General features: G+C 71.8%; 52 protein-coding genes and 3 pseudogenes. 31 read left to right on the top strand and 24 right to left on the bottom strand.

Going from position 1 to position 53,684, the window contains the following annotated elements:
- Positions 1-102: 102 nt before the first annotated feature.
- The 3 genes from ACIBMZ_RS04785 to ACIBMZ_RS04775 all read right to left on the bottom strand — a co-directional run bounded on the left by ACIBMZ_RS04785 (position 103) and on the right by ACIBMZ_RS04775 (position 2,586).
- Complete coding sequence (locus ACIBMZ_RS04785; RefSeq protein WP_396691121.1) at positions 103-606, bottom strand: hypothetical protein; 504 nt, start codon at positions 604-606, stop codon at positions 103-105.
- Between the two features lie 105 nt (positions 607-711).
- A complete protein-coding gene (locus ACIBMZ_RS04780) occupies positions 712-2,343 on the bottom strand; it encodes a RecQ family ATP-dependent DNA helicase (protein WP_396691120.1) in 1,632 nt (543 codons plus the stop codon).
- 117 nt (positions 2,344-2,460) lie between these two features.
- Positions 2,461-2,586, bottom strand: a complete 126-nt coding sequence (locus ACIBMZ_RS04775; RefSeq protein WP_396691118.1) for a hypothetical protein — start codon at positions 2,584-2,586, stop codon at positions 2,461-2,463.
- A gap of 216 nt (positions 2,587-2,802) precedes the next feature.
- Between ACIBMZ_RS04775 and ACIBMZ_RS04770 the strand changes: the two genes are divergently transcribed.
- The gene (locus tag ACIBMZ_RS04770; protein ID WP_396691116.1) at positions 2,803-4,320 is read left to right on the top strand and encodes a glycoside hydrolase family 3 protein; all 1,518 of its coding nucleotides are present in this window, start codon (positions 2,803-2,805) and stop codon (positions 4,318-4,320) included.
- Here the strand turns inward: ACIBMZ_RS04770 and ACIBMZ_RS04765 are convergent.
- Entirely contained in the window at positions 4,304-4,585 is a 282-nt protein-coding gene (locus tag ACIBMZ_RS04765) for a GNAT family N-acetyltransferase (protein WP_396691866.1), read from the bottom strand. The genes ACIBMZ_RS04770 and ACIBMZ_RS04765 overlap by 17 nt on opposite strands.
- 72 nt (positions 4,586-4,657) lie before the next feature.
- On the opposite strand from ACIBMZ_RS04765, the gene ACIBMZ_RS04760 reads away from it, so the two are divergent.
- The 7 genes from ACIBMZ_RS04760 to ACIBMZ_RS04730 all read left to right on the top strand — a co-directional run bounded on the left by ACIBMZ_RS04760 (position 4,658) and on the right by ACIBMZ_RS04730 (position 9,024).
- Positions 4,658-5,041 carry a hypothetical protein gene (locus ACIBMZ_RS04760; protein ID WP_396691115.1) on the top strand — a complete coding sequence of 128 codons (384 nt, stop codon included), beginning with the start codon at positions 4,658-4,660 and terminating at the stop codon, positions 5,039-5,041.
- Positions 5,042-5,134: 93 nt separating this feature from the next.
- On the top strand, positions 5,135-5,956 hold the full coding sequence (locus ACIBMZ_RS04755) for a DUF1206 domain-containing protein (RefSeq protein ID WP_396691114.1): 822 nt from the start codon (positions 5,135-5,137) through the stop codon (positions 5,954-5,956).
- A 117-nt stretch (positions 5,957-6,073) separates the two neighbouring features.
- Entirely contained in the window at positions 6,074-7,270 is a 1,197-nt protein-coding gene (locus tag ACIBMZ_RS04750; RefSeq protein ID WP_396691113.1) for a mechanosensitive ion channel family protein, read from the top strand.
- A gap of 215 nt (positions 7,271-7,485) precedes the next feature.
- On the top strand, positions 7,486-7,920 hold the full coding sequence (locus ACIBMZ_RS04745; protein ID WP_396691111.1) for a phage holin family protein: 435 nt from the start codon (positions 7,486-7,488) through the stop codon (positions 7,918-7,920).
- Entirely contained in the window at positions 7,917-8,255 is a 339-nt protein-coding gene (locus ACIBMZ_RS04740; RefSeq protein WP_396691109.1) for a DUF3618 domain-containing protein, read from the top strand. Before ACIBMZ_RS04745 ends, ACIBMZ_RS04740 begins: the two co-directional genes overlap by 4 nt.
- A complete protein-coding gene (locus ACIBMZ_RS04735; RefSeq protein WP_396691107.1) occupies positions 8,252-8,524 on the top strand; it encodes a DUF4235 domain-containing protein in 273 nt (90 codons plus the stop codon). The genes ACIBMZ_RS04740 and ACIBMZ_RS04735 overlap by 4 nt, the downstream gene beginning before the upstream one ends.
- Before the next feature lie 296 nt (positions 8,525-8,820).
- Complete coding sequence (locus tag ACIBMZ_RS04730; protein WP_013732668.1) at positions 8,821-9,024, top strand: cold-shock protein; 204 nt, start codon at positions 8,821-8,823, stop codon at positions 9,022-9,024.
- A 103-nt stretch (positions 9,025-9,127) separates the two neighbouring features.
- Here ACIBMZ_RS04730 and ACIBMZ_RS04725 read toward each other — a convergent pair whose 3' ends face one another.
- Entirely contained in the window at positions 9,128-9,322 is a 195-nt protein-coding gene (locus tag ACIBMZ_RS04725; RefSeq protein WP_396691865.1) for a hypothetical protein, read from the bottom strand.
- A gap of 89 nt (positions 9,323-9,411) precedes the next feature.
- Positions 9,412-10,395 carry an aldo/keto reductase gene (locus tag ACIBMZ_RS04720; protein WP_396691104.1) on the bottom strand — a complete coding sequence of 328 codons (984 nt, stop codon included), beginning with the start codon at positions 10,393-10,395 and terminating at the stop codon, positions 9,412-9,414.
- 157 nt (positions 10,396-10,552) lie between these two features.
- Between ACIBMZ_RS04720 and ACIBMZ_RS04715 the strand changes: the two genes are divergently transcribed.
- Complete coding sequence (locus tag ACIBMZ_RS04715; RefSeq protein ID WP_396691102.1) at positions 10,553-11,578, top strand: adenosine deaminase; 1,026 nt, start codon at positions 10,553-10,555, stop codon at positions 11,576-11,578.
- A gap of 270 nt (positions 11,579-11,848) precedes the next feature.
- Here ACIBMZ_RS04715 and ACIBMZ_RS04710 read toward each other — a convergent pair whose 3' ends face one another.
- Both ACIBMZ_RS04710 and ACIBMZ_RS04705 read right to left on the bottom strand, forming a co-directional pair.
- Entirely contained in the window at positions 11,849-13,261 is a 1,413-nt protein-coding gene (locus tag ACIBMZ_RS04710) for an ATP-binding protein (RefSeq protein ID WP_396691864.1), read from the bottom strand.
- Between the two features lie 17 nt (positions 13,262-13,278).
- Positions 13,279-13,968, bottom strand: coding sequence for a response regulator transcription factor (locus tag ACIBMZ_RS04705; protein ID WP_396691100.1), 690 nt, complete (start codon positions 13,966-13,968; stop codon positions 13,279-13,281).
- Between the two features lie 72 nt (positions 13,969-14,040).
- On the opposite strand from ACIBMZ_RS04705, the gene ACIBMZ_RS04700 reads away from it, so the two are divergent.
- Positions 14,041-14,961, top strand: coding sequence for an ADP-ribosylglycohydrolase family protein (locus tag ACIBMZ_RS04700; RefSeq protein WP_396691098.1), 921 nt, complete (start codon positions 14,041-14,043; stop codon positions 14,959-14,961).
- A 25-nt stretch (positions 14,962-14,986) separates the two neighbouring features.
- On the opposite strand, the gene ACIBMZ_RS04695 is transcribed toward ACIBMZ_RS04700, so the two are convergent.
- Positions 14,987-15,940, bottom strand: coding sequence for a DUF1775 domain-containing protein (locus ACIBMZ_RS04695; RefSeq protein ID WP_396691096.1), 954 nt, complete (start codon positions 15,938-15,940; stop codon positions 14,987-14,989).
- A 199-nt stretch (positions 15,941-16,139) separates the two neighbouring features.
- Between ACIBMZ_RS04695 and thrS the strand changes: the two genes are divergently transcribed.
- The 3 genes from thrS (at position 16,140) to ACIBMZ_RS04680 (ending at position 20,258) form a co-directional block, all read left to right on the top strand.
- The gene (thrS, locus tag ACIBMZ_RS04690; protein WP_396691094.1) at positions 16,140-18,140 is read left to right on the top strand and encodes a threonine--tRNA ligase; all 2,001 of its coding nucleotides are present in this window, start codon (positions 16,140-16,142) and stop codon (positions 18,138-18,140) included.
- Positions 18,141-18,314: 174 nt separating this feature from the next.
- A complete protein-coding gene (locus ACIBMZ_RS04685; RefSeq protein ID WP_396691863.1) occupies positions 18,315-18,827 on the top strand; it encodes an HIT family protein in 513 nt (170 codons plus the stop codon).
- Between the two features lie 372 nt (positions 18,828-19,199).
- Positions 19,200-20,258 (top strand): aldo/keto reductase, encoded by a 1,059-nt coding sequence (locus tag ACIBMZ_RS04680; RefSeq protein ID WP_396691092.1) that lies wholly within the window; start codon positions 19,200-19,202, stop codon positions 20,256-20,258.
- A gap of 18 nt (positions 20,259-20,276) precedes the next feature.
- Here ACIBMZ_RS04680 and ACIBMZ_RS04675 read toward each other — a convergent pair whose 3' ends face one another.
- The gene (locus tag ACIBMZ_RS04675; protein ID WP_396691090.1) at positions 20,277-22,400 is read right to left on the bottom strand and encodes an elongation factor G-like protein EF-G2; all 2,124 of its coding nucleotides are present in this window, start codon (positions 22,398-22,400) and stop codon (positions 20,277-20,279) included.
- Between the two features lie 246 nt (positions 22,401-22,646).
- Here ACIBMZ_RS04675 and pgsA point away from each other — a divergent pair, with 246 nt between their 5' ends.
- The 6 genes from pgsA (at position 22,647) to pdxT (ending at position 27,595) form a co-directional block, all read left to right on the top strand.
- A complete protein-coding gene (pgsA, locus tag ACIBMZ_RS04670; protein WP_396691087.1) occupies positions 22,647-23,258 on the top strand; it encodes a phosphatidylinositol phosphate synthase in 612 nt (203 codons plus the stop codon).
- The gene (locus ACIBMZ_RS04665; protein WP_396691085.1) at positions 23,255-24,133 is read left to right on the top strand and encodes a phosphatidylinositol mannoside acyltransferase; all 879 of its coding nucleotides are present in this window, start codon (positions 23,255-23,257) and stop codon (positions 24,131-24,133) included. Before pgsA ends, ACIBMZ_RS04665 begins: the two co-directional genes overlap by 4 nt.
- Before the next feature lie 13 nt (positions 24,134-24,146).
- The gene (locus tag ACIBMZ_RS04660; protein WP_396691083.1) at positions 24,147-25,307 is read left to right on the top strand and encodes a glycosyltransferase family 4 protein; all 1,161 of its coding nucleotides are present in this window, start codon (positions 24,147-24,149) and stop codon (positions 25,305-25,307) included.
- A gap of 26 nt (positions 25,308-25,333) precedes the next feature.
- Entirely contained in the window at positions 25,334-25,840 is a 507-nt protein-coding gene (locus ACIBMZ_RS04655; RefSeq protein WP_396691081.1) for a hypothetical protein, read from the top strand.
- Between the two features lie 149 nt (positions 25,841-25,989).
- Positions 25,990-26,898, top strand: a complete 909-nt coding sequence (gene pdxS, locus ACIBMZ_RS04650; protein WP_396691079.1) for a pyridoxal 5'-phosphate synthase lyase subunit PdxS — start codon at positions 25,990-25,992, stop codon at positions 26,896-26,898.
- Between the two features lie 91 nt (positions 26,899-26,989).
- On the top strand, positions 26,990-27,595 hold the full coding sequence (pdxT, locus tag ACIBMZ_RS04645; protein ID WP_396691077.1) for a pyridoxal 5'-phosphate synthase glutaminase subunit PdxT: 606 nt from the start codon (positions 26,990-26,992) through the stop codon (positions 27,593-27,595).
- A gap of 34 nt (positions 27,596-27,629) precedes the next feature.
- Here pdxT and ACIBMZ_RS04640 read toward each other — a convergent pair whose 3' ends face one another.
- From ACIBMZ_RS04640 to ACIBMZ_RS04630, 3 genes are read right to left on the bottom strand one after another with little or no spacing between them, the layout of a single operon-like run.
- Entirely contained in the window at positions 27,630-29,012 is a 1,383-nt protein-coding gene (locus ACIBMZ_RS04640) for a type IV secretory system conjugative DNA transfer family protein (RefSeq protein WP_396691076.1), read from the bottom strand.
- Positions 29,013-29,026: 14 nt separating this feature from the next.
- A complete protein-coding gene (locus ACIBMZ_RS04635; RefSeq protein ID WP_350695084.1) occupies positions 29,027-29,563 on the bottom strand; it encodes a hypothetical protein in 537 nt (178 codons plus the stop codon).
- Complete coding sequence (locus ACIBMZ_RS04630) at positions 29,560-30,483, bottom strand: hypothetical protein (protein ID WP_350695082.1); 924 nt, start codon at positions 30,481-30,483, stop codon at positions 29,560-29,562. Before ACIBMZ_RS04630 ends, ACIBMZ_RS04635 begins: the two co-directional genes overlap by 4 nt.
- 869 nt (positions 30,484-31,352) lie before the next feature.
- Here ACIBMZ_RS04630 and ACIBMZ_RS04625 point away from each other — a divergent pair.
- The 3 genes and pseudogenes from ACIBMZ_RS04625 to ACIBMZ_RS04615 all read left to right on the top strand — a co-directional run bounded on the left by ACIBMZ_RS04625 (position 31,353) and on the right by ACIBMZ_RS04615 (position 33,348).
- On the top strand, positions 31,353-32,102 hold the full coding sequence (locus ACIBMZ_RS04625) for a YebC/PmpR family DNA-binding transcriptional regulator (RefSeq protein ID WP_131053942.1): 750 nt from the start codon (positions 31,353-31,355) through the stop codon (positions 32,100-32,102).
- A gap of 206 nt (positions 32,103-32,308) precedes the next feature.
- Entirely contained in the window at positions 32,309-32,500 is a 192-nt protein-coding gene (locus tag ACIBMZ_RS04620) for a hypothetical protein (protein WP_396691073.1), read from the top strand.
- Positions 32,497-33,348 (top strand): annotated as a pseudogene (locus ACIBMZ_RS04615) (hypothetical protein). Before ACIBMZ_RS04620 ends, ACIBMZ_RS04615 begins: the two are co-directional and overlap by 4 nt.
- Before the next feature lie 123 nt (positions 33,349-33,471).
- On the opposite strand, the gene ACIBMZ_RS04610 reads toward ACIBMZ_RS04615, so the two are convergent.
- Positions 33,472-34,260 (bottom strand): nuclear transport factor 2 family protein, encoded by a 789-nt coding sequence (locus tag ACIBMZ_RS04610; RefSeq protein WP_396691071.1) that lies wholly within the window; start codon positions 34,258-34,260, stop codon positions 33,472-33,474.
- Here ACIBMZ_RS04610 and ACIBMZ_RS04605 point away from each other — a divergent pair.
- From ACIBMZ_RS04605 to ACIBMZ_RS04590, 4 genes and pseudogenes are all read left to right on the top strand, one after another.
- Positions 34,249-34,632, top strand: a complete 384-nt coding sequence (locus ACIBMZ_RS04605) for a hypothetical protein (RefSeq protein ID WP_396691070.1) — start codon at positions 34,249-34,251, stop codon at positions 34,630-34,632. The two genes, ACIBMZ_RS04610 and ACIBMZ_RS04605, sit on opposite strands and share 12 nt — an antisense overlap.
- A gap of 18 nt (positions 34,633-34,650) precedes the next feature.
- A pseudogene (locus ACIBMZ_RS04600) lies at positions 34,651-34,725 on the top strand (DUF402 domain-containing protein); the annotation flags it as partial.
- Between the two features lie 42 nt (positions 34,726-34,767).
- The gene (locus ACIBMZ_RS04595) at positions 34,768-35,022 is read left to right on the top strand and encodes a hypothetical protein (protein WP_396691068.1); all 255 of its coding nucleotides are present in this window, start codon (positions 34,768-34,770) and stop codon (positions 35,020-35,022) included.
- Between the two features lie 184 nt (positions 35,023-35,206).
- Positions 35,207-36,151 (top strand): GNAT family N-acetyltransferase, encoded by a 945-nt coding sequence (locus ACIBMZ_RS04590; RefSeq protein ID WP_396691066.1) that lies wholly within the window; start codon positions 35,207-35,209, stop codon positions 36,149-36,151.
- 140 nt (positions 36,152-36,291) lie between these two features.
- Here the strand turns inward: ACIBMZ_RS04590 and ACIBMZ_RS04585 are convergent, their stop codons facing one another.
- From ACIBMZ_RS04585 to ACIBMZ_RS04570, 4 genes are all read right to left on the bottom strand, one after another.
- Complete coding sequence (locus ACIBMZ_RS04585) at positions 36,292-37,353, bottom strand: ABC transporter permease (RefSeq protein WP_396691065.1); 1,062 nt, start codon at positions 37,351-37,353, stop codon at positions 36,292-36,294.
- Entirely contained in the window at positions 37,350-38,243 is an 894-nt protein-coding gene (locus ACIBMZ_RS04580; RefSeq protein ID WP_396691063.1) for an ABC transporter ATP-binding protein, read from the bottom strand. The genes ACIBMZ_RS04585 and ACIBMZ_RS04580 overlap by 4 nt, the downstream gene beginning before the upstream one ends.
- 78 nt (positions 38,244-38,321) lie before the next feature.
- The gene (locus ACIBMZ_RS04575) at positions 38,322-39,020 is read right to left on the bottom strand and encodes a response regulator (RefSeq protein WP_396691061.1); all 699 of its coding nucleotides are present in this window, start codon (positions 39,018-39,020) and stop codon (positions 38,322-38,324) included.
- Positions 39,017-40,297 (bottom strand): sensor histidine kinase, encoded by a 1,281-nt coding sequence (locus ACIBMZ_RS04570; RefSeq protein ID WP_396691059.1) that lies wholly within the window; start codon positions 40,295-40,297, stop codon positions 39,017-39,019. Before ACIBMZ_RS04570 ends, ACIBMZ_RS04575 begins: the two co-directional genes overlap by 4 nt.
- A 40-nt stretch (positions 40,298-40,337) precedes the next feature.
- On the opposite strand from ACIBMZ_RS04570, the gene ACIBMZ_RS04565 reads away from it, so the two are divergent.
- Positions 40,338-40,946, top strand: a complete 609-nt coding sequence (locus tag ACIBMZ_RS04565) for a GNAT family N-acetyltransferase (RefSeq protein WP_396691057.1) — start codon at positions 40,338-40,340, stop codon at positions 40,944-40,946.
- An 8-nt stretch (positions 40,947-40,954) separates the two neighbouring features.
- Here ACIBMZ_RS04565 and ACIBMZ_RS04560 read toward each other — a convergent pair whose 3' ends face one another.
- From ACIBMZ_RS04560 to ACIBMZ_RS04545, 4 genes are all read right to left on the bottom strand, one after another.
- Positions 40,955-42,922: a M48 family metallopeptidase gene (locus tag ACIBMZ_RS04560; RefSeq protein ID WP_396691055.1), complete on the bottom strand. Its 1,968-nt coding sequence runs from the start codon at positions 42,920-42,922 to the stop codon at positions 40,955-40,957.
- Between the two features lie 7 nt (positions 42,923-42,929).
- Positions 42,930-43,526, bottom strand: a complete 597-nt coding sequence (locus ACIBMZ_RS04555; RefSeq protein WP_176093276.1) for a LemA family protein — start codon at positions 43,524-43,526, stop codon at positions 42,930-42,932.
- A 138-nt stretch (positions 43,527-43,664) separates the two neighbouring features.
- Complete coding sequence (locus ACIBMZ_RS04550) at positions 43,665-44,612, bottom strand: permease prefix domain 1-containing protein (protein ID WP_396691053.1); 948 nt, start codon at positions 44,610-44,612, stop codon at positions 43,665-43,667.
- Positions 44,609-44,950 carry a PadR family transcriptional regulator gene (locus ACIBMZ_RS04545; protein WP_117229241.1) on the bottom strand — a complete coding sequence of 114 codons (342 nt, stop codon included), beginning with the start codon at positions 44,948-44,950 and terminating at the stop codon, positions 44,609-44,611. Before ACIBMZ_RS04545 ends, ACIBMZ_RS04550 begins: the two co-directional genes overlap by 4 nt.
- Before the next feature lie 140 nt (positions 44,951-45,090).
- On the opposite strand from ACIBMZ_RS04545, the gene ACIBMZ_RS04540 reads away from it, so the two are divergent.
- Positions 45,091-45,708 (top strand): TetR family transcriptional regulator, encoded by a 618-nt coding sequence (locus ACIBMZ_RS04540; protein WP_396691051.1) that lies wholly within the window; start codon positions 45,091-45,093, stop codon positions 45,706-45,708.
- Positions 45,709-45,785: 77 nt separating this feature from the next.
- Positions 45,786-47,363 (top strand): MDR family MFS transporter, encoded by a 1,578-nt coding sequence (locus ACIBMZ_RS04535; RefSeq protein WP_396691049.1) that lies wholly within the window; start codon positions 45,786-45,788, stop codon positions 47,361-47,363.
- Between the two features lie 93 nt (positions 47,364-47,456).
- Here ACIBMZ_RS04535 and ACIBMZ_RS04530 read toward each other — a convergent pair whose 3' ends face one another.
- Entirely contained in the window at positions 47,457-47,606 is a 150-nt protein-coding gene (locus ACIBMZ_RS04530) for a hypothetical protein (protein ID WP_396691047.1), read from the bottom strand.
- A gap of 876 nt (positions 47,607-48,482) precedes the next feature.
- Here ACIBMZ_RS04530 and dnaE point away from each other — a divergent pair.
- Together dnaE and ACIBMZ_RS04520 are read left to right on the top strand one after the other, a co-directional pair.
- Entirely contained in the window at positions 48,483-52,016 is a 3,534-nt protein-coding gene (gene dnaE / locus ACIBMZ_RS04525) for a DNA polymerase III subunit alpha (protein WP_396691045.1), read from the top strand.
- Between the two features lie 300 nt (positions 52,017-52,316).
- The gene (locus ACIBMZ_RS04520; protein ID WP_396691044.1) at positions 52,317-53,351 is read left to right on the top strand and encodes an aminotransferase class V-fold PLP-dependent enzyme; all 1,035 of its coding nucleotides are present in this window, start codon (positions 52,317-52,319) and stop codon (positions 53,349-53,351) included.
- 124 nt (positions 53,352-53,475) lie between these two features.
- Here the strand turns inward: ACIBMZ_RS04520 and ACIBMZ_RS04515 are convergent.
- A pseudogene (locus ACIBMZ_RS04515) lies at positions 53,476-53,684 on the bottom strand (hypothetical protein); the annotation flags it as partial.

Genomic DNA, 53,684 nt, shown 5'->3' with positions numbered 1-53,684 from the left:
GCCTCCCTGGGGGGGGGGCCCCCCCCGGCCCCCCCCCCCCCCCCCCGGGGGGGGGGGGGGGCCCCGCCCCCCCCCCCCCCCCCCCCTGCTCGTCGCCGTCGCTCAGTCGTTGAGGACCTGGGCCAGCCGGTCCCGGAAGCGTCGCTCCGAGGGGCTGACCTGGCTACCCCCGAGCCCGAGGATGCCGCCGCTGGTGGCCGCGCCGACCACCTGGTCGGTGATCTCCACCAGCCAGTGCTGGTACGCGCCGGCCTCGCCCTCGTCCACCTTCGCCGCCAGCAGCGCGGCGGCGGCCTTGGCCCGGCCCAGCACGTCCTCGGCGTACGCGCGCGGGTCCTCCGGCGCGATCACCGGCAACTCCTCGCCGGCCTCCGGGTCGCCCACCCGGGTCACGATCTCCCCGGCCACCGCAGCCACCAGCGGGCTGGCCGACTCCCGGCCGGTGGAGATCGTCTCCAGTCCGGCCGCACTCTCGGCCATCGTCGCCCGGGTGCCGTCGGACTCTGCGGCGCTCGCCGCGGTGAGCACCGCCTGCGGCAGGCCGACCAGCAGCCCCCACTCCTCGTCGGAGAAACCGAAAGCGGTGTACGTCGGCTCTTCGATCACGACCGTGCCTCTCCCGTTCGTCGTCCGGGTCCCCGGTGACGCGCCACCTGCCTGCTGCCCGCGCCGGGCCCGGTATGTCCCCGCCGCCATCGCGGCGGGCTCAGGTTAGTCCAGCGTCAGCAGTCCCTGTTCGGACACCACGCTGACCGACAACGTCTTGTACCCGACCTCCTCGAACAGCACCGTCATCCGGCCGTCCTCGTAGCTGAGCACCAGGCCGCCGCCCCACTCCGGGTGCCGCACCTGGCTGTGCACCGGGAACGGACCCACCGCGCCGTCGTCGGCGGTGCTGGTGCCGGCGTGACAGTTGTCGCAGTGTCCGCAGATCTGGGTCATCTGCTCGCCGAAGTAGGCCAGCAGGGTCTGCCCCCGGCAGGCGGTGGTCTCGGCGAAGGCCCGCATCATGTCGGTCCGCGAGCGGGTCAGGTTCTGTTGCCGTTCGGCCTCGGCCACCGCCGCCTCGGCGGCCTCCACCGGCGTCGGCGAGTAGCGCGGCGCGCCGATCCGCTGCCGGGCGCGCGGCTGCGCCGCACCGACCTGCTCCAGCAGGGCCAGGTACTGCCCGAGCTTGCGCGGCCCCAGCCCGGTCACCTCGCGCAGTTCCTTCTTGGTGGTCGGTCCCTGGCGCAGCAGGGCGGCCAGGTCGCGCAGCTCGGTGGCGTCGGGCAGGCCACCGCTGAAGAAGCGTTGCAGCCCCACGTCCTCGGCCTGCCAGAGCAGCAGCACGCGGGCGGGCTGGCCGTCCCGACCGGCCCGGCCGATCTCCTGGAAGTAGCTGTCCGGCGAGTCGGGCAGCGCCATGTGCACCACCCAGGCGATGTTCGGCTTGTCGATGCCCATGCCGAACGCCGACGTGGCCACCATGATCGGCACCTGGTCGGCCAGGAACGCCTCGTGCAGCCGGGCGCGGGCGGTGGCCGCCATCCCGCCGTGGTAGTACTGCGACGGGTATCCGGCGTCGGTGAGCCGGTCGGCGAGTTCCTCGGCCGCCCGCCGGGTGGGTACGTAGATGATGCCCGGTCGCTCGTCGTCCCGCAGCAGCGCGATCAGCCGTCGCCACCGGTAGTCCTCGGTGGGGCAGTGCGCCACCTCGAAGAAGAGGTTCGGTCGGTCCAGACCGGACACCACGATCTCGGGTTCGCGCAGCCGCAGCCGGGCCACGATGTCGTCGCGTACCGGTGGGGAGGCGGTGGCGGTCAGCGCCACCACCGGTGGCCGTCCGATGCCCTCGATGAGCTGACCGAGCGCCAGGTAGTCCGGGCGGAAGTCGTGGCCCCAGGCCGAGATGCAGTGCGCCTCGTCGATCGCGACCAGCGCCGGTCTCAACGCGCGCACCTCGGCCAGCCGGTCCGGGTTGGCCAGTTGCTCCGGGGTGATGAAGAGGAACTCGGCCCGACCGTCGCGGATCTCGGCGATCGCCTCGGCCTGCTGGGCCGGTGACTCGTCCGAGCTGATCCGGACCGCCCGCAGCTCGGCCCGCTGCCGCTCGTTGAGCGCGGCGATCTGGTCCTGTTGCAGAGCCAGCAGCGGAGAGATCACCACGGTCGGGCCGGGGATCAGGCTCGCCGGTATCTGGTAGATCGCCGACTTGCCGGCGCCGGTGGGCAGCACCACCAACGCGTCGCGCCGCCGCATCACCGCGCGCATCGCGGCCAGTTGGTTGGGGCGCAGGGAGGACCAGCCGAACAGGCTGCGCGCCGCGCGGCGCAACGACATCGAGTGCGTGGTGAGCTTCATCGAGGGCCGCAGGTACCCGGCCGGACCAGCGCCGAAACACCGGTCCGGCCACGCGGGACCGTCGGTTCCAGGGCCAGGCGGTACCCCGGCGGGGGCGGGTCACACCCGGTCGCGCCCTCAGCGCCGGAACATCGCCCGGATGGCCACGAGCAGCAGCAGGCCGCCCGCCACCAGGCCGAGCAGGCGTACGCCGGGGATGTCGGCCGGGCTCGTCGCGTCGGCGAGCAACAGCAGCGGGTCCATCTCCGCACTCTGCTGGCAGAGCGCTCCCAAGGCAACTGTAAGGTTTATTGACTATTCGGTGGCGCGGTGTGACCATTGCTGCACCGCCGCGTGGCGGGGCAGTCCGCGGCGGAGGATGACGGGGGTACGCGCCGGCATGAGCGAGCGTCAGCGAGCGAATCTTCAACGCAGTGCGGTGGTGCCTCATGGCGGTGCGCAGCGAAGCGGAGTACCGGCATGAGCGAGCGTCAGCGAGCGAACGGGAACCTGGCGGCGTTGGCGGCCGCGGTCCTGCAACCCGGGTTCGTCGGCACCGTCCCGCCCGCGTGGGTCTGCCGCTGGCTCGGCGACGGCCTCGGCGCGGTGGTGTTGTTCAGCCGCAACGTCGTCGACCCGGAGCAGGTGGCGGCGCTGACCGCCGGGCTGCGGGCGGAGCGGCCGGACGTGATCGTGGCGATCGACGAGGAGGCGGGCGACGTCACCCGCATCGAGTCGGGTCGGGGCAGCACCCGGCCGGGCAACTTCGCCCTCGGCGTGGTGGACGACCCGGCCCTCACCGAGGAGGTCGCCCGAGACCTGGGCGTCGAACTCGCCGCGCTGGGCGTCACCCTGGACTACGCGCCCGACGTCGACGTGAACTCCAATCCGGACAATCCGGTGATCGGCGTCCGCTCGTTCGGTGCCGACCCGGCGGTGGTGGCCCGGCACACCACCGCCTGGGTGCACGGCCTCCAGTCCGGCGGGGTGGCGGCCTGCGCCAAGCACTTCCCGGGGCACGGCGACACCCGGGTGGACTCCCATCACGACCTGCCCCGGATCAGCGGGGACCGGGACCGGCTGGACGCCGTCGAGCTGGCCCCGTTCCGGGCCGCCGTGCAGGCGGGCGTGCAGGCGGTGATGACCGGGCATCTGTTGGTGCCGGCGCTGGATCCGGAGCTGCCGGCGACGCTGAGCACCCGGATCCTGGGCGGTGTGCTCCGCGAGGAGATGGGCTTCAACGGCGTGGTGGTGACCGACGCGGTGGAGATGCAGGCGGTCGCCGGCCGGTACGGCCTCGCCGGTGCGGCGGTGCGGGCGTTGGCCGCTGGGGTGGACGCGATCTGTGTCGGTGGCGAGCACGCCGACGAGGAGACCGCCCGGCACCTGCGCGACGCCATCGTGGACGCGGTCGTGGCCGGGGATCTGCCGGAGGAGCGGCTGGCCGAGGCGGCGAAGCGGGTCGGTCAGCTCGCGGCCTGGACGGTGGCCGCCCGGACGGCCGGTGGGCGTACCCCGGTGACGGCCGGTGGTTCGGCGGTCGGACTGGTCGCCGCGCGCCGGGCGATCCGGGTCACCCGGGCCGACGGGGGTGCCGACCTGCCGTTGGCCGCTCCGGCGCACGTGGTGGAGTTCCAGCCGCCGCACAACATCGCGATCGGGGCGGAGACCCCGTGGGGAGTGGCCGCGCCGTTGACCGCGCTGGTGCCGGGCACCACCAGCGCCCGTTTCGCGCGGGGCGAGGTGCCGACCGACCCGGCCGCGGACGCGGTCGGCCGACCGCTCGTCCTGGTGGTCCGCGACCTGCACCGGCACGACTGGATGCGCACCGCCGTCGACCGGGTGCTGGCGGACCGGCCCGACGCCGTGGTGGTGGAGTTGGGTGTGCCCGCACTGGTCACCGGCGCGGTGCACGTCGCCTCGCACGGGGCGACCCGGGCCGCCGGTCGGGCCGTGGCCGAACTGCTCGGCGGTACCGCCGTCACGTCAGGCTGGTGACCAGGTCCGCGTACTCGGGGTGGCGCTCGATGTAGGCGTGCATGAACGGGCACTGCGGGACCACCCGCTGTCCCTGGGCCCGGACCTGGTCCAGGGTGCCGCGCATCAGTGCCGAGCCGACGCCCCGGTTCTGGAAGGCCGGGTCCACCTCGGTGTGGGTGAAGACCAGCGCCTCGCCCCGGGGCAGGTACGCGGTGAACCCGGCCAATGCGTCGTCGACCAGGATCTCGTAGCGGTGTTTGGCGGCGTTCTCCTCGACCAGCATGCTCACCGGACCATTGTCCACCGCCGGTTCGGCACCCCGGGGCCGTTCGCCTCCGTCTCGTACGCTGAGGCGGTGACGAACCGATCGCCCGCCGGCCGCAGCCGGCGCACCCTCGCCTGGAGGGTTCCCACCCGCAAGTCGGCCGGTCTGTTGGCCGGGCTCGTGCTCGGTGCCGCCCTGCTGATGGGGTGCAGCTCCGAGGGAGCCCGCACGGACTGCGGACTGGACGCCTGCACGGTGACCTTCGACCGGGGGGTGGAGGCGCGCGCCAACATCCTCGGTGTCGAGGCGCGGCTCGTCGAGGCCCAGGACGACGTGGTGACCATCGAGGTCGCCGGTGAGCAACTGTCGCTGACCGTCGGGCAGCAGGCCACCGACGTCGGCGGCCTGGCGGTGACCCTGGACAGCGTCACCGATTCCGAGGTCAAGGTGCGCATTTCGCGCAATTCCGGCTGACGCCGACAACCGTCCGATCCACCCGTCCCGCCGTCGCTTTCCGGCGACGGCGGGACACGTTTGGAAATCTTCGCGCCCGGAGATTGATGGCGCATGTCTCTCACCCGGAACGCCGAAGCCACCGCCGCCCGAACGGCAGACAGCCGGTGGCTGGAACTCCTCGCCCGGGCCGGTTTCATCGGCTACGGGATCGTGCACCTGTTGTTCGGTTGGTTGGCGTTGCAGATCGCATTCGGCAACTCCTCCGACGACGGTGACCAGTCCGGTGCGCTGCGGACACTCGCCGCGCAGCCGATGGGCACGTTCGTGGTCATCGCCATCGCCGTCGGCATGGTCGCCATGGCGATCTGGCAGGCCCTCGAAGCCGCCGTCGGGCACCAGACCGAGAGCGGCAACGACCGGATCAAGGAGCGGGTCTTCTCCGGTGCCCGCGCGGTCATCTACCTCTGGCTGGCATGGACGGCCTGGAAGGTCTTCTCCAACGCGAACTCCGACAGCGCCTCCCAACAGGAGGAGTTGACCGCCCGTCTGATGGAGTCGACCGGCGGTCGGTGGCTGGTCGGTCTCGCCGGCCTGGCCCTCGTCGGCGTCGGCGTCGGCATGTTCATCTACGGCGTCAAGAAGAAGTTCATGAAGCGGCTGAAGACCGGCGAGATGAACGCCCGGACCACCCAGCTCGCCCGGCGGCTCGGCATGGCCGGCTACACCGCCCGGGGCAGCGCGTTCGCGGTGACCGGCTTCCTGGTCGTGCTGGCCGCGGTGAACTACGACCCGGAGAAGGCCCGGGGCCTGGACGCCGCCCTGCGGACGCTGCGGGACCAGGCGTTCGGCACCATCCTGCTGTCGCTGGTCGGACTGGGCATCGCCGCCTTCGGCCTCTACTGCTTCCTCCAGGCCCGCTACCGCAAGGTCTGATTCCACCCCCTTCAGTCACCGGCCACCGCAGCGGCGTTGCGGTGGCCGGTGACGGCGTTCTGGGGCAAACTTGCCCCTTTGCGTCGATCTTGTCGTCGGTCGGAAGGAGAATCACACGTGCACAGCTACCTCGTGACGGTCGTCGCCGCGCTCGCCGCGGCGGCGATCGCCGTTGCCGTGGTCGAGGTGGTACATCGCTCGATCCGGCGGTGGGGCCACCGCTCACGACTGCTGATGGAGTTGACCGAGCACGCCCACCGCTCGTTCCAGATCGCGGCCACCGTGCTCGCCGTGCAGTTCGCCGTCCGGTTCAGCACCGGCTACGCGGTCGGCACCGGGTGGCGGCAGGCGCTGCTGCACACGCTGGTGCTCGCGGTCATCGCGGCCACCGCCTGGTTGGTCACCTCGTTGCTGGTGGTGGTGGAGGACACCGCGCTGGCCCGGTTCCGGGTGGACGTGCCGGACAACCGGCACGCCCGTCGGGTCCGCACCCAGGTCGTCATGCTGCGTCGGGTGACCATCGTGGTGATCGTGGTGCTCACCGTCGGCGTGATGCTGATGACGTTCCCGGCGGTACGCGGCATCGGTGCCGGTGTGCTGACCAGCGCCGGTGTGGTCGGTATCGTCGCCGCGCTGGCCGCGCAGAGCCTGCTCGGCAACGTCTTCGCCGGGCTGCAACTCGCCTTCAGCGACGCGGTCCGTCTGGACGACGTGGTCGTGGTCGAGGGGGAGTGGGGCCGGATCGAGGAGTTGACCCTCAGCTACGTGGTGGTGCAGATCTGGGACGACCGTCGGCTGATCCTGCCCACCTCCTACTTCACCAGCACCCCGTTCCAGAACTGGACGCGTACCGAGGCGGCGGTGCTCGGCACGGCGGAGTTCGACGTCGACTGGTCGCTGCCGGTGCAGGCGATGCGGGAGGAGTTGCGTCGCCTGGTCGAGGGCACCGAGCTGTGGGACGGCCGGGTCTGCGTACTCCAGGTGACGGACGCGACCGGCGGCATGGTCAAGCTGCGCGCCCTGGTCAGCGCCGCCAGCGCCGGCGCGTTGTGGGACCTGCGCTGCCTGGTCCGCGAGCACATGGTGGCCTGGGTACGCGACCAGCGGCCCACCGCGCTGCCACGGCTGCGTACCGAGGTCGGTGACGGTGCCGGCTCCCTGCCCTGGCAGTGGGTGACCCCCAAGCGCCGGACCCGACGCCTGGAGGACGGGGAGGTCCCCGACGACGCCCGCCTCTTCGGCGGCAGCGACGACGGCGACGCCCGCAGCGAAGCCTTCGTCGGCCCCGACGAGCCGGTGGAGGCGCGCCGCTGAGCCGGACGACGTGCGGTCGGGGGGCGCAGGATGGTGACGCACACGCCGCCCCCGGCCCCCGAACGGGACGGGTCGCCCGAACGGGACGGGTCGGAAGGGTTTGACGGCAGGTTTACCGGGGACCTCGTGCGGGACGCCCTGCTCCTTCTTCGCACACAGGATTGGCGGGCGGCTACTTCGGGCATACAGCGCGGTGACGACGAGAGGGGGACAGCATGGCTGACGTGGCGAACGTCCGCACATCCCACAACGGAAGCGAGCCCTCCACCGCCGAGCTGGTCCAGCGGGCGACGGAGCAGGTGTCCCGCCTGGTCCGGGACGAGCTCGCGCTGGCCCGTGCGGAGCTGACAGAGAAGGGCAAGCACGCGGGTATCGGCGTCGGCCTGTTGGCCGGTGGCGGTGCCCTGGCCTTCCTGGGCCTCGGCGCGCTCATCACCGCGGCGATCCTGCTGCTGGCACTGGTGTTGCCGGCGTGGGCGGCCGCGCTCATCGTGGCGGCGGTCGTCTTCCTGATCGCCGGCGTTCTCGCGCTGCTCGGCAAGAAGCAGGTCAGCCAGGCGGTGCCGCCGGTGCCGCAGGCGACCGTGCAGAGCGTGCGGGCCGACGTCGACGTGGTCAGCGCGGCGGTGAAGGACAGGGGACGGGCATGACACACAACGGGACGCGCAACGGCCACAGCGACGGCACCGGCGACACCGAGGCGCTGCGGGCGGAGATCCGGCGGACCCGGGTCGAGCTGGGCGAGACGGTGGAGGCGCTGGCCGCCAAGGCCGACGTCAAGAAGCGGTTGAAGTCCTCGGCGGACCAGGCGCGCGAGCGGGTCCGGGAGCAGGCGGCGCTGACCGTCGCCCGGGTCCGTGGCCAGGCGGCCCTGACCCATCCGCCGGTGCGGGGACGGCACGGCCCGGCACCGTTCGTCGCCCTCGCGGCGGGCGCGATCGTCACCGCCGTGGTGCTGATGATCATTCGAGGGAGGCGTGGGTGAGCAAGGGGTTGAGCAAGGTCGCCTACCGGCCGGTGGGCATCCTGGCCGGCATCGCCGCCGGTGCGGTCGCGGGTGCCATCTTCCGCCAGGTCTGGAAGTTGACCGCCGGGGACGGCGAGGCTCCCGACCCCGTCGACGAGGATCGTCGCTGGGGCGAGATCCTCGCGGCGGCGGCGTTGCAGGGCGCCATCTTCTCCGTCGTCCGGGCCGCCGTGGACCGTGGCGGCGCGGTGGGCGTACGCCGGTTGACCGGCCGTTGGCCCGACTAGGAGCTTCCGTTCGACCTGTCCGGCCCCCTTGTCCGTACCGGTCAAGGGGGCCTTTCTCCTTACCTCACGGGCGCCGCACAGCGGATCTTTCGCATCCGTCAGGTCACATGTCGGAGAATTTCGTCGGGTAGGCTGTGCAGAGTTTTTGCGTACGTGGTTTGCTGTTCCCCGCTGTTGAGAGACGGCGTGGGTTGAGAGAAGTCTCCTGCCTTGGGGGCCGCCTCAGGCGCCGCTGCTCGAAAACGGCCAACCGGCCGCACGGCGTGCTCGGCCGCCAGTTTTAGAAGGAGATACACATGGCGCAGGGAACCGTGAAGTGGTTCAACGCTGACAAGGGCTTCGGCTTCATCACCGTCGACGGCGGGGGTGCTGACGTGTTCGTCCACTTCTCGGCCATCCAGTCCAGCGGCTACCGCACGCTGGAGGAGAACCAGCGGGTGGAGTTCGAGATCGCCCAGGGCCAGAAGGGTCCGCAGGCCGAGCAGGTCCGCCCCCTCTGAGGCACCGGTCGGCGACCGCCGACCGCCAGACGGCGAGGCAGTCCCCACACAGGTGCAAAAGCCCCGCGTTCCGTACGGACGCGGGGCTTTCCGCATCCCCCGGTCAGCGCCGAGTCCGGGCCCGCATGCCGAGCCAGAGCAGTACCGCGCCGACGAGGGCCAGCAGCGGACCGAGTACCGCCCAGATCCGTTGACCGGTGATCAGGGCGTCCTCCACGTACCCGAGGCCCTGCACCGTCCAGATCGCCCCGACGACCACGGCCAGCAGGCCGATGGTGAGTCGGAACCAGCCGCTCATCCGGTCCTGCGGGGCCGGGCTCTGCGCCGGGATGCCGGTGCCCTCGGTCGGCTCCCCGATCGCCATCGCCGGCACCCCCGGTTCCTCGGTCACCATCGCTGGTGCACCTGCGGACGGATCAGCTCGTCGTAGACGGCGGCGACGGCGTCCTGCTCGTCCGTCGACAATGGGCGTTGCCCGGCCACGGCGGCGTTGCCCCGGGCCTGTGCCGCGTCGCGGGCGCCGGGGATGACCACGGTGACTCCGGGCTGGTCGAGCACCCACCGCAGGGCGAACTGGGCCATCGTCCGGTCGTCGCCGACCAGTGGGGCGAGTCGGCGCACCGCCGCCAGCCCCAGCGTGTAGTCGACGCCGGAGAACGTCTCGCCGACGTCGAACGCCTCCCCGTGCCGGTTGAAGGACCGGTGGTCGTCGGCGGCGAAGGTGGTCCGCTCGTCGTACCGGCCGGAGAGCAGCCCGCTGGCCAGCGGTACGCGGGCGATGATGCCCACCCCGGCGGCCGAGGCGGCCGGCAGCACCTGCTCCAGCGGCTTGTGCCGCAACGCGTTCAGGATGATCTGGACGCTGGCCACCCCGGGGCGGCCGATCGCGGTCAGCGCCTCGTCGCAGGTCTCCACGCTGACGCCGTACGCGGCGATGCGCCTCTCGGCGACGAGGGTGTCCAGGGCGTCGAAGACCGCGTCGGTGGCGAACACGGACGTCGGCGGGCAGTGCAACTGCACCAGGTCCAGCGTGTCCACGCCGAGGTTGGCGCGCGAACGATCAGTCCATTGGCGGAAATTGTCCAGAATGTACGCGTCGGAGGTCTGTGCCACCCGACGCCCCATCTTGGTGGCCACCGTCAGCCCGGCGTCCGGGTGAGCCGCCAGGTACCGCCCGATGAGCTGCTCGCTGCGGCCGTCGCCGTAGACGTCTGCGGTGTCCAGGAAGGTGATGCCGGCGTCGACCGCGGCGTCCAGCACCGCCATCGCGTCGTCCTCGGTGACCGTGCCCCAGTCGGCGCCGAGCTGCCAGGCGCCGAGCCCGACCACGCCGACCTGTCGGCCGATCCGGGGGAAGGTGCGTTGCTCCATGCGACCGAGCCTAGTGACCCCCGGCGTCCGTGCCGAGGCCGGGCCGCGCGAGGTGTACCCGGCCGGACGTGCCTCGCCCCGCCCGGACCGGCGGCCTGTAAGACTGCGCAACGACCGTTCGTCGCCGGTGTACCGGTGCCATCGCCCAGGAGAACCCGTGACCGATCTGCGTACCTTCATCGCCGGCCTGCCCAAGGTCGAATTGCACGTGCACCACGTCGGTTCCGCCTCGCCCCGGATCGTCGCCGAACTGGCCGCCCGCCACGAGGGGCGTACGCCGGTCCCCGCCGACCCGCAACTGCTCGCCGACTACTTCGTCTTCCGCGACTTCGCGCACTTCATCGAGCTGTACCTGAGCGTCGTCGACCTGGTCCGCGACCAGGAGGACGTCTGGATCCTCACCCACGAGGTGGCCCGGGAACTGGCCCGCCAGCAGGTGCGCTACGCCGAGTTGACGGTGACGCCGTACTCGCACGTGAGCCGGGGCATCCCGGCACCGGCGTTCTGCGAGGCGATCGAGGACGCCCGCAAGCGGGCCGCCGCCGACTTCGGCATCGAGCTGCGGTGGTGCTTCGACATCCCCGGCGAGGCGGGCCTGCCGGCCGCCGAGGAGACGCTGCGGATCTCCCTCGACGAGCGCCCGGACGGGCTGGTCAGCTTCGGCCTGGGCGGCCCCGAGATCGGAGTGCCCCGGCCGCAGTTCAAGCCCTACTTCGACCAGGCCCGGGCGGCGGGTCTGCACTCGGTGCCGCACGCGGGGGAGACCACCGGCCCGCAGACCGTCTGGGACGCCCTGCGCGAGCTGGGCGCCGAGCGGATCGGCCACGGCATCTCCGCCGCCGGAGACCCGGAGCTGCTCGCCCACCTCGCCGAGCGGCAGATCGCGATGGAGGTCTGCCCGACCTCCAACGTGCGGACCCGGGCGGTGGCGACCATCGAGGAGCACCCGCTGCCCGCGCTGGTCGAGGCCGGGCTGCTGGTGACGATCAACTCCGACGACCCGCCGATGTTCGGCACCACCCTCGACGACGAGTACGCGGTGGCCGCCCGGCTGCTCGACGCCGGACCGGAACAGGTGGCGGCGCTGGCCCGCAACGCGGTGACCGCCTCGTTCCTCGACCCGGCGGGCAAACAGCGGATCAGCACCGAGATCGACGCTTACCTGGCCGCCACGCGCGCCTGACTCGCGGCGTCTGCGGAGGTCCCCGGTCCCGGCCGAACCGGTCGGGACCGGCGGACGAGATGAAGTGCGCGCGACGGGAGGAGGTGTGGGGGGACCGTGTCTCCCGCCGCGCGCACGGCTCCACCGGCCGATGTGCGCTGGGAGCGGAGAGCCGGTGGAACTGCTGGGTTCGAAGCCGATCCTGACACCCGTACCGGGCCAATGGGACGTCGTTAATTCGGATCTAAGGAAGACTTGTGCCGCCGCACAACCGGGCGGCCCGTGAGCCGGTCAGCCGTCGGTGGGCCGTTGCCTCGGCCAGCGCCGTCCGCTGCCCTTCTGCTCCCGCGCCTCCCGGGTCATCCGACCCACCAGACCGAACCGGCTGACCTGTCGGGGCGTCGCCTCCGGATCGGCGAGCAGCATCACCACGCTGGCACCGCCCAACCGGGCCCGGTCGATGCTCACCGAACCGTTGGCCTGCAACGCCACCCGCTTGGCGATGTCCAGTCCGAGGCCGGTGGAACCCTGGTCGCTGGCGCCCCGACGCAGCGCGCGATCCGGGTTGGCGATGCCCGGCCCCGCGTCGTCGATCCGGACGGCCACGTACCCGTCGCGCCGGGAGACCGCCACCTCGAACGCGGTGCCCTGCGGGGTGTAGCGGAACACGTTGCCGATCACCGCGTCGAGCGCGGCGGCCAGCTCGGCCCGGGGCACCGGCACCGGGATGCGCAACTGGGCGCCGACCACCCGGTGCGGGCGGTTCTGGTCGCCCGCGAGGGCCGCCCAGAACACCATCCGGTCCCGGACCACCTCGCTCACGTCGCACATCGCCGGAGCCGCCTCGGTGGCCACCGCCTTGCGGGTGGTCTTGATCAGCACGTCGATCTCGCCCTCCAGGGTGACGATCGCCTGCCGGATCCGCCGGATGCCGCGTCGGTGGTCCAACTCCGCCTGGCTGAACGCGTCCACGCTGGTGTCGTCGGACTCCAGGGCCTCCGCGTCCAGCCGGAGCACCGTCAGCGGGGTCCGCAACCGGTGCGACAGGTCGGCCACCAGCTCCCGCTCCTCGGTGCGGGCGGCGACGAACCGCTCCGCCATCCGGTTGAACGCGTGCCCGGCCTCGGCCACCTCGCGCGGGCCGCTCGGCTCCACGCGGACGCCCAGGTCGCCGTCGCTGACCGCGAGCGCCGCCTTGACCAGGCCCCGGGTGGCGTCCACCGTGCGGGCCGCGAGCCGGTCGACGACCAGCACGGCCGCGCCGACCAGCGCGACGGCCACCCCGACCAGCAGCCACCAGCGCCCCGAGCCGTCGAGCGTCTCGTCCGGTACGAAGACCTCCACCACGGCCGTCCGGTCGCCCAGCACCACCGGGTCAAGCCGCAGCACCCCGCCGTCGACGTCGACCACCAGGGACCGGCCCTCGTCGCGGGCCCGGTCGAGTTGCCCGGCGTCGGCGCGTCCGGCCCCGGCGTCCACGTCGTCGAGACCGTGCACCACCGGACGGGTCGCCGGGTCGGCGCCGCTCGCCTCGATCGCGCGCTCCACCAGCACCGGCTGGGTACTCACCGCGAGCGCGCCGGTGACCAGCGCGCTACGCCGGGCCGCGTCGGCGATCGCCTCCTCGCGGGCCTGACCTCCCAGGGTCAGGCCGAGTGGGATCAGGAAGGCCAGTGCCAGCAGGATGCCGGTGCCGCCGGTCAGCAGCGCCAGCGAACGCCTCAGTCCGGCGCCACCAGCCGGAAGCCCACCCCCCGCACGGTGCGCAGGTAGCGGGGTTTCGCCGCGGACTCGCCCATTTTGCGGCGCAGCCAGTACAGGTGCACGTCGATTGTCTGGTCCTCGCCGACCGATGGCTGCCGCCATACCTCCTCCAAGAGCTCCCGCCGGGACACTACCCGGCCAGGTCGGGCGGCGAGATAGGCCAGCAGGTCGAATTCCTTGCGGGTCAGCGCCAGCGCCGCACCGTCCAGGAGGGCGCTGCGCTCACCGACGTCGACCCGCAGCCCGCCGACGCTGTGCACGGCCGGTGCCACGCCGCGACTGGCGCGGCCGACCCGGCGCAGCACGGTGGTGATCCGCGCGTCCAGGTGCGCGCCGGTGAACGGCTTGACCATGTAGTCGTCGGCACCCGCCCGCAACAGCTTCACCACGGACTGCTCGTCGTCGCGGGCGGTGGCGATGATGATCGGTACGTCGGTGATGCCGCGCAGCATCCGCAGGGCGTCCGACCCGTCCAGGTCCGGCAGGCCCAGGTCGAGCACCACCAGGTCGGGCGTCTCGGCGGCCACCCGACGCAGCGCGTCCAGCGCGGTGCCGACCGCGTGCACGGCGTGGCCCCGGTCGGTGAGGGAGCGAAGCATCGCGCCGCGTACGACGTGATCGTCTTCGACCAGCAGGACGGTGGCCACGTCAGAACGGTACTCGGAGCGGCGCGTCACGTCGTTGCGGCCCACCCGAGAACGCGCCAAGCTGGTACGACGATGACGTTCACCCTCTATCCCGACACCCGCCTGGCCCTGGCCGGAGACTCGCTCGCCGGCCTCTCGGTCGGTGACGCGCTCGGCTCGCAGTTCTTCGTCCCCGGCAACATCCCGGCCGACCTGGCAGCCGGTCGGCTCCCACCACCGCCCTGGCAGTGGACCGACGACACCGAGATGGCCTGCTCGGTCGTGGCGGCGCTGGCCGAGACCGGTCGCGTCGACCGGGACGCACTCGCCCTGGCCTTCGCCGAGCGCTGCGAACCGTACCGGGGCTACGGTCCGGGTGCCGTCCGCATCCTGCGCCTGATCCGGACCGGCACCCCGTGGCCGGTCGCCGCCGCCTCCGCCTTCGACGGGCAGGGATCCTGCGGCAACGGCGCGGCCATGCGGGTCGGCCCGCTGGGCGCGTACTTCGCCGACTCGACCAGCCGGGCCGCCGCCCAGGCCCGGGCTTCCGCCGAGGTGACCCACGCGCACCCGGAGGGGATCGCCGGAGCCGTCGCGGTGGCGGTGGCCGCCTCGCTTGCCACCCGCGCCCGGCTGGACGGTGAGCGCCCGGACCCGGCCCGCCTGCTCGCCGGGGTGGCCGCCGCGCTGGACCCGGCGACCGAGGTGCACCGCACCGTACGCCGGGTGGCGGGACTGCTCGACCGGTCACTGCCCGAGGTCGTCGCGGCGGTCGGCAACGGCGCGCGGGTCACCGCACAGGACACCGTCGCCTTCACGCTGTGGGTTGCCGCCGTGCACCTGACCGACTACCCGGCGGCGGTCCGGGCCTGCGTCGAGGCGGGCGGCGACGTGGACACCACCGCCGCCATCGCGGGCTCGGTGGTGGCCGCCCACACCGGAGTGGGCACCCCGGGCGGGGTGCCCACCGACTGGCTGGCCGCCCGGGAACCGCTGCCCGACTGGACCGACTGACCCGTGCCGCTCTGACCCGTGCCGTTCAGCGGGCCGCGCCGGCCTGCGCCACCCGGTCGTCGCGGCGCGGCGCCGGGTCGGCGTCGGCCGTGGGGGTCGGCCGGTCCGCAGGCGTAGCGTCGGCCACCGACTCGGCTCGTCCGGCCACCGACCCGGCCGGTGTCGGCGTCGACCCGGCGGTGGCCGTCGGGCCGTCCTCGGCGGCGGGTTCCCCGTCGAGCACCGACCGGTCGATCTCCTCGGTGCCGGAACGGCGGCGTCGGCTGATCAGCCAGCCGATCACCGCGCCACCGCCCAGGCCGGAGACCAGGCCGGCGGCGAGCAGGCTGTTGGCGTTCGGGCCCTCGTCGGGCGGGGCGGTGGCCGGAGCGGGGGCACCCGGCACGGCACCGCCGGGTGCCGCGCCGTGACCACCGTGGGCGGCACCCGGGTACGCCGGGTCGCCCGGGGTGAGGGTCAGCGCGGGTAGCGGGCGCTGGCCGGGACGGTCGCCCCAGTGCACCTGGAGGCCGTCGGCGTAGGTCTGGGTCAGCTCGAACCGCACCTGCTCGGCCTGCGGCAGCGGCGCCATCGAGAACACCAGCCGGGCCGGGCCCGCCCCCGCCTCGCCGGTGCCCCTGGTCCAGGTCAGCGCGGCGGTCACCACGTCGGTCGCCGGACCGTGCATGCCCGCGATCGGGGCGTCGAGCCTGCGGGTGGTGATGGCGGGCGCCCAGCCCTCCACCGAGAGCGGGTACACCTCGGCCACCGGGGTCTCCGCCGGCATCCGGATCTCGATCCGCTCGGTCCGGACCCCGGGCCGCTCGTCGGGCACCAGGAACTCGAGCTTGACCGAGTTGCCCTGCTGGGCCTCGGCCGGAGTGAACGTCACGCCGTCGGCCCACGCCGTGGTCGCGGGCCAGAGCAGCACCCCGGCCGTGGCCAGGGCGGCCACCAGCGCGCCCCGGCGTCGACGGCTGCTGCCGCGCGTCATCGCCATGCTGGGTCCCCATCCGTGTCGATGCGGCCGGAACCGGCTCCGGCCACACCTGGTAGTTCGGATCCCGGGCCGAAAAGGTTCAACGTCGGCCGGATCCGTCCCCTACGGTGTCGGGGACGGTGGCCGCCACACCGACCGATACCATCGCGGTGAGCCGTCACCGGCACCTTCCGTCACATCTGCTGCGAGGAGTTCACCCGTGTCCGCACCCCGTACCCCCGCCGTGGCCGACCCCGTCGTCGTCGCCGCCGGGACGACGGCGGCCCACGCGGTGGCGGCAGCCGGATTGCCCACCACCGGCCCGAAGGCGATCGTGGTGGTCCGCGACCCGCAGGGCGCCCTGCGGGACCTGGACTGGCAGCCGACCGAGGAGACCGCCGTCGAGCCGGTCCCGCTCGACTCCCCGGACGGGCTCGACGTGCTGCGGCACTCGACCGCGCACGTGCTGGCCCAGGCGGTGCAGGACGTCTTCCCCGAGGCCCGGCTCGGCATCGGCCCGCCGATCGAGAACGGCTTCTACTACGACTTCGCGGTGGACAAGCCGTTCCAGCCGGACGATCTCGCCAAGGTCGAGAAGCGGATGCAGGAGATCGTCAAGTCCGGGCAGCGGTTCCGGCGGCGGCGCTTCGACAGCCTCGACGACGCCAAGACGGAGCTGGCCGCCGAGCCGTTCAAGCTGGAACTCATCGACGTCAAGGGCGAGGGGCTGGACTCCTCCGAGGTGATGGAGGTGGGTGGCGGCGAGCTGACCATCTACGACAACCTCGCCGCCGACTCCGACAAGGTCTGCTGGTCCGACCTGTGCCGGGGCCCGCACCTGCCCAACACCCGGTTGATCGGCGCGTTCAAGCTGATGCGCTCGGCCGCCGCGTACTGGCGGGGCAGCGAGAAGAACCCGCAGCTCCAGCGGGTGTACGGCACCGCCTGGCCGACCCGGGACGCGCTCAAGGCGTACCTGAAGCTGCTGGAGGAGGCGGCCCGGCGCGACCACCGCAAGCTCGGCGCGGACCTGGACCTGTTCAGCTTCCCCGACGAGCTCGGCTCCGGCCTGGCGGTCTTCCACCCCAAGGGCGGCATCATCCGCCGCGAGATGGAGAACTACTCGCGGCTCAAGCACGAGCAGGCCGGGTACGAGTTCGTCAACACCCCGCACATCACCAAGGGCCACCTGTACGAGGTCTCCGGGCACCTCGACTGGTACGCCGACGGCATGTTCCCGCCCATGGAGGTGGAGGGCGCCAGCTACTACCTCAAGCCGATGAACTGCCCGATGCACGACCTGATCTTCCGGTCCCGGGGTCGCTCCTACCGGGAGCTGCCGCTGCGGATGTTCGAGTTCGGCACGGTCTACCGCTACGAGAAGTCCGGTGTGGTGCACGGCCTGACCCGGGTGCGTGGCATGACCCAGGACGACGCGCACATCTTCTGCTCCGAGGAGCAGATGGCGGGGGAGCTGAAGTCCCTGCTCGCCTTCGTGCTCGAACTCCTGCGCGACTACGGCCTGGACGACTTCTATCTGGAGCTGTCCACCCGCAACCCGGAGAAGTCGGTCGGCACCGACGAGAACTGGGAGCGGGCCACCGAGGCGCTGCGGTCGGCGGCCGAGGAGTCCGGCCTCAACCTGGTGCCCGACCCGGGCGGCGCGGCCTTCTACGGCCCGAAGATCTCCGTGCAGGCCAAGGACGCCATCGGCCGTACCTGGCAGATGTCCACCATCCAGGTCGACTTCAACCTGCCGGAGCGCTTCGGGCTGGAGTACCAGGCCGCCGACGGCACCCGGCAGCGGCCGGTCATGATCCACCGGGCGCTGTTCGGCTCGATCGAGCGGTTCTTCGGTGTGCTCACCGAGCACTACGCGGGGGCGTTCCCGGCCTGGCTGGCCCCGGTGCAGGTGGTCGGCATCCCGATCCGCGAGGAGCACGCCGACTACCTGCACGGCTTCGTCGCCGCGCTGCGCGCCGAGGGCATCCGCGCCCAGGTGGACGCCGGTGACGACCGGATGCAGAAGAAGATCCGCACCGCCCAGCAGCAGAAGATCCCGTTCATGGTGATCGCCGGGGACGACGACGTGGCCGCCGGCACCGTCTCGTTCCGCTACCGGGACGGCTCGCAGCGCAACGGGGTGCCGCTGGCCGAGGCGGTCTCCCACGTCCTCGACGTCGTCCGCACCCGCACCAACGTCGGCCCCTCCGCCCAGTAGTAAGGAAGGGCACCTTACCAACGCCTGCGGTAGAGCAGGGGACCCTTCCTCACATCACGACGGGTACCGCTCCTCCGCTCACGCCGGGTGCCGGGCCGAGGCTCGGCACCCGCCCGGCGGGGCCGTAGGATCGCCGGTGTGACTGGGGGAGCGGACGAGCACAGCGACAGGGACATGGCCGACGGGCTGGACCGGCTCTGGACGCCCCACCGGATGACCTACATCTCCGGCGAGGACCGGCCCGAGGGCGGCTACGAGCAGCCCTCCGGTTGCCCGTTCTGCCTGGCCCCGGCCCGGCCGGCGGGGGAGAGCCTGGTCGTGGCGCGGGGCGAGCACGTCTTCGTGGTGCTCAACCTGTACCCGTACAACCCCGGGCATCTGCTGGTCTGTCCCTACCGGCACGTGGCCGACTACACCGACCTGGACGAACCGGAGACGGTCGAGTTGGCGTCGTTCACCCAGGCCGCGATGCGGGTGATCCGCAAGGTCAGCAACGCGCACGGCTTCAACCTGGGCATGAACCAGGGCGGGGTGGCGGGCGCCGGCATCGCCGCCCACCTGCACCAGCACGTGGTGCCACGGTGGGGCGGTGACGCCAACTTCATGCCGGTGATCGGGCGTACCAAGGTGTTGCCGCAACTGCTCGGCGACACCCGCGACCTGTTCGTCCGCGCCTGGCCGACCTGACCTCACCCGCGACGCCTCGCCCCTCCCGGGGGACCTCACGCACCGCCCCCGCACCCCGGGCTGCTCTGCGCGCCGGGTCCTCTGTGCTCGCTGTGGACTGCGCCGCGCCGGACCGCGCACACCGCTGCGCCGCCTTTGCTCTGCTTCACCCCACGCAACGGTTACGCGCTGAAGTCGATGCGTATCGGTGAGCAGAGCAGAAGCGGCCGGGAGGGCAACCGGATCCGGAGCGATCCGCAGGTCGCCCGGGTGGGGGCGAGAACGGGGACGGATCCGGGGTGATCCGGGGTGATCCGTGGGCGACGGTCCCCCGTACGGATGATCGTGCTGGATGTCTGTCAAACCCTGTCCGGAAGATGGCACGATGCGCCGGTGGCGGAGTCGACGCGCACGCTGGGGCGCAGCGGGATCGAGGTCAGCGCCCTCGGCATGGGCTGCTGGGCGATCGCCGGCCCCTGGTCCGAGGGGCACACCCCGCTGGGGTGGGGGGCGGTCGACGACGAGGAGTCCGTCCGGGCGGTCCGCCGCGCCCTCGACCTCGGCGTGACCCTCTTCGACACCGCCGACTCGTACGGTGCCGGACACGGCGAACGGCTCCTCGGCCGGGCCCTGGCCGGGCGGCGCGACGAGGCGGTGATCGCCACCAAGTGGGGGTACACGTTCGACGAGCGGTCCCGGCAGGCCACCGGCCGGGACGCGTCCCCGGCGTACCTGCACCGGGCGGTACGGGACTCGTTGCGTCGCCTCGGCACCGACCGGATCGACCTCTACCAACTGCACCTGGCCGACCTGCCGGTGGCCCCGGCCCAGGCGTTGCTCGGCGTGCTGGAGGATCTGGTCGCCGACGGGCTGGTCCGCGCGTACGGCTGGAGCACCGACCGGGTCGACCGGGCCGTCGCGCTCGGCCAGGACGCCCGGCACGGCGCGGTCGTGCAGCACAGCCTGTCGGTGCTCCGGGACGCCCCCGACCTGCTCGCGGTCTGCGACAAGTACGACCTGGCCAGTGTCAACCGGGGGCCGCTGGGGATGGGGCTGCTCACCGGCAAGTACCACCACTGTTCGACGCTGCCGCACGACGACATCCGGGGCATGACCTCGGGATGGTTGGAGTGGTTCCGGGGTGGGCGGCCCGCGCCGGAGTGGCTGCGCCGGGTGCACGCCGTGCGGGCGGCGCTGACCGCCGACGGGCGCACCCTGGCGCAGGGCGCGCTGGGCTGGATCTGGGCCCGCAGCGAGCGCACCATCCCGATCCCGGGGTGCCGTACGGTCGCCCAGGTCGAGGAGAACGCCGCCGCCCTGGCCCTCGGTCCGCTTCGCCCGGACCACTTCGCCGAGGTCGAACGCCGACTCGCCGCGCTGCGCTCGGCCGCCCTGCGCGAGGTGGACCGCCCCTACTGGCCCAGCCCCATGCTCCCCACCGCCCGCCCCTGACCGGGACCCCCGGGAAGGTCAGGGGGTGGGGTGGGAGTCGTAGCGGAGGAAGCGGCGGCGGAAGGTGCCGGCACCGGCGGTCATCGCGCGCAGCTCCACCGCGTACCGGAGCAGCCCGGTGGCGGGCACCTCGGCGCGGATCAGGGTCCGGCCCTCGACGTCCGGGTCCGGTTCGGTGCCGAGGACCCGGCCGCGTCGGCCGGAGAGGTCGCCCATCACCGCGCCCACGCTGCCGTCGGGCACCCGGACCGTCACCTCGTCGACCGGTTCCAGCACGATTGGTCCGCCCTGCTCGGCGGCGTCGCGCAGGGCCAGCGCCCCGGCGGTCTGGAACGCGGCGTCGGAGGAGTCGACGCTGTGCGCCTTGCCGTCGACCAGGGTCACCCGCAGGTCCACCACCGGGTGACCGGCGACCAGCCCGCGTTCCATCTGGGTGCGTACGCCCTTCTCGACCGAGGGGACGTAGTGGTGCGGTACGGCGCCGCCGACCACCCGGTCGACGAACTCGAAGCCGCCGCCGCGCGGCAGCGGTTCCACCTCGATGTCGCAGACCGCGTACTGGCCGTGCCCGCCGGACTGCTTGACGTGCCGACCGTGCCCACGGGACGGCGCGGTGAGCGTCTCGCGCATCGGCACCCGCACCGGTTCGGTGTCCAACTCGACGCCACCGGCGCGCAACCGGTCCAGGACCACGTCGGCGTGTGCCTCGCCCATGCACCAGAGCACCAACTGGTGGGTCTCCGGGTTGCGTTCCAGCCGCATGGTCAGGTCACCGGCCACCAGCCGGGCCAGGTTGCGCGCCAACGCGTCCTCGTCGGAGCGGGATTTCGCCACCACGGCGACCGGCAGCAGCGGCTCGGGCATCTCCCACGGGGCGATCAGCAGCGGGTCGTCCTTGGCCGAGATGGTGTCGCCGGTCTCCGCGCTGCCGGACTTGGTGATGGCGCAGATGTCACCGGCCACCGCCACCCCGACCTCGCGCAGCGTGGCACCGAGCGGGCTGTAGAGGTGGGCGATGCGTTCGTCGGCGTCGTGGTCCGGGTGGCCGCGTTCGGCCATGCCGTGTCCGGCGACGTGCACGGTACGGTCCGGACGCAGGGTGCCGGAGAAGACGCGTACCACGCAGACCCGCCCGACGTGCCGGTCCACCGTCGTCTTGACCACCTCGGCGACCAGCGGTCCGTCCGGGTCGCAGGTCAGCGGCGGGCGGGGCGAGCCGTCGACGCCGGCGACCGGCGGCAGGTCGTGCTCCGGCGGGGACGGGAATCCGGCGGTGAGCACCTCCAGAAGGACGTCCAGCCCGACGCCGGTGGCCGCGCAGACCGGCACCACCGGATAGAAGTGGCCCCGCGCGACGGCCTTCTCCAGGTCCTCGACGAGCAGGGCGGGATCGATCTCCTCACCGCCGAGGTACCGGTCCATCAGGGTCTCGTCCTCGCTCTCCGCGATGATCCCCTCGATCAGCTCGTCGCGGGACTCCGCGATCGCCGGCAGGTGCTCCGGGTCGGGCTCGCGGACCTGTGCGGGCAGGCCGGCGGTGTAGTCGAAGACCCGTCGGGTGATCAGCCCGAGCAGGCCGGCGGTGGACTCGCCGTCGTCGCCGAGCATCGGCAGGTAGAGCGGGACCACGTTGTCGCCGAAGACGCGCTGGCACAGCGCCACCGCCTCGTCGAAGTCGGCGCGCGGATGGTCCAGCCGGGCGACGGCCACCGCGCGGGGCATGTCGACGGCGGCGCACTCCTCCCAGAGTGCGGCGGTGGCGGCGTCCATGCCGTCCACGGCGGAGACCACGAACAGGGCGGCGTCGGCGGCCCGCAGCCCGGCCCGCAGCTCGCCGACGAAGTCGGCGTAGCCGGGCGTGTCCAGCAGGTTGACCTTGATCCCGTCGTGGTGCAGCGGCGCACAGGACAGCGCCACCGAGCGCTGCTGGCGTACGGCGGCGGGGTCGTGGTCGCAGACGGTGGTCCCGTCGGCGACGGAGCCCGGCCGGTCGATCGTGCCGCTGGCCGCGAGCAACGCCTCGACCAGCGTCGTCTTGCCCGCGCCGGAATGCCCGACGAGCACCACGTTGCGGATCCTGGCGGGGTCGGTCACCGCCGGCACGCCGCCGGCGGCCCCCTTGTCGTGACTCTTCTGCGCCATCGGGCGCACCTCCCTCAACCGGTGGTGGTAGGTGGCGACCGCCGTGCGCGACGGGGACGCGGCCCGGGCGGGTGCTGCGGCGATATCCTCCGGGGGACCGCTCCGAACCGCGCAGTCAACGGGTGGTCGGGTGAGCCGGGTCACTGTACTGCTCGATCTCACACCCGGTGGCGGACCGACACAACCCCTGCCACCGGGACCGGCGGTGTCGTCGGCCGGTGGGCCGACCGTTATCGTGGGACCGCCATGGCGAAGATCTTCCAAGTGTCGGCCCGCGCGGGGATGACCCGCGTCGTGGAGCCGATCGCCCGTAGCCTGCTGCGCGCGGGCGTGTCCCCCAACGCGGTCACCGTCGCGGGCACCGTCGGGGTGCTCGTCGGCGCGCTCGGCTTCGGCGCGCGCGGCCATCTGGTCGCCGGTGCGCTGATCGTGACGGTCTTCGCGCTCACCGACCTGCTCGACGGGACGATGGCCCGGATGAGCGGCGGGTCCACCACGTTCGGGGCGTTCCTCGACTCCAGCATGGACCGGGTCGCCGACAGCGCGGTCTTCGGCGCGGTCGCCTTCTATCTGGCCGGCGAGGGGGACCGCGGTGGCATGGCCGCCGCGTTGATCTGTCTGGCCGCGGGCGGTCTCGTCTCCTACGTCAAGGCCCGCGCCGAGGGGCTCGGGATGAGCGGGAACGTCGGCATCGCGGAGCGTACCGAGCGGCTGCTGATCGTCGGCGTCGGCGGCGTGCTCGCCGCGCTGGTCCACCCGGCGGCGCTGCCGATCGCGCTCTGGCTGCTGGCGGCGGTGTCGCTGTTCACCGTCGGCCAGCGGATGCGGTACGTCTACCGGCAGGCCCAAACCAGGTGAACCTCACCGAACTCGGGTTCGTCGCCGGTTGGCGGCTGGTCCGGGTACTGCCCCGCCCGGTGGCGGTGGCGGCGTTCGACGCGGTGGCGGACCGGGCCCACCGCCGCCGGGGCAAGGGTGCCAGCCGGCTGCGCGCCAACCTGCGCCGGGTGGTCGGGCCGGAGCTGCCCGACGCGGAGTTGGACGAGCTGGTCCGGGCGGGCCTGCGGTCGTACTCCCGCTACTGGATGGAGGCGTTCCGGCTGCCGTCGCTGAGCCGGGAGCAGGTGCTCGCCGGCTTCCGGCTGGACGGCGCCGAGAAGCTCGCCGCCGACGTGGCGGCCGGGCGGGGCGCGGTGGTGGCGCTGCCGCACGGCGGTAACTGGGACCTGGCCGGTGCCTGGGTGGTCGCCAACGGCTGGCCGCTGTCCACCGTCGCCGAGCGGCTCAAGCCGGAGGGGGTCTACGAGCGGTTCGTGGCCTTCCGGGAGGGACTGGGCATGGAGATCCTGCCCACCACCGGCGGTGACCGTCCCCCCATCGACGTGCTGACCGACCGGCTCCAGGCCGGTGCGGTGGTGCCGTTGCTAGCCGACCGGGACCTGTCCGCCCGGGGTGTGGAGGTGGACTTCTTCGGCGGTCGGACCCGGATGCCGGCGGGGCCGGCGTTGCTGGCGTTGCGGACCGGAGCCCCTCTGTACGTGGCGTCGATGTGGTACGAACCGGATGCGGCGTGCGCCTCGATCGAGGGGCCGCTGCCGCTGCCGGGGCCCGCGGAGGGCTCGCTGGACGAGCGGGTCCGTACGCTGACCCAGCGGATCGCCGACGGTCTCGCGTCGGGCATCGCCCGGCATCCGCAAGACTGGCACATGTTGCAGCGGATGTGGCGGGACTGAGGGGGCGGACGCAATGCGGATCGGCATCGTCTCCCCGTACTCCTTCGACGTGCCGGGCGGGGTGCAGAACCACGTCATGGATCTCGCCGAGGCGCTGATCGGGCTCGGCCACGAGGTGAGCGTGCTGGCTCCGGCGGACGAGGACTCGCCGTTGCCGCCGTACGTGGTGCCGGCCGGCCGGTCGGTGCCGCTGCCGTACAACGGGTCGGTGGCCCGGATCGCGTTCGGCCCGGTCTCCACCGCCCGGGTGCGTCGCTGGATCACCCGGGGCGATTTCGACGTGCTGCACGTGCACGAGCCGCTGACGTTGAGCCTGTCGATGCTCGCCGTGCTCTCGGCGCGGGGGCCGGTGGTGGCCACCTTCCACACCGCGATGACCCGCTCCCGGGTGCTCTCGGTCGCCCAGGGCGTCCTGCAGATCGTGCTGGAACGCATCACCGCGCGGATCGCGGTCAGCGCGCTGGCCCGCAAGGTGCAGGTCGAGCACCTGGACGGCGGCGCGGTGGAGATCCCCAACGGGGTGGCGGTGGCCAAGTTCGCCGGGGTGGAGCCGTTGCCGGGCTGGCCGGGCGAGTACGCGCCGGGCGAGGGCGGGACGCTGGGTTTCCTGGGCCGGTTCACCGAGCCCCGCAAGGGGTTCCCGATCCTGCGCGACGCGTTCGTGGAGTTGGCCCGGCAGCGGGCCGGGTTGCGCCTGCTGGTCGCCGGCCCGGGGGACCGGGACGACCTGTTCGACCAGTTTCCGCCCGATCTTCGGGATCGGGTGACCTTCCTCGGGCTGGTCTCCGAGGAGGAGAAGGCCCGGATGCTGCGTAGTGTGCACCTGTACGTGGCACCGAACACCGGTGGCGAGTCCTTCGGCATGATCCTCACCGAGGCGTTGGCCGCCGGCACGACGGTCGTCGCCAGCGATCTGGACGCGTTCCGCCGGGTGCTCGACGGCGGGCGGGCCGGGCGGCTGTTCCCCACCGGTGACGCGGTGACGCTGCGCGACCGCCTGGCCGAGCTGCTCGACGATCCCGTCCAGCGGGCCGAGCTGACCGCCTGTGGGCACCAGGTGGTGGCGAATTTCGACTGGCCCGTGGTTGCCCGGCGCGTTCTGGAGGTATACGCAGCGGCGATCGAGGCGACCGACGGGCGGGTGATCGACCAGGAGTGGGTGGGGCCGGACTGACCGGGAGGAACGGGAGCAGCACTACGATGCCGGGCATGTGGTGGGTGGTGGGCGCGACGGTGGTCGTCGCCCTGGTGGCGGCGTACCTGATCTGGACCGCCGGCCGGGTCGAGCGGCTCCAGTCCCGCGCGCAGCTCGCCGCGCGCGCCCTGGACGCCCATCTGCTGCGTCGGGCCGCCGCGGCGGCGGTGCTGGCGGAGCGTCGGTACGGCGTCGAGCTGTACGCGGCGGCGCGGATCGCGCTGGACGCCGGCCCGGACGAGCGGGAGGCGGCCGAGAACGACCTGACCCGGCAGTTGCGCGCGGTCGTACTCGACCCCGCCGACCCGGACTGCGACGCGGTGATCGCGGCCAGTCGGCGGCTCGCGCTGGCCCGGCAGGTGCACACCGATCTGGTCCGGGACGCCCGTTCGGCGCGCGGTCGACCGTTGGTGCGGCTGCTCCGGATGGGGCGGGGGCACACCTGGCCGCGCTACTTCGACATCGACGATCCGACGCTCACCGTGCCCGCCGTCGACGCGCGTACCCGCTGATCCGTCGTCCGCGCCGGTCCCCGGGCGCAGGGGTGACCGGGGCCACAGAGCAGGCCACCACGCCTGCGATTGGCGCTCGGAGGGGCATCGCGCCGCGCGTAGCATCTGCGCTGCCCCCGCCCCGAGCACGCCTGAGGAGCCTGTCCCAGATGACTTCCCCCACCAGCAGTGCCACCCCGGTCGTCGGCACCGCCCGCGTCAAGCGCGGCATGGCCGAGATGCTCAAGGGTGGCGTGATCATGGACGTGGTCACCCCCGAGCAGGCCAAGATCGCCGAGGATGCCGGTGCCGTCGCGGTGATGGCGCTGGAGCGGGTCCCCGCCGACATCCGCGCCCAGGGCGGGGTGTCCCGGATGAGCGACCCCGACATGATCGACGGCATCATCCAGGCGGTCAGCATCCCGGTGATGGCCAAGGCCCGGATCGGGCACTTCGTGGAGGCGCAGATCCTCCAGGCGCTCGGCGTGGACTACGTCGACGAGTCCGAGGTGCTGACCCCGGCCGACTACGCCAACCACATCGACAAGTGGGCGTTCACCGTCCCGTTCGTCTGCGGCGCGACCAACCTGGGCGAGGCGCTGCGCCGGATCACCGAGGGCGCGGCCATGATCCGCTCCAAGGGCGAGGCCGGCACCGGTGACGTCTCCAACGCCACCACCCACATGCGCAGGATCCGCCAGGAGATCCGTCGGCTCTCCACGTTGCCGACCGACGAGCTGTTCGTCGCGGCGAAGGAGTTGCAGGCGCCGTACGAGCTGGTCAAAGAGGTCGCCGAGAGCGGCAAACTGCCGGTGGTGCTGTTCACCGCCGGCGGTATCGCCACGCCTGCCGACGCCGCGATGATGATGCAGCTCGGCGCCGAGGGCGTCTTCGTCGGCTCCGGCATCTTCAAGTCCGGCAACCCGGCGCAGCGGGCCGCCGCGATCGTCAAGGCGACCACCTTCCACGACGACCCGGACGTGCTGGCCAAGGTCTCCCGGGGGCTCGGTGAGGCGATGGTCGGCATCAACGTCGACGACATCCCGGTCCCGCACCGTCTCGCCGACCGCGGCTGGTGACGTGCAGCGCAGGTGACATGCAAGGAAGGGCACCCTGCTAACGCCTCGTGCATAGCAGGGGACCCCTGCTAACACCACGGAAGGAACGCCTGTGACGGCACCCGTGATCGGTGTGCTCGCCCTACAGGGCGACGTCCGCGAGCACGTCGGCGCGCTGGCCGGGGCGGGCGCGCAGGCCCGACCGGTACGCCGGGCAGCCGAACTGGACGCGGTCGACGGACTGGTCATCCCCGGTGGGGAGTCCACCACGATCAGCAAGCTGGTGGACATCTTCGAGTTGCGCGAGCCGATCGACAAGCGCATCGCCGCCGGACTGCCGGTCTACGGCTCCTGCGCCGGCATGATCATGCTGGCCACCGAGGTCCTCGACGGCCGCCCCGACCAGCGGGGCTTCGACGGCATCGCGATGACCGTCCGGCGCAACGCGTTCGGCCGCCAGGTCGACTCGTTCGAGGCGTCGGTGGAGATCGCCGGAGTGCCGGGCGGCCCGTTGCACGCGGTCTTCATCCGCGCCCCCTGGGTCGAGCGGGTCGGCGACGACGTCGAGGTGCTGGGCACGGTCACCGCCGGCCCGGCCGCCGGGCGGATCGTGGCGGTCCGCCAGGGCAACCTGCTGGCCACCTCGTTCCACCCGGAGCTCACCGGCGACGCGCGACTGCACGCCTACTTCGTGGACCTGGTCCGCGCGGCGAGCTGACGCGCCACGGGAACGCCACGCGGGCGGATCGAACTCACGCGGGCGGTGGCGCGGTGCCGTGTCGGGGGTTGGCGCGGGCCCAGCCGCGCAGCACCGGGTCGGTGAGGTGGTTGAAGCGTTCCATCTTCGTCGGCCACTCGTTCTTGAACGCGATCACCTGCTCGTCCGGGGCGAGTTGCAGCAGCTCACCGACGCTGCACCCGATCCGCATCGACAGGGCGGTCGCGGCACCGAAGTTCGCCGGGCTGAACACCTGGAGCACGCCCGAGTTATTGATCATGGTCTCGGCGGCGAGGCCGTAGAGGCTGGACAACTGCGCGAGGTCCTGCCAGAAGGTCCAGGTGCGCAGCCCGTACCCGCGCAGCAGCGTGATCGCCTCCTGGAGCAGCGAGAACCGGCCGAGCTGAGCCGCCTCGTCGATGAGGAACAGCAGCCGGGACTGGTTGATCGACCGGCTGTTCATCACGTAGTACAGCAGGCAACCCACCCAGGCCCGCAGCAGGCGCTGATGGGTACGCAGCTTGTGCGGTGGGATGACCACGTAGATGGAGATCCGCCGCTCGGGGTTGGTCAGGTCGCTCAGGGCGAAGCTCGTCCGGGCGGTGGCGTCCACGGTCCGCCGGGAGCTGAAGGCGGCCAGTTGCTGGGCGGCGGTGGCCACGATCCCGCTGAAGGTCTTCTCCGCGTCCGCGATGCTGAGCAGCATCTCGAACTCCTGTCGCGTACCCGGCGGCATCGACTTCGGCCGCGTGTCGAGCGCCACCGCGAGCCGGTAGCGCAGGTCCGACTCGAAGAGCTGGGTACGCAGCTCCTGCAGGGTGTCGGGCCGGTCGGGCTGGCCGGTCATCAGGTCGGTGGCGAGCGCGGCGATCAGTAGTTGCGCCATCTCGTCCCAGAACGGGTCGGACAGCGACTGGATGCCGCCCATCAGGATGTCGGAGAGCACCCGGCCGAAGTCCTCGGCCTCCTCGGCGGCGTCGTCGTCGCGCCGCAGCGCGCCGAAGACGTCGAACGGGTTCAGCGAACCCCGCTTGTCGCTGCCGCCGTGGCTGGCGCCGAACGGGTCCAGCAGCACGATCTCGTTGCCCAGCACGGTACGACGGTGCTCGTGCGTGACGTCGTAGTTCTCGCCCTTCGGGTCGATGACCACCACCGAGCCCTCGTAGGTGAGCAGGTTCGGGATGATCACGTCTCGGCCCTTGCCGGCTCCGGTGGGCGCGATCGTCATCAGGTGGCTGTCGTCGTCCGAGGCGACCACCGGACCCAACTCGGCGTCGTCGACGATGTGTTCCTCGCCGAGTCCGAGGCGGGCGCGTACCCCGGTGTCGCTGGGTCGCCGCTGGGCGAACTGGCTCTTGGACAGCGGCTCGGGTTCCAGGTGACGCACGACTGCCCGGCCGAGAATGAGCTTGGACATCCGCGACTGCCTCTCTAGGGGTTCCGGCTGATGCGGGCGGGACGGACTCCGGCCATGGCGCCGCTGCCGGTGCCGGAGACGACCGTCAACGGCAGTGGCTGCTGGTAGTGGTTGCCCAGCACGTCGAAGTACTCGATCTCGACGAGCACCAGACTCGGCTGCGCGACCTGCGGTGGGTCGACGAAGCGGAGCCGCTGCTCGACGTCGGTGGTGGGCATGACGACGTCCGCCTTCGGGGCGCTCAGTGCCTCGAAGGCCAGGCTGGTGCGGTCGATCCGGATGCCGGTGATCTGGATGCCGAGGATCGGCCCCGACCCGACGTTGCGGAGCCGGACGGAGAGCACCACCAGGGCCTGCCCGCGCCAGGTCAGCCGGGAGTCCTGGATCATCGGAACGGGGATGATCGAGGCCCGGAGTTGTTCGGCGGCCACCCGCACCTCCCGATCCGAGGAGCGGTTGTTCTGCCAGGACAGGAACAGCGCGACGATGCTGCACACGAAGGTGGCCACCAGGCCCGCGAACTGGATGACGTTGAGCGTCTCCTGCGTCACGGCATGGTCCCGACGGCGCAGGAGAACTCGCAGTCCTTGAAGAAGTCGGCCAGGAAGCCCTTGACGACGCGATCCCGGAAGAAGTCGCGGTACGGGACCGTGTACTGCTCCAGCAGGAACTCGGGCCGTGGAGCGATGCGCGACTCCAGGGCCGGGTCACCGTCGCCGACGGTCTCGGAGATGCAGTAGAAGTCCAGCCAGATGCCGCGGTAGCCCTGGTTCGAGGGGGCCTGGATGTCGTAGATCTCGCGTACGTGCACGTCGGGGGCGACCTCGCGGAAGTTGGAGATCTCCACGTCGAGTCGGCCGGTGCGCAGCGGACCGGCGGCGCCACCACTGGGCACGGAGAGGAATCGGCCGTCCTCGCCGGGGCGGTGCGACAACAGGTTGCCGATCAGTTGGTGGCTGCTGACCGGGCGGGGTGCGCGTACCGGAATGAAATCGTAGGTGAGCAGGGAGAACAGGTAACTGGTCCGGATCGGTTGCAGGTCGAAATCGGAATGCAGGATGTCGGACAGGTCGATCGCGATTCGCGACACCAGCCCCTGGATGTAGGGCATGAATACCCGGTACCAATTGTGGAAGAGGCGCAGCGACGATCCGGGCCGTTCGAGGATGATGCGCAGGTCGCGTCGGATGGCCATCCGGAAGCCGAAGGACGAGTCGTCGTAGACGATCCCGATGTTGCCGTCGGACCAGTCCAGCCGCAGGTGCTGCACCGAGTACAGTTCGGCGGCCTCCAGCACCTCGGCGACGCTGCGGTACAACCGGGCCCCCACCGCGCGTTTGCGTTCGGGCGGCAGGTCGAGATCCTGTGCGTACGGCAGTTCCACCATGAGCGAGAACTTGTTGAGCGCGCTGACGCCGCCCTTGCCGATCATCGGCAGGTCACGGCCGAATTCCTCGAAATCCTCCAGCACGTATCGCCTCCGGGGTGCGGTCGACTGCTCACGACAGCGCCAGTGTGTGGCACCCGGGCCAGTCGGAAAAGGCGCGCCCCGGGGCCGGAAGAATGGCTGTTCGGCGGATCCTTGGCAGTTGCCGGATGTGCCGAGGGCTACCGTCGGGCGGTTTTAGGGGAATTGCGGTGCGGGCCGTCGACGACCCCCGCCATTTCTGTCGGAAAGCCGCCAGGAGGCGGTGCTGCCCGCCGTCCGCAGGGCGCCGAAGCAGCCCGCGACGGGCGCAGGGCGTCGGACTCAGCCGGCCACCGAGCGCAGGCCGCCGGGACGTCGGCCCAGTAGGTGGTCCAGCGCCTCGGCGCAGGCGGCGTCGGCGGGCAGGTGGACCAGCAGCCGCTGGCCGTCGTCGGCGAGGTCGAGCCGTCTCGTACGCCAGGCGCAGTCGCCCGACCTCGCCGATGCCGCAACCAGCGCACGCCGCTGGCCCGCACCGCCACCGGACGGCGCTCCCAGCGGGAGGTGAAGGGTGTCCCCACCGTCACGGCGAGGCGTTCGGCGAACGCGTCGACCACCGGATCACCCTGTCGACGCCGGTGCAGCTCGGCCACCTGCTGGTCGGCCAGCTCCGCCGAGTCCGGCAGGTGGTCGCGGGCACGTTCGTCGGTGGCTTTTGTCCGATCTGTGAAGCTCGGGCGATCAGGCCGGCGGCCGACGTGCGGCGGGTGACGACCACCCGCCGCCCGTCGGTAGGATTGTCGAGATTCGGCAGGGCCTTCTGGCCGCCACGGCTTCCACCAGAGCTGACCGGCACCACCGCGTGCGCGGGTGCGGAGCGGGGCGTGCGCGGTGCGGTCGATGCAGACGGCGGGTAGCAACGGAGGTAACAGATGTCCGGCCACTCAAAGTGGGCGACGACCAAGCACAAGAAGGCGGTCATCGACGCCAAGCGCGGCAAGATGTTCGCCAAGCTGATCAAGAACGTCGAGGTCGCGGCGCGGACCGGTGGCGGTGACCCGGCCGGCAACCCGACCCTGTTCGACGCCATCCAGAAGGCCAAGAAGAGTTCGGTCCCGAACGACAACATCGACCGGGCGGTCAAGCGCGGCTCCGGCCTGGAGGCCGGCGGCGCCGACTACCAGACGATCATGTATGAGGGGTACGGCCCGAACGGCGTCGCACTGCTCATCGAGTGTCTGACCGACAACCGCAACCGCGCCGCCACCGAGGTACGCACCGCGCTGACCCGCAACGGCGGCTCGTTCGCCGACGCCGGTTCGGTGTCGTACATGTTCTCCCGCAAGGGCGTGGTGATCGTGCCGAAGGCGGGCACCACCGAGGACGACGTGATGCTGGCGGTCCTCGACGCGGGGGCCGAGGAGGTCAACGACCTGGGCGAGGCGTTCGAGGTGGTCTCCGAGCCGGGTGACCTGATCGCCGTCCGCACCGCGCTCCAGGACGCCGGCATCGAGTACGAGTCGGCCGAGTCCTCGCTCATCCCCAGCGTCACCGTGCCGCTGGACGAGGAGGGCGCGCGCAAGATCTTCAAGCTGATCGACGTGCTGGAGGACAGCGACGACGTGCAGAACGTCTTCGCCAACTTCGACGTCAGCGACGAGGTGATGGAGGCGGTCGGCTGACCTGCCGCCCGACCGGCGCACACCGGAACGGCCCGTCCCCGATCAACGGGGACGGGCCGTCCGGCGTTCAGGCCACCGACCGCAGCGGGAACGGGAGATCGCCGAGCTGGTCCGCGCCGGCCTGACCAACCAGGAGATCGCCCCGCGCCTCTTCCTCAGCCGCCGACGAGCCCGCGCAGTGGCGGGCCGCCGCCGGCTTCGGCGACGTGTTGCTGCACGTCACCGCCGCCGAGCTGTGCGAGATCACGGAGACGGTCGACGCACTGCTGGCCCGGTACGCCGACCGGATCGCCGACCCGGCGAAACGCCCGCCCGGGTCCCGCCCGGTGACGTTCGTGCAGATGGCGCTACCCCGTGGCGTCGCCCGGGCAGAACCGGCGGGCGGAGACGGGACGTGACCGAACTGCTCGTCCTGGCCGAAGCCGCGCCGCCGCCCCGGTCGCGCGTCCCACGGCTGCTCCGCGAGACGGCGTTTCGCCGTTACTGGTCCGCGCAGACCGTCTCGCTGTTCGGCGACCAGATCACCATGCTCGCCGTACCGCTGCTGGCCCTGCTCGCCGTCGGCGTCGGGCCCGCCGACTGTTCGCCGCACTGGTCCGGCGGTCGGACTACGTGGACGCGAACAGTCTGGTCAACGGCAGTCGGGCCATGGCGCAACGTGGCCGGTCCGAGCGTCGGCGGCGTGCTGGTGCAGGTGCTCACCGCCTCAATCGCGCTCATCTCCGGCGTCGTCACCTACCTGGTGTCGGCGGTCTTCCTGAGCCGGCGTCTCTCCCGGCCTCCTGGGCCTGGCCATCGGAGCCGGCGCGGTCGGCGGGCTGCTCGGTGCGGCGGTCACCGGCCCGGTCAGCCGCCGCATCGGGATCGGCCCCGCAGTGCTGCTCGGGTTCGTCGTCTTCCCGGCTCCGCTGCTGCTCGTGCCGCTCGCCACGGGACCGCAGCCGGTGGTGCTCGCGTTGCTGGTCGCCGCCGAGTTCGTCTCCGCGCTGGGCGTCATGATCCTCGACATCGCGGTCGGCTCGGTGCAGATCGCGGCCATCCCGGTGGCGATGCTCGCCGTGGTCTCCGGCTTCCGGCGCACCGTCAACCACGGCATCCGTCCGATCGGCGCCCTGGTCGGCGGGGCACTCGGCGCCACGGTCGGGGTACGGCCCGCCCTCGGGGTCGCCGGATCGGTGCCCTGTTCGGGGTCCTCTGGGTCGTCTTCTCCCCACTGCGCACCATGCGCACCCTCCCCGAGAACTGAGCCGCCGCTGGCCCTTCCTCGAGGGCTCCGCCGCGTCCTTTGCCAGGCGGATCCGCGCTTCCGGCGTCGCTGACTCAAAAATCTTGGACAGTTCCGTTTCGAGAGCGGAAACCGTCCCAAGATTCACGGGTGGTGGTCGGCGAACAGGCCGGTGGGCGGGGGGATGCGGCCCTCCTTGGCGTGCGAGTAGTCGCGGGACTCGGTGACCAGGCCGTCGGCGTCGAAGCGGACCACCGTGCAGCCGGAGAGGGTGACCGGCTGGTCGTACGGGTAGGTGATCGCCCAGTACTCGACGGTCGCGGTGTCGCCGTCGACCCGGGGCACGCCGAACCAGACCTCGGCCGGGCGGGTCTCCTCGCCGAAGCACTCCTCGACGTAGGCGCGCAGCCCGGCTCGGCCCCGGCAGGCGCGGAACATCGACGCCCAGTGGTCGCCCTGCTCGGCCTGCAACTCGACGATGCGTTCCCCGTCCTGGGCGGGCCAACCCGTGGCCCAGGCGTCGGCCCATCGCTGGGCCGCGTCACGTACGTCCATGATCCTGCTCCTCCGGTCGGTGGGTGTTGGACTTGTACCAGCCACGGGTGACATTCCGGCTGGTGCAGGGGGCTGCCGCCGCAGTCCGTGAGGTCGTCCGGCCTGCGGCAACCGCCCGGCCTGCGGCTGCTGCCATGACTGCGGGGTCGCCCAGGACAGGAAGCGGTCGAACAGCTCGCCGGGTGGCGGTGGCGCACCCTCGGCCAGCCGCAACAGGTCGCCGGTGGCGTCGAACAACTGGCGGGCGAGATAGACGGTGAGGCCGACCCGGTCCAGGTCGTACCCGACCCGCAGCAGTATCCGGGCCGCCGGACAGGGCCAGCCCCGCGCGCACGCCCGACACATCCAGCGGGGCCGCTCGGGCAGGTGCTGATACACCGCAAGCAGCCGCCGCAGCGGGAGATCATGCTCGGCGAGGTGCCGCGTCCGGCGTCACGGTCCGCTCGATCCAGGATCGAGTGGTCTCGGCGGGCGGGGGAAGGCACTCGATCCCGGATCGAGCGTGATCATGGGCCGGTCCGCGAGGTCTGGTTCGCCGTGCCGACGATCTGCGTCGAGGACTCCGCCGACCTGCTGGCGCTCTACCTGCCGCCGGGAGCCGAGTTCGGGTTCCCCGACGAGGGCGTCTTCCCGTGCGGGCGGCACCCGTGGCAGACGGCCGGGCACACCGCCTGGACCGGGCACGGCAAACTGATGCTCCAGCGCCCCGGTGAGGCCCACTCGGTCGACGTGTTCTGGTCCGGTCCGTAGCGCGTCTTCGCCGGGTGGTACTTCAACCTCCATGATCCGTTCCGGCGTACCCCGATCGGGGTCGACACCCTCGACCACGAGCTGGACCTGTGGTGGGCGGCGGACGCCGACCGGTACGTCTTCAAGGATGTGGAGATGTTCGCCCAGCGGCTGGTGGAGGGGCGCTACCCGGGGATGGGGGAGACGATCCGCGCCGAAGGCGACCGGATCGCCGCCCTGCTCGACGCCGGTGAGCGTTGGTGGGACGAGTCCTGGGCGGCCTGGCGGCCCGACCCGGCCTGGCCGACGCCGCGCCTGCCCGCCGGCTGGGCCGCCGTCCCCTGCTGCCTGTCGGCAGCCGACCCGACGTCGGCGGCCGACCCGACGACGATGACCGACGGACGACGATGACCGACGCGCTGACCTCGGCGGCCAACCGACGCACCTCAGCGAGCGACGCCTCAGCGACCGACGGACCTCGGCAACCCGACGGACCTCGGGCGGCGCGAGACGCTGACCTCGGGCGGCCGACCCGCGGCCCGACTCGGCACGAAATGCCTCGACAGCCCGGCCGGGGCCCTGCGAGGGTGCCCGGATGACGGATCTCGGCCCGCACGAGCTGCGGTTGATGCAGGGGCTGGCCCAGCAGGTGATGGCCCGGCGGCCGGAGCTGGTCAACGGCGAGGCGACGGTCGGTGAGCTGGCCTGGGGTTGGGCCAAGGACCACGACGCCCTCCGCCCGTACTGGCGGCACCGGTTGTGGTTCGTCGACGACCGGCTGGCCGCGTGGGGGTGGGCGTACCTGCCGCACCGGGTGGCGCGCAGTGACGGGACGTTCCGCGAGGTCACCCGGGCCAACCTGATCTGGCAGGCGCATCCGGACCGGACGGAGCTGCTGACCGAGGTCCTCGACTGGTACGACGAGGTGGCCGGCGACGTCGACCGCGCGTTGACCGTGCAGGTCGGGGACGCGGCGTCGCGGGCCGCCGTGGCCGCCCACGGGTACGCGTTCGACGCCGAGACCGGCTCGGACAGCGGCTCCTGGATCCAGTTCAACGCGCGGGAGTTGGTCGACGTGCCGGAGCCGGTGCTGCCCGAGGGTTTCCGGCTGCGTACCGCCGAGCACCTGTCGGTGGCGGCCCTGGCCCGGGCGCACCGGGACGCCTGGCACCGGTCGAGTTTCACCGACACCGCCTGCGCGCGGGTGCAGCGGACCTGGCCCTACCGCGCCGACCTGCACGTGCTGGTCGAGGCGTCGGACGGCACGCTCGCCGCGACCGCGATCGTCTGGTACGACGAGGCGACGCGGACCGCCGAGTTCGAGCCGGTCGGCACCCACCGGGACTTCCGGCGGCGAGGGCTGGGCTCCGCGTTGCAGCTCTACGGGATGCACCGCGCCCGCGCGGCCGGGGCACGCCGGGCGCTGGTGGCCTGCCTCGGTGCACCGGCCCACCCGGCCGCCCGGAACATGTACCTCGGTGTCGGCTTCCGGGAGTTCACCCGCGACCTGCCGCAGCTCAAGGTCGCCTGTGGGCGCTGACGGCACGACCTGCCGTGCTCCAGGCCGCACGTGGCCGCTGACCGCACGACCTGCCGCAGCTCAAGGTCGGACGTGGCCGCTGACGGCGACGCGCCGGCGACCCCGTGCAGGGACGCCGACGCGTGACGGGCGTCGTGCGGTCAGCCGATCGTCTCGCGCTCCCGCCAGGCGGTCCGCAGCGAGGTGCGGCCGTTGGTCCGCAACAGCGACCCCTCGTAGACGCGGGCCCCGGCCAGCAGGAACCCGGCCGCCGCCACCAGCAGCAGCACCAGCGAGGCGAACAGCTCCCAGAGCGCCGCGTCCCCGGCGAACAGCCGCAGCGGCATCGCCGTCGGCGACGAGAACGGCAGGTAGGACAGCACCGTCATCGCGGTGGGGTTGTCGTTGAGGAAGACCACCCCGAAGAACGGCAGCATCACCGCGAGCTGCACCGGCGTCGACACCCCGCCGATGTCCTCCAGCCGGTTGACCAGCGCACCGGCCGCCGCCCACATGGCCGCGATCAGCACGAAGCCGAGCAGGAAGAACGGGATGAACCAGCCGATCGCCGGGCCGAGCAGGGAGAGCATGTCGGTACTGCCGCTGAACGCCATGCCGGCCACCGCGACCAGGGCGACCAGGGCTATCTGGCCGAGCGCGAGGATCGTGCCGGCGAGCATCTTGCCGGCCAGCAACGCCTTGACCGGTACGGCCGCGACGAGGATCTCCACGATCCGGGTCTGCTTCTCCTCGATGATGCTCTGCGCGATCTGCACGCCGAACGTCTGCGAGGTGATGAAGAAGATGAACGCGAAGGCGAACGGCACCAGGAACGCCAGCACCGGGTCGATCGCGTCCGGGTTCAGCAACTCGACCGGAGGCCGGGTGCTCAACGCGTTGACCACGTCGTTGGGGGCGTCGTTCATGGCCAGCACCCTCGGGCCGGCGACGACAGCGGCGTCCGCGTCACCGTCGCGTACGGCCTGCTCGGCGGCGGCGTCGTCGGGGACGACGCGTACCTCCAGACCGGCCGCGCGCAGCGGAGCCGCCGCCGCCTCGGTCGTCGCCACGCTGGACGGCCCGCCGGAGAACAGCGGCGGCAGGATGGTCGCCGCCGCGGCGATCAGCAGGAAGACGACCGTGCTGATCAGGAAGGTGCGGTCGCGCAGCTTGACCCGGATCTCGCGGGCGGCGACCAGTCGGGTGGCCTGCATGGTGTTCACTGGGCGACCTCTCGGAAGATCTCGGCGAGGGAGGGCGTGACCGGTCGGAACGCGCGGACCGCGCCACGCTCCAGCGCGGCGCGCAACACGACCTGCTCGTCCGTGCCGGGCGTCAGGTCGACGACGGCGCGGGCGCCGTCCAGGTCGACCAGGGTCACGCCGGGCTGGTCCCGCAACCAACCGGCGTCGGTCTCCACCACCAGCTCGTAGCGGGGCGTGGTGTACGCGGCACGCAACTCGTCGCGGCTGCCGGCAGCCCGGATCGCACCGTCGGCGATGATCACCAGGTCGTCGCAGAGCCGTTCGACGACGTCCAACTGGTGACTGGAGAAGAGCACCGGCGCACCGGCGGCGGCCCGCTCGCGCAGCACGGCCACGACCGTGTCCACGGCCATCGGATCCAGCCCGGAGAACGGCTCGTCGAGCACCAGCACCTCGGGGTCGTGCACCAGGGCGGCGGCGATCTGGGCGCGTTGCTGGTTGCCCAGCGACAGCGTCTCCAGCAGGTCGTCACCGCGCTCACCGAGGCCGACCCGCTCCAGCAGGTCGTCGGTGGCGCGCCGGGCGCCCTCGGCGGTCAGCCCGTGCAGCCGGCCCAGATAGACCACCTGCTCGCGGACGCTCATCTTGGGGTAGAGACCGCGTTCCTCGGGCATGTAGCCGAACCGCCCCCGGACCTGTCGGGTCAGCGGGGCGTCCCGCCACGTCACCCGGCCGGAGTCGGCGGCGAGCACGCCGAGGATGATCCGCATGGTGGTGGTCTTGCCGGCGCCGTTACCGCCGACGAAGCCGGTCATCCGACCGGCGACGACATCGAAGGACACATTCTTGAGCACCTGACGGTCGCCGAAGCTGCGGTCGACGCCGTCGAGGCGGAGTACCGTGGTCACGCACTCCACGCTAGAAGCGTGATCATCGATTGCCCTCCGTCCGTCGACGGAAATCCGGACTCCACCTCCGGATGGAGGTCATCCGCCCGGGCGCACCACCCCCTGCTCGTACGCGAAGACCACCGCCTGCACCCGGTCGCGGAGGCCCAGCTTTGCCAGCACCCGGCTGACGTGCGACTTCACGGTCGCCTCGCCCAGATGCAGGGCTCCGGCGATCTCGGCGTTGCTGGCACCGCCGGCCACCAGGACCAGCACCTCCCGCTCCCGGGGGGTCAGGTCGCGCAGCGCCTCCTCCGGGGTGGGGCCACCCACCGTCCCGGCCGGACCTCCCGGCCGGGCGAACGTGGCGATCACCCGACGGGTCAGCTCCGGGGCGAGCAGACCGTCGCCCCGGGCCACCACCCGGATCGCGTCGACCAGCGCCTCCGGCGTGCCGTTCTTGAGCAGGAACCCGCTCGCCCCGGCGCGCAGCGCGGCGAACAGGTAGTCGTCCCGGTCGAACGTGGTGAGCATGAGCACCGCCGGACCGCCCGGCTCGTCCGACTCGGTGCTGATCCGACGGGTCGCCTCCAACCCGTCCACGCCGGGCATCTCCACGTCCATCAGCACCACGTCCGGGCGCAGCGCCCGGGCCATCGCGACCGCCCGTTCCCCGTCGGCGGCCTCGCCGACCACCTCGATGTCGTCCTCGATCTCCAGGATCACCCGGAAGCCGGTCCGCACCAGGTGGTGATCGTCGGCGAGCAGCACCCGGACCGGCGGCGTCGCCCCGGTCACGTCGCGCTTCCGGCCGTCAGCGGCAGCGGGAAGCGGACGCGCACCCGCCACCCACCACCGGTACGCGGGCCCACCTCCAACTCCCCGCCGTGGGTGGTGACCCGTTCCCGCATCCCGACCAGTCCCAACCCGTCGTCGTTCGCCGGGCGGGTGGCCCGACCGTCGTCGGTCACCTCGACCTCCATCTCCTGGGCCAGATAACGGACCCGGACATCGAGCAGGGTCGCCCCGCTCGCGTGCTTCAACACGTTCGTCACCGCCTCCTGCACCACCCGGTACGCGGCCTGGGACACCGACTCGGGCAGCGGCGTCGGGTCGCCGTACACCCCCAGCGTGGCGTGTAGGCCAGCCTCCCGCGCCCGGTCCACCACGGCGGCGATCCGGTCGACCCCGGCGGGTTGGCCGGTGCCCTCCGGGCCGTTGTCGCGGGCCCGCAGCACCCCGAGCATCCGGCGCAACTCGTCCACCGCGGTCCGGGCCGACTCCTCGATCGAGGCGAGCGCGGTCCGCGCCTTCGCCGGGTCCTTGTCGAAGACCCGGCGGCAGGCCGCCGCCTGCACACCCATCACCGACACGTGGTGGGCGACCACGTCGTGCAGCTCCCGGGCGATCCGGACCCGCTCGCCGACCACCGCGTGCTGCCGGGCCTCCGCCTGCGACCGGCGCAACTGCTCGGCCTGCTCGGCCAGCTCGTGCTGCCGCCGGGCCGCGATCCAGGCGGTCTCCCCGAAGAAGTACGCGAACCCGAAGAACAACACGTTGATCAGCAGACCGGTGACGATCGCGGCGAGCACCGGCGGCACCGGCCCGAGCGCGTTCTCGAAGCTGTCCGGGGTGATCTCGTCGAGGCTGATCGCGTACGCGATGCCGAGCCAGGCGAACATGGCGCCGATGATGCCGATCCGCAGCCGCCGGGACAGCCGACGGTTCGGCCCCCACGCGCCGAGCGTGAAGATGGCGGCGAACAGCGCCCACTGGGAGAGCTGCCACTCCGGGACGGCCCGGACCTGCGCGCCGATGAACGCGGCCGACACGGCCAGCGCGGTGGCGACCGGGTACCGGCGTCGCCAGATCAACGGCAGGGGCACCGCGACGGTCCAGAGGATCTGTTCGAGCCCGGACGGCGGCGGCCCGAGCAGGAACGTACCGGTGCTGCGGGCCAGCGTGAGGCTGAGCAGGGCGATGACCGTCGCGGCCAGCCCGGCGTAGAGGTCCAGGCGCTGCTGCTCGGGCGTGGGGCCCGGCCGCCGCCAGTCGTCGCTGCTCTCGGTGGTCACCAGGTGAGAATGCCATCCCGCCACCGGGTAGCCTGCCCCGGTGTTCACGCCTGACCTGCCGATCGAGACCGAGCGACTGCACCTGCGGGCCTTCCAGCCCGCCGACGTGACCGACCTGCACGCCTACTTCGGCGACCCGGCCGTCCACCGCTACCTCTACAGCGAGGCACCCGCCGACCTCGACGGCATCCGCGAGGTGCTGGCGCGGCGGCAGCAGCGGACCGCGCTGCGGGAACAGGGCGACGCGATCCAGTTGGCGGTGGTGCTGCGGGAGACCGGGCAACTCGTCGGCGACGTGCTGTTGTGCTGGACCAGCGCGGCGCACCGGCAGGGCGAGATCGGCTACCTGCTGCATCCGGACCACCGGGGACGCGGTTACGCGACCGAGGCGGCCCGGGCCATGCTTGCGCTGGCTTTCGACCGGTGCGACCTGCACCGGGTCGTCGGCCGGTTGGACGCCCGCAACACCGCCTCCGCCCAGGTGCTGGCCCGGCTGGGTATGCGGCGCGAGGCCCACCTGCGGGAGAACGAGTACGTCAAGGGGGAGTGGGCCGACGAGGTGATCTACGCGCTGCTGGCTCGTGAGTGGCGGGACCGGTGTACGGGCACCACGCCGGTCGGGCCCCTGACGGCCCCGACCGGCGGGTGACGCGGCGGTCAGCCGACGCCGTCGCCGGCCATCGGCGGTAGCGGGCAGTGCAGCAGGCCGCAGATGGTCCGCAGCAGCTCGATCTCCGGCACGGTCATCATCCCGTCGTGGCTGATCACCGCCACCACGGCTGCGACCAGCCGCTCCTTGTCGCCCGGCCGCAGCCCGTCCAGCACCGGCCAGGCGGTCTCCAACGCCAGGACGCCGTTCTCCGGCGGCGCGTACGGCAGGGCGGTGCCGGGCAGCAGGGTGGCGACACCGGCCTGGAACGCCTGCTCGGCGGCGGCCCGGTCGCCGTGCCCGACCTGGGCCAGGATGGCCAGCAGGTAACCCGCCGCGGAGCGGGCGTCGGTGAGCGTACGGCGGTCGGTGCGCCACCGGGAGTCCGGCTTGAGCGACTCCTGGATCTCGGCCAGCAGCAGCCGGGACAGGCAGTACTCGGACACGTTGATCGCGCCGTCGGCGTGGATCAGCGTGAACACGGCCGCCATCAGCGATTCGAGTTCGGCGTCGGTGCGGGCGCGCAGGGCCGGGAACGCCAACTCGGCCAGGGGCAGCCGGAGCATCGGATGCAGACCGGCCAGCTCACCGGCCTCCCGCAGAGCGGCGTCGGCGAGCGCCGGACCGTGCTGGCGGGCGATGGCCTCGTGCTGGTGCCGCCGGACCTCGGGCTCGGCGGCGAGCAGCAGCCCGAGCACCAGCGGCGCGGCCGAGTCCCGGTTGCGGGCCCGGACCAGCAGCGGTTGCGGGATGCGGTCGAGGATCGCCGCGGCGTGCGTGTACGCCGTCTCGGTGGGTGCGGCCACCCGGCCCAGCATCTCGGCCGGCGCGACGCGTACCCGGGTGCCCTCCACCGGCAGCGTCGCGGCGGCCGGTCCGGCGGAGTCCCGGCGGGCGGGCGCGTCGCCGGGACCGCTCGGGGCCAGGCCGAGGGCGATGTCCTCCTGCCGGCCCGACGGCGGTGCGGCGGCCCAGCGCTGGGCGAGCTGCCGCAGCTCGTTCGGGTCGAACGAGGGTTCCAGCGCCTGGATCCGCTTGGCCAGCGGCGGGTGGGTGGCGAGCCAGGACGCTCGGCCCGCCGCGCCGAAGAGCATGTGCCCCACCTCGTCGCGCTTGGGCGTGCGCAACTCGGAGCCGTCGGAGAGGCCACCGATCTTCTTCAGCGCCCCGGCGATGCCGCTGGTCTGCCGGGTGAACTGCACGGCGGAGGCGTCGGCGAGGTACTCCCGCTGCCGGGACACCGACGCCTGGATGAGCCGACCGGCGAGCACCCCGATGTACCCGGCCACCAGCAACGCCAGCCCGACCAGCATGAACGGCAGGGCACCGCCGTTGTTGTTGCTGCTGCGGCTCCGTCCGCCGAGGGCGCCGGCACGGGCCAGGCCCCGACCGACCACGGTCAGGAACAGGATGCCGAACAGCAGGCCCATCAGCCGGATGTTGAGCCGCATGTCGCCGTTGACCACGTGGCTGAACTCGTGGGCGATGACTCCCTGGAGTTCGTCGCGGTTGAGTCGTTGCAGCGCGCCCCGGGTGACCGCGACGGCCGCGTCGGACGGGCTCCAGCCCGCCGCGAAGGCGTTGATCGCGGTCTCCTCGGGCAGGATGTAGACCTCGGGCACGGGTACGCCGGAGGCCAGCGCCATCTCCTCGACGACGTTGCGCAGCCGCCGCAGCTCCGGGTCGGTGGTGTCCGCCGGCACCGGCACCCCGCCCAGCTCGCGGGCCACCTTCCCGCCACCGCCGCGCAGCGTGAGCGTACGCACCGTCGCGGCCAGCCCGATCGCGGCGACGGTGGCCAGGGTGACCATCACGACCAGCCCGGCGAGCTGGGGTGGGTTGCTGGTGCCGACGTTGAAGGCGAACACCGTCGCGAGGTTCACCACCACCACGATGCCGACCACGGCCAGGACGAACAGCAGGACCAGCCGGGTCGACAGCCGGCGGACCTGACGCTGTCGTTCGAAGAAGTTCATCGGTTCCTCAGAACGACACCTGCGGGGCGTTGCGCTGCGTCGGGTCGTCCGGCTGGAACAGCGCCGCCGGACCGAACGAGAACATCCCGGCCAGCATGCTCGCGGGGAACACCTCGCGCTTGTTGTTGTAAGCCATCACCGAGTCGTTGTACGCCTGCCGCGCGAAGGCGACCCGGTTCTCCGTGGAGGTCAGCTCCTCGGAGAGCTGCATCATGTTCTGGTTGGCCTTGAGGTCCGGGTATGCCTCGGAGAGCGCGAACAGTCGGCCCAGGGTCGCGCTCAGCGCGTTCTCCGCGCCGCTGAGCTGCTGCATCGCCGCCGGGTCGCCGGGAGCGGCCGACGCGGCGGTCTGCGCGTTGACGGCGTTGTTACGCGCCGAGATGACCGCCTCCAGCGTCTCCCGCTCGTGCTTGAGGTATCCCTTGGCGGTCTCCACCAGGTTGGGGATCAGGTCGTGCCGGCGGACCAGTTGCACGTCGATCTGGGCGAAGGCGTTGCGGTACGCGTTGCGGGCCCGGACCAGCCCGTTGTAGATCGACACGCCGAAGCCGAGCACTGCTACGACGATCACCACCAGACACAGCAATCCGATGATCAGTTCCATGGCCGCTCCCTCGGTTGCACGTCGGTTCCAGCGCTCATGATCGTACGGGCGACAGTCCAGAGCTGCCCGTTCTCCCCTGAGGTGTACGCCCGGTGAGGGCGGGACCGCCATGCGTCCCGCCCGCACCCGACTGTCGGATCAGCGTTCGGCCCGGTACGCCTTGACCGCGCTGTCGCCGATGTCCCAGAGGGCGATCGCGGCGATCACCACGATGCTGATCCGGCTGACCATGGCGAGGCCGCCGTCGCTCAGCCAGGTGAAACGGTCGACGAACTCCGGGTTGAGCAGCCGTTCCTCCTGCAACAGCCAGATCGCCGGACCCGCGAAGCCCAGGTTGAGCAGGACGTTGACGCCGACCAGCGGCCAGGTCCACCGGCGGGCCCGGTACTTGGCGAACTCCAGACCGATGCTGGCGACCAGGACCACGAGGAACACCGGCAGCCAGAACGTCCAGAGCGCCGGGTCGAGGATCGGCAGCCGGTCGCCGCCGTCACCGATCACCCGCTGGAACTGCTGCCAGGGCAGGAAGGCGATGGTGAGGCCGAGGAACACGATCGAGGCCACCGTGTCGGTGAGGGTGACGTCCCGCTCGACGGGCTCCTCGGGCAGGTGGTCGACGGTCCACTCCGGCAGGTGCAGCGGGGTGCCCAGCCGTTCCATCACCGCGAAGACCAGCGTCACCCAGAAGCCGATGTGCACCGCGACGTTGAACGCCGCCCCGATGCCCTCGCCGATGGCGCCGGCCGGGTTCTCGGCGGTGGTGGTCTCCAGCACGCCCATCAGCACGCCGACCACGGCGGGCACGGTGCTCAGCAGCACGATCATCAGGCGTTGCCAGGCCGGGTAGTACTCCGGGCCGATGAGCTGGAGTCTCCGGTCGTGGTAGCGGGCCGCCAACTGTGCCGGGTCGCCCAGCTCGGTGAGCACCTCGCGCTCGGCGGTGGTGGCGTCGAGCCCGGCGGCGGTCCGGCCGTCGATCATGTCGGCGATCGACGCGCGCAGCTCGTCGGCGATCTCCGCACGCCGTCCGGTCGGCACGGAACGCAGCGTCGCGGCGAGATACCGGTCGGTCAGGGAGGTCGTCATCGCGGGGCTCCTTCGATCAGGTCGGTGAGGGAGGTCTGCACGGCGGAGAGGTCGTCGAGCAGTCGGCGCAGCACCTGCTCGCCGGACTCGCTGGTGCGGTAGAACTTGCGCGGCCGGCTCTCCTCGGTGTTCCACTCGCTGCTCAGGAGCCCCTGCTCCTCAAGCCGACGCAGCAGTGGATAGAGGGTGTTGGCGTCCACCGGGAAGCCGTGCCCGGTGAGTCGTTGCAGGAGCGCGTAGCCGTAGTCGGGTCGGCGCAGCGCGACCAGGCTGGCCACCACCACCGTTCCCCGGCGTAGCTCCTGGAGGTGTGTCCGCAGGACGTCGTCGCTGACCATGCGCCACACGATAGTGTGTGCCACACAGCATTGTCCAACTCGCAATAGTGTCTGCTGCACGACATGGTGTCGGGACGAGGCGTTTCACGTCACAAGATAAAACTTTGCAGAGACTGCATCTTTGGTTCTACAGTTCTGCCGTGACCTCGGAAGACTCGACCTCGCTGGGCCGACGCGACCGCAAGAAGCGGCAGACCCGGGCCGCCCTCGCCACCGCCGCGCTGCGCCTGGTCGCCGAACGCGGACTCGACCAGGTCACCGTCGAAGAGATCAGCGAGGCGGCCGACGTCTCCTCGCGGACCTTCTTCAACTACTTCCCGACCAAGGACGACGCCCTGATCGGCGACACCGAGGCCGACCGGGAGGTGGTGCTGGCCGCGTTCGCCGCCGCACCCGCGCACCTGCCGGCGCTGGAGGCGCTCCGGCGCGCCTTCTCCGAGGTCGTCGACGAGGTGCAGGGCAACGCCGAACTGTCACTGCTGCGGATGCGGGTGGTCAGCCAACACCCGGTGCTGCTGGCCCGCCTGATCTCCGGCAACGCGGTCACCGAACGGGCGCTGGTCGAGGCGGTCGCCGCCCGGACCGGATGTCCGGCCACCGACGCGTACCCGGCGCTCGTCGTCGCGGTCGCCGGAGCCGCACTGCGTACCGCGATGATCCGCTGGGCGACCTGCGACGGCGTCGGCTCCCTCGCCGCGCTGCTCGACGAGGCGTTCGCCACCGTCGCGGCGGGAGTGCCCGACCCGCGTACCGGCTGACCGCCGCCGCACACCGACCTGCCACCACCCCCGGGCGCGACCGTGCCCCGGGCAGAACCACGCGTGAGGAAGCGTCCATGACCGCAACAACCGAGCCGATCGACGCCCCCGAGTCGGGTGGCGGCGCGATGTCCCGCCGGGAGATCCTCCAGGCCCTCTCCGGGCTGATGGTCGGCATGTTCGTGGCGATTCTCGCCTCGACGGTGGTGGCGAACGCGCTGCCCCGCATCATCGCCGACCTACAGGGCAGCCAGACCGTCTACACCTGGATCGTGACCAGCGAGCTGCTGGCGATGACCGCCACCGTGCCGCTCTGGGGCAAGATGGCCGACCTCTACAGCAAGAAGCTGCTCATCCAGCTCTCCCTCGGCCTGTTCGTGGTCGGCTCGCTGATCGCCGGACTCTCCCGCACCGTCGAGGTGCTGCTGTTCAGCCGGGTGGTGCAGGGCATCGGCGCGGGCGGCATGACCGCGCTGGCGATGATCGTGATGGCGGCCATGATCCCGCCGCGCGAACTCGGCCGCTACGCCGGCATCTTCGGCGCCGTCTTCGGCGTCGGCACCATCGCCGGACCGCTGATCGGCGGCGTCCTCGTCGACACCTCCTGGCTGGGCTGGCGCTGGTGCTTCCTGATCGGTGTGCCGTTCAGCATCGTCTCCATCGTGCTGCTCCAGCGCACCCTGCACCTGCCGGTCACCCGCCGCCGGGTACGCATCGACTGGGCCGGCGCGGCCCTGATCACCGCCGGGGTGTCCACGCTGCTGATCTGGTCCTCGCTGGCCGGGCACAAGTTCGCCTGGGCCTCCGGCTGGACCGCGCTGATGGTCGTCGGCGGCCTGGCGCTGCTCGGCGCGGCGATCTGGGTCGAGGCCCGGGTCCCCGAGCCGATCATCCCCCTCAAGATCTTCCGCAGCCGGACCGTCGCGCTGACCACCATCGCCAGCATGCTGGTCGGCGTCGCCCTCTTCGGCGGCACCGTGTTCCTGTCTCAGTACTTCCAGACCTCGCTGGGCAAGTCACCGACCATCGCCGGACTGATGAGCCTGCCGATGATCCTCGGACTGCTCGTCTCCTCCACGGTCGCCGGCCAACTCATCACCAAGTACGGCCGGTGGAAGGCGTACCTGGTGGCCGGGGCCGCCGTGATGGTCGTCGGCATGCTCCTGCTGTCCACCATCGGCACCGACACCCCGCTGCCGCTGCTCTTCACCTACATGGCGATCCTCGGCACCGGCGTCGGCATGCTCATGCAGAACCTGGTGCTGGCGGCGCAGAACGACGTACCCGCCCACGAACTGGGCGCGGCCACCTCCGTGCTGACCTTCTTCCGCAGCATGGGTGGCGCGATCGGGGTGAGCGCCCTCGGCGCGGTCCTGGCCAACCGGGTCACCGGCCTGATGACCGCGCAGCTCGGCCCGGCGGCGGCCCCCGCCGACGGCGGCACCACCGAGGTACCCGACCTCTCCGCGCTGCCCGAGCCGGTGCTGGTGATCGTGCGCGACGCGTACGCCACCGCCACCTCCGAACTGTTCCTCATCGGCGCGCCGATCGCGTTCCTCGCCCTGGTCGCCGTGCTGTTCATCCGCGAGAAGGCGCTGCACACCGTCAGCGGCGACGAGCGGGCCCGCCAGGAGGCCGGCCTGCCGACGCACTGATCGCCACCGACCGCCGATCGCCCCGGGCACTGCCGCCCGGGGCGATCGGTCCTGCCCGCTCGCGCGGCATTGTCGCGCCCGGGGCCGTCCTACTCACCTGCCCGTCCTGCGCGCGCGGCCCTTCTTGTTCGCGGTCGGCCAGCAGGTGGTGCCCTGCCGGAAGGTGCGCTCGACGTAGGCCGCCGGGCCCACCTGGAAGCCGCCGCCGCCGGGCCGGATCGGGTGGCCGGTGAACGACGCCACCCGGGACCACCCGCACCAGGTACGCGCTGGCGGTGAACACCGGGACCAGTCGACCATGCTTGAAAATCAGCAGGACGCCTCCCGCCCTGCGGGGCTGGCCCCGGTTGATCAAGAAGTTCTGATGACGGGAAGGACGGTGTCGGGGGCACGAACTCCTTGGTCATCTGCATCACCCGCCCACTTCTCGGCATAGCGCGCTCTGGTGTGGACGGTCCGGCGGGGAGCTGGCTGCGCCAGCCCGGCTTTTCGTTGTCCGGCTTCGTCGATCATGGAGTTGGGTTCCGCAGCCGAATCGATCATGGAGTTGAGGTTGCTGATATGTGCTGATATGCGCGTTATGGAACTGCCACAACTCCATGATCGGCGGGGCGGGTGTCGGGTGGTGGGGGAGGGGCGGGGTGGTGGGGGAGGGCGGGGTGGTGGGGATGCCTGCGGGGTTCGGGGTGTATGGGGTGGAGCGGCTGCCGGGCGTGGGGCGTTCGCGACCGTGTGGCTGGTGTTACGCCTCGGGACTGGACGCCCACGTGGCGGATCAAGGTGCTTGCCGAGAACGGGCATCACGACGTACGCGTCCGGAACGCTTCCTGGACGAGGCCCGGCTGCTGCGGCGGATGGAGGGCGACCGGCTGGTGCGGGTACGCGCCGTCGGTGAGCTGCCGGACGGCCGGGCCGTACCCGGTGACGGACCTGGCCGACGGGGCAGCCTGTGGGGCCCGTCCACCACCTCGTCGGGTCGGTGCGGTCGGCCGCGCGGACCGGCCCGGCATGATCCGCGACACCCCGGCGGACCGGGGGCGCGCGGCGCGCTGGAACGGTCTCCGGCGGCAGGGTTAGGGTTAGCCCCGACCGTCTCGATCATCCGACCCGGGGGGCTCCGTGGGCGATTCGTTCGCGCATCTGCACGTGCACACGGAGTATTCGATGCTCGATGGTGCGGCCCGTCTCAAGGACCTGTTCGCCGAGGTCAAACGGCAGGGGATGCCGGCCGTGGCGATGACCGACCACGGCAACATGCACGGCGCGAACGACTTCTACAAGCAGGCCATGGCCGCCGGGGTCACCCCGATCCTGGGCATCGAGGCGTACGTCGCGCCGGAGTCGCGCTATCACAAGAAGCGGGTGCGCTGGGGTCGGCCGGAGCAGAAGAGCGACGACGTCTCGGGTAGCGGCGGTTACACGCACAAGACGATCTGGGCGCGCAACAAGACCGGCCTGCACAACCTGTTCACGCTGACCAGCAAGGCGTACACCGAGGGCTACTTCGTCAAGTGGCCCCGGATGGACGCCGAGTTGCTGGCCGAGTACGCCGATGGCCTGATGGCCACCACCGGCTGCCCCTCCGGCGAGGTGCAGACCCGGCTGCGGCTGGGCCACGACGCGCAGGCGCTCGAAGCCGCCGCGAAGTACCAGGACATCTTCGGCAAGGAGAACTACTTCCTGGAGCTGATGGACCACGGCCTGGACATCGAGAAGAAGGTCCGGGACGGGCTGGTCGAGATCGGCCGCAAGCTCGGTATCCCGCCGGTGGTCACCAACGACTCGCACTACACGCACGAGGCGCAGTCCGAGGCGCACGACGTGCTGCTCTGTGTGCAGACCGGCAGCAACGTCGCCGACCCGAACCGGTTCAAGTTCGGCGGCAGCGGCTACTACATCAAGTCCGCCGACGAGATGCGCGACGTGGACCGCTCCGACGTCTGGCTGGAGGGCTGCCGCAACACGCTGCTGGTGGCCGAGCGGGTCGACCCGGCCGGGATGTTCGAGTTTCACAACCTGATGCCGCGCTTCCCGGTGCCCGAGGGCGAGACCGAGGAGTCGTGGTTCCGCAAGGAGACCTTCGCCGGCCTGGGCCGCCGCTACCCGCAGGGCATCCCCGAGGGCCATGTCGTGCAGGCCGAGTACGAGCTGGGCGTCATCATCCAGATGGGCTTCCCGTCGTACTTCCTCGTGGTGGCCGACTTCATCCAGTGGGCCAAGAACCAGGGCATCGCGGTCGGCCCCGGACGGGGTTCGGCGGCCGGTTCGCTGGTCGCGTACGCGTTGGGCATCACCGACCTGGACCCGATCCCGCACGGGCTGATCTTCGAGCGCTTCCTCAACCCCGAGCGCGTCTCCATGCCCGACGTCGACATCGACTTCGACGAGCGTCGGCGCGGTGAGGTGATCAAGTACGTCACCGACAAGTGGGGTGAGGACAAGGTCGCCCAGATCGCCACCTTCGGCACCATCAAGGCGAAGGCCGCGATCAAGGACTCGGCGCGGGTGCTCGGCTACCCGTACGCGGTCGGTGACCGGATCACCAAGGCCATGCCACCGGCCGTGATGGGCAAGGACATCCCGCTCGAAGGCATCTTCGACCCGAAGCACCCCCGGTACGCCGAGGCCGGCGAGATCCGCGGCATGTACGAGTCCGAGGCCGACGTCAAGAAGGTCATCGACACCGCCCGGGGCATCGAGGGTCTGATCCGGCAGACCGGGGTGCACGCCGCCGGCGTGATCATGTCCGCCGAGCCGATCGTCGACCACATCCCGCTGATGCGCCGGGACTCCGACGGGGTCATCATCACCCAGTTCGACTACCCGACGTGCGAGTCGCTCGGGCTGTTGAAGATGGACTTCCTCGGCCTGCGGAACCTGACCATCATCGACGACGCGGTCAAGAACATCCAGCTCAACCACGGCAAGGAACTGGACCTGCTGGCCCTGCCGCTGGACGACAAGGCCGCGTACGAGCTGCTGGCCCGGGGCGACACCCTGGGCGTGTTCCAGCTCGACGGCGGGCCGATGCGGTCACTGCTGCGGATGATGAAGCCGGACAACTTCGAGGACATCTCGGCGGTCCTGGCGCTGTACCGTCCCGGCCCGATGGGCGTGGACTCGCACACCAACTACGCGCTGCGCAAGAACGGCCTCCAGGAGATCACCCCGATCCACCCGGAGCTGGAGGAGCCGCTGCGGGAGATCCTCGCCCCCACCTACGGCCTGATCGTCTATCAGGAGCAGGTGCAGCGCGCCGCCCAGATCCTCGCCGGCTACACGCTCGGCCAGGCCGACCTGCTGCGCCGGGCGATGGGCAAGAAGAAGAAGGAGATCCTCGACAAGGAGTTCGGCCCGTTCCGGGACGGCTGCCGCGAACACGGCTACTCCGACGAGGCCATCCAGAAGGTCTGGGACGTGCTGGTCCCGTTCGCCGGGTACGCCTTCAACAAGGCGCACTCGGCCGCGTACGGGCTGGTGTCGTACTGGACCGCGTACCTGAAGGCGCACTACCCGGCCGAGTACATGGCGGCGTTGCTGACCTCCGTCGGCGACGACAAGGACAAGATGGCCATGTACCTGTCCGAGTGCCGCCGGATGGGCATCCAGGTGCTGCCGCCGGACGTGAACACCTCCGCCGGGCCGTTCACCCCGGTCGGCAAGGAGATCCGCTTCGGTCTCGGCGCGATCCGCAACGTCGGCGCCAACGTGGTGGCGGCGATCATGCGGTGCCGCGACGAGAAGGGCGAGTACGCCGACTTCTACGACTTCCTGTCCAAGGTGGACGCGGTGGTCTGCAACAAGAAGACCATCGAATCGCTGATCAAGGCCGGGGCGTTCGACTCGCTCAAGCACCCGCGCAAGGCGCTGCTCACCGTGCACGCCGACGCCATCGACGCGTACGCCGACGTCAAACGCAAGGAGGCCGTCGGCCAGTACGACCTCTTCGGTTCGGGCTTCGGCGACACCGAGACCGCGACCACCACGACGGTCATGCCCGTCATCAGCGACGGCGAGTGGGACAAGCGCGACAAGCTCGCGTTCGAACGCGAGATGCTCGGCCTGTACGTCTCCGACCACCCGCTGTTCGGTCTGGAGCACGTGCTGAACGCGGCGGCCGACTGCACCATCGCCACCCTGTCCGAGGAGGGCACCGTGCCCGACGGCGCGGTGGTCACGCTCGCCGGCATCCTCTCCGGCGTGCAGCGGCGGGTCACCAAGCAGGGCCGGGCGTGGGCCTCGGCGACCCTGGAGGATCTCGCCGGTGGGGTGGAGGCGCTGTTCTTCCCGAACACCTACGAGGTGATCGGGCAGTACATCGCCGAGGACGCCATCGTGGTGGTCAAGGGCCGGATCGACCGGCGCGACGACACCCCGCGCATCATGGCGATGGACATGCAACTGCCGGACGTCAGCAGCAACCCGGCGAGCAAACCGGTCACCCTGACGATCCCGGTCAACCGACTCACGCCACCGCTCGCCGACCGGCTCAAGGAGACCCTGCTGCTGCATCCCGGCGACACCGAGGTGCACGTGAAGCTGCACCGCAGCGGCCGGGTCGAGACCTGGCGACTGGGCCTGTTCCGCGTCGCCCCCACCACCGCCCTGATGGGTGACCTCAAGAGCGTGCTCGGTCCCGCCAACGTGAGCTGACCCGGGTCGGCCCCTGCACGCGGTGGTGCCGGAGCGGCCCTCGGAACGCGGGCCCGGAGCGTTCGGGGCGCGGGTCGGAGCGTTCGGATTGCAGGTCGCGGCGTTCGAGGCGCGGGCCTCCGGAGCGTTCGGATGTTGCCCGGAGCGATCGAGCTGCGGGTCGGGAGCGGAGCAGGTCGGGGCGCTCGGGGCGCGGCCCGGAGCGTTCGGAGCAGGTCGGGGCGTCCGGGCTGCGGGTCGGGAGCCAGGGTGCGCGGATTGGCGCTGGGGAGCGGGTGTGAGCAGGGCTAACGTCGGGGCGTGGAACTGGAACAGGCACAGAAACTGTGGCAACCGCAGCCCGGGTGGCTGAACACCGCCAGCTACGGGCTGCCGCCGGACCCGGCGTGGGAGGCGTTGCAGGACGCGCTCGCGGCGTGGCGGGCCGGACGCGGCTCCTGGGAGGGCTGGAGCGAGGCGACCGATCGGTCCCGGGCGGCGTTCGCCCAGATGGTCGGCGTGCCGGTGACCGACGTGTCGGTCGGCGCGGTCGTCTCCCAGATGCTGGCTCCGGTCGCCGCCGCACTGCCCGCCGGGGCACGGGTGGTGGTCCCCGAGGTCGAGTTCACCTCCAACCTCTTCCCCTGGCTGGTGCAGGAGGAGCGGGGCGTGCAGGTGCGCACCGTACCGCCGGCCGGGCTCGTCGACGCGATCGACGACGACACCGACCTGGTGGCGTTCAGCCTGGTGCAGTCCGCCGACGGGACGGTGGCCGCGTACGACGAGATCGTCGCGGCGGCCCGGGCGCACGGCGCGCTCGTCGCGGTGGACGCCACCCAGGCGTGCGGCTGGCTGCCGTTTGACGCGAGCCGGGCCGACGTGGTCGTGGCCGGCGGCTACAAGTGGCTGATGGGTCCCCGGGGCACCGGGTTCGCGTACCTCGATCCGGCGCTGCGGGAGCGGCTGCGGCCCGACTCCGCCGGTTGGTACGCGGGCCGCGACCCGCACGCCTCCTACTACGGGCCGCCGCTGCGGCTGGCCGACGACGCCCGCCGTTTCGACATCTCGCCGGCCTGGTTCCCCTGGGTCGGCGCTGCTCCGGCGCTGGAACTGCTGCTGGAGATCGGGGTGCCGGCGGTGTACGCGCACAACGTGGCGCTGGCCAACCGGTTCCTCACCGGCCTGGGGCGACTGCCCGGCGACAGTGCCATCGTCACCGTCGAGGTGCCCGACGCGGAGCACAAGCTGGAACGGGCCGGGGTACGCGCAGCCGTCCGGGCGGGCCGGGTTCGCGCCTCCTTCCACCTCTACACCACCCCCGAGGACGTAGACCTCGCCCTCAACGCCTTGCTGTGATGGAAGGAAGGGTCCCCTGCTGTCGCGTGGTGTATGGCAGGGGGCCCTTCCTAACGCGGTGGAGTCGTTGACGGCCGGCGCCCTCTTGGGGGTGCCGGCCGTCGTGTTCGTGTTCGGGTGGGGGTCAGCTGTTCCAGTGTGCGGCGACGAGGTCGGCGGCTTGCTGTTCCCATTGGGCGTAGTGGTCGGGGAACGCCGACACCTGGACGGTCTGCGCGGCGACGGTCAGCGGCATGTTCTGCCAGCCGTCGACCTGCTTGAGGCCCTTGAGGAAGGCGAGGGTGGCGTATTCGGGGTCGGTGATCTGTTCGACCGTGCCCCAACCGCTGGACG

The organism is Micromonospora sp. NPDC049900, from assembly GCF_044461025.1.
In the GTDB taxonomy this organism is placed as follows: domain Bacteria; phylum Actinomycetota; class Actinomycetes; order Mycobacteriales; family Micromonosporaceae; genus Micromonospora.
The sequence above is the reverse complement of the archived record's forward strand: the minus strand, read 5'-3'. Positions and strand labels throughout refer to the sequence as shown.

What these genes read in the sequence shown, in the direction of transcription:
- ACIBMZ_RS04780 (WP_396691120.1), bottom strand. Translation starts at nt 2,343, where the DNA reads ATGAAGCTCACCACGCACTCGATGTCGTTGCGCCGCGCGGCGCGCAGC.
- ACIBMZ_RS04775 (WP_396691118.1), bottom strand. Translation starts at nt 2,586, where the DNA reads ATGGACCCGCTGCTGTTGCTCGCCGACGCGACGAGCCCGGCCGACATC.
- ACIBMZ_RS04770 (WP_396691116.1), top strand. Translation starts at nt 2,803, where the DNA reads ATGAGCGAGCGTCAGCGAGCGAACGGGAACCTGGCGGCGTTGGCGGCC.
- ACIBMZ_RS04765 (WP_396691866.1), bottom strand. Translation starts at nt 4,585, where the DNA reads ATGCTGGTCGAGGAGAACGCCGCCAAACACCGCTACGAGATCCTGGTC.
- ACIBMZ_RS04755 (WP_396691114.1), top strand. Translation starts at nt 5,135, where the DNA reads ATGTCTCTCACCCGGAACGCCGAAGCCACCGCCGCCCGAACGGCAGAC.
- ACIBMZ_RS04745 (WP_396691111.1), top strand. Translation starts at nt 7,486, where the DNA reads ATGGCTGACGTGGCGAACGTCCGCACATCCCACAACGGAAGCGAGCCC.
- ACIBMZ_RS04740 (WP_396691109.1), top strand. Translation starts at nt 7,917, where the DNA reads ATGACACACAACGGGACGCGCAACGGCCACAGCGACGGCACCGGCGAC.
- ACIBMZ_RS04730 (WP_013732668.1), top strand. Translation starts at nt 8,821, where the DNA reads ATGGCGCAGGGAACCGTGAAGTGGTTCAACGCTGACAAGGGCTTCGGC.
- ACIBMZ_RS04725 (WP_396691865.1), bottom strand. Translation starts at nt 9,322, where the DNA reads ATGAGCGGCTGGTTCCGACTCACCATCGGCCTGCTGGCCGTGGTCGTC.
- ACIBMZ_RS04720 (WP_396691104.1), bottom strand. Translation starts at nt 10,395, where the DNA reads ATGGAGCAACGCACCTTCCCCCGGATCGGCCGACAGGTCGGCGTGGTC.
- ACIBMZ_RS04700 (WP_396691098.1), top strand. Translation starts at nt 14,041, where the DNA reads ATGACGTTCACCCTCTATCCCGACACCCGCCTGGCCCTGGCCGGAGAC.
- ACIBMZ_RS04695 (WP_396691096.1), bottom strand. Translation starts at nt 15,940, where the DNA reads ATGGCGATGACGCGCGGCAGCAGCCGTCGACGCCGGGGCGCGCTGGTG.
- ACIBMZ_RS04685 (WP_396691863.1), top strand. Translation starts at nt 18,315, where the DNA reads ATGGCCGACGGGCTGGACCGGCTCTGGACGCCCCACCGGATGACCTAC.
- ACIBMZ_RS04675 (WP_396691090.1), bottom strand. Translation starts at nt 22,400, where the DNA reads ATGGCGCAGAAGAGTCACGACAAGGGGGCCGCCGGCGGCGTGCCGGCG.
- pgsA (WP_396691087.1), top strand. Translation starts at nt 22,647, where the DNA reads ATGGCGAAGATCTTCCAAGTGTCGGCCCGCGCGGGGATGACCCGCGTC.
- ACIBMZ_RS04660 (WP_396691083.1), top strand. Translation starts at nt 24,147, where the DNA reads ATGCGGATCGGCATCGTCTCCCCGTACTCCTTCGACGTGCCGGGCGGG.
- ACIBMZ_RS04655 (WP_396691081.1), top strand. Translation starts at nt 25,334, where the DNA reads ATGCCGGGCATGTGGTGGGTGGTGGGCGCGACGGTGGTCGTCGCCCTG.
- pdxS (WP_396691079.1), top strand. Translation starts at nt 25,990, where the DNA reads ATGACTTCCCCCACCAGCAGTGCCACCCCGGTCGTCGGCACCGCCCGC.
- ACIBMZ_RS04640 (WP_396691076.1), bottom strand. Translation starts at nt 29,012, where the DNA reads ATGTCCAAGCTCATTCTCGGCCGGGCAGTCGTGCGTCACCTGGAACCC.
- ACIBMZ_RS04625 (WP_131053942.1), top strand. Translation starts at nt 31,353, where the DNA reads ATGTCCGGCCACTCAAAGTGGGCGACGACCAAGCACAAGAAGGCGGTC.
- ACIBMZ_RS04595 (WP_396691068.1), top strand. Translation starts at nt 34,768, where the DNA reads ATGTTCGCCCAGCGGCTGGTGGAGGGGCGCTACCCGGGGATGGGGGAG.
- ACIBMZ_RS04590 (WP_396691066.1), top strand. Translation starts at nt 35,207, where the DNA reads ATGACGGATCTCGGCCCGCACGAGCTGCGGTTGATGCAGGGGCTGGCC.
- ACIBMZ_RS04560 (WP_396691055.1), bottom strand. Translation starts at nt 42,922, where the DNA reads ATGAACTTCTTCGAACGACAGCGTCAGGTCCGCCGGCTGTCGACCCGG.
- ACIBMZ_RS04555 (WP_176093276.1), bottom strand. Translation starts at nt 43,526, where the DNA reads ATGGAACTGATCATCGGATTGCTGTGTCTGGTGGTGATCGTCGTAGCA.
- ACIBMZ_RS04550 (WP_396691053.1), bottom strand. Translation starts at nt 44,612, where the DNA reads ATGACGACCTCCCTGACCGACCGGTATCTCGCCGCGACGCTGCGTTCC.
- ACIBMZ_RS04545 (WP_117229241.1), bottom strand. Translation starts at nt 44,950, where the DNA reads ATGGTCAGCGACGACGTCCTGCGGACACACCTCCAGGAGCTACGCCGG.
- ACIBMZ_RS04535 (WP_396691049.1), top strand. Translation starts at nt 45,786, where the DNA reads ATGACCGCAACAACCGAGCCGATCGACGCCCCCGAGTCGGGTGGCGGC.